Below are 57671 nucleotides of genomic sequence, written 5' to 3'. Positions count from 1 at the left end.
CCACTTGCACGTCGTAATGATTATGATGGGCTGCATAGGCAGTGATACCAGCCACACCGCCGTTCTTCAATCCTGATACATCGACCTTAGTGGTAGCCATGAAGTTAGGCTCCGACTGGCGATGACCGATGAACGTAGGATTTCCTACCTCATCGAGCGTGATAGTAGAAGTCTTAAGTCTGAGCCATCCCTTGCGGGCTGTCAGCGAATAGTTATCTTTTTGCGGCATGTTAAGATGACTCCAGTAGAGTGATAGTTTATCGCCCACAAATTCATCTTTTGAGAGTTCCAAAGGCATTGGCACTTGTGGCAGCGTCTGGCATTGCATGTCGAGCTGCAAGGTGCCGTCGTTATTAACCACAGGCCAACCTCCTTCTTCCCACACGACGGGCGCCAGGAAGGTCTCGCGTCCCATCACATGCTGCAGATAGCCATGGGTGCGATAGCCCAGGCAAATCATCCACCACGAGCCATCGGTGCCTTGCACCAGGTCGGCATGCCCCAATCCCTGAATCGGACTGTTCTGCATCTTCATGTTGAAATGCGAGAGAATCGGGTTGGCTGGATTCGACTCGTAAGGACCAAACAGGCTTTTGCTGCGCAGAATATTCACATGATGCCCGTGCTCGGTGCCTCCCTCTGCCAGCAACAGATAGTAATAGCCATCTTTCTTATAGATATGCGGTCCTTCGGGGTATCGTCCGCCCAGACCAGTGCCCAGATGATGTATCTCACCGAGCTGCCTGCCGGTATTCACATCAATCTCGCATATCTTGATGTCGCCCTCTTTCCAGAGGAAGTAGCAGCGGCCATCCTCGAAGTACAAGGTAGGGTCGCAACTGCCCACACAGAAGTCGATGTAGATGGGGTCGCTCCATTCGCCATTGGGATTGTCGGTATATACATAGAAATGCTTCCGCGATGGGAACACCGTGGTAACCATATAGAAGCGACCCTCATGATAGCGGATGGTGGGGGCATAGATACCCGTCTGCTCGTTCATTCCCTCGATTCTGACTTGCGACTCGCGAGTGAGACAGGCGCCCACCTGTTCCCAATGAATCAGGTCTTTACTATGGAAAACAGGCACGCCAGGATAATACTGGAATGTGCTATTAACCAGATAGAAATCATCGCCAGCACGGCACACCGACGGATCGGCATGAAAACCAGGCAGTACAGGATTGCGGAACCCCTGCGAATAGCCAGCCAGGGCCAACAGCAGGAACGAAATGGCCAAACACAGTTTCTTCATCGTCTTATCAATTTTTCTATGCAAATATACAAACAATCTCCCGTATTAGGGCGAATACAGGAGAAATTTTGTGTTTTTTTATTGCTTGCCCTGTTGTCGGAATTCTGACGGGGTGATGCCGTACTCTGCCTTAAAGTTCATGGTGAAACTCTTGACGGTGGTGAATCCAACGGCATAGGCAATCTCGGTTATCTGCATCTGCGATGTTTCGAGTAGTGCACGGCCACGCTTGATGCGGATGGTTCGGATGAACTCTGCCGGACCAAGACCGGTGATAGCCATGAATTTCTTATAGAGAGTGGAGCGTGCCATGGCTAACTCAGAGGCTAGAGCCTCAACAGAGAAGTCAGAGTCGCTGATATTCTCCTCTACAAGGTCGATGGCTTTCTTGATAAATTGTTCATCAAGTGGAGTGATGGTAATCTCGCTAGGTTCAATATTCATCTTCTGGCGGAACTGCTGATGGTTGTTCTGCTCCCAATCGATAAACTTTTTTACACGTAGACGCAACACCCCTACCTGTCGCAACGTCTCACAGCCCAACAGGTAGTCGACGCTGTGCAGTGTGGACTGAAGATCTATCGCAAATCTGAGGGCGAAAACCAACGTCTGTTGCCCATCAAGAGCGATTGGCGTATGTTTGCCATCGGCTATTCGCAAGGCGGAGCTGTAACCATGGCCGTGCAGCGGTATATCGAGGAGAACGATTTGGCAGCACCCTTGCACTTTCAAGGGTCTATCTGTGGCGACGGCCCCTACGACCTCATTACCACTATACGCTACTATATCGAAGACGACGGCACCAGCTACGGCACTGAGACCAAACATCGCAAGGGTATAGTAACCATGCCCATCGTTATGCCACTCATCATCAAGGGTATGTGCTATGCCAACCCCCTACTTGCATCATACGGCGTAGAAAACTACTTGTCGCAGCAGTTAATAGACACGGGCGTGCTCGACTGGATAGACAGTAAGGAATACACCACCGATGATATTTCTCAAATGTGGTATAGTCAGTTAAAGAACGGTTTGGAGAAAGACGGGCGCCACTACACCCCCGAGCAGATGGCTGAAATGTTTGTAACACCGGAGGGAGACATATGGGGATGTCTGGAAAAGATGCTCACCAAGGAATGTTATGATTATCTGTCGAATCCCGACAACTTTGTCGAGGTGCCCACCAGAGCCGACAACGCCATGACAGCCATGCACATGGCAATGGCAGAGGACTCGATTACCACGGGATGGACGCCCAAGCACCGCATCTATTTCATGCATTCCAAGAGCGATACGGTAGTGCCCTACGGCAACTGGCTGTCCTTCCGCGATGCCCATGCCGACAAGGAAGGAACGCTGTTCTGCGTCGACGATACTTTCAGCACTGGAGACCATGTGGGTGCAGGAACAACGTTCTACACGTCATTCGGTTTCCGAAACACAGCTCCCGCTTTCAACTGGCTCTGCGAGGGTACGGCAAAGTAAAATGGGTTTCGTCCACATATCTCGACTCTTTTTCAGATGCCTACGATTTAATGGGGCGACAAGTATCCTCTAGCAAAAAGGGGTTACTTATTGTTGGAGGGAAAAAACAGATAAACAAATAAAAAGGAGAGCATGGCTCTCTTTTTTCATCAATTGGATTTTTTCGACATCGCGGTAGAAAATATAGGCAATAATTCTTATTATATAGAAAAAACATTGAAGAAGTTTGGAATGAAACAATATTTTTATTTACTTTGCAGCAAAAACCTAATCATTATGAAGGGATATTACGCTAAGATTGCAGTGGTATTGCTTATTGCGATGCTTACGATGCAGGCTAATGGACAAGTTAGAAAGCCTACACCCTGCGGACCTGTGCCAACGGAGAACCAACTGCGTTGGCAGGATATGGAGATGTATGCGTTTATCCATTACTCGCTGAATACATATACCGATCAGGAATGGGGATTCGGCAATGAAGACCCGAAGCTGTTCAACCCAAGCCATCTTGACTGCAAACAGTGGGCTAGCGTGTGCAAGCAGGCTGGCATGAAGGGCATTATCTTCACCGCCAAGCACCATTGCGGATTCTGCATGTGGCCATCGAAATATACAGAGTATTCGGTTAAGAACTCGCCATGGAAGGATGGTAAGGGCGACGTGGTTCGCGAACTGGCTGATGCCTGCAGGGCAGAGGGACTGAAGTTTGCTGTGTATCTGTCGCCATGGGACAGAAACCATCCCGAATACGGACGTCCAGAATACGTGACGTACTTCCGCAACCAGCTGCGCGAACTGCTTACGCAATACGGTGACATATTTGAGGTGTGGTTTGACGGTGCCAACGGTGGCGACGGCTGGTATGGCGGTGCCAACGAGACGCGCAAGATTGACCGCACCACCTACTACCAATGGCCAGAGACCTACAAGATGATTCGCGAACTGCAGCCCAACTGCCTGATTTGGAACGACGGCAGCGACCGCGGCGATCTGCGCTGGGTGGGCACCGAGGCAGGCAACGTGGGCGAGACCAACTGGAGCCTGTTGAACCACGACGGCGAAGTGACGTGGCCTATGCTGCACTACGGGCTGGAGACTGGCGACTCGTGGGTGCCTGGCGAGACCAATACGAGCATCCGTCCAGGCTGGTTCTACCACGACACTGAGAATGAACATGTGAAGAGTCTGTCGAAACTGATGGACACCTATTATAAAAGTGTAGGGCGCAACTCTACCCTACTGCTGAACTTCCCGATAGCACCTAATGGACGTATACACCCCACCGACAGTCTGCGCGGCATCGCCTTCAACAAGATGATACACGAGGTGTTTAAGACCGACCTCGCCAAGAAAGCAAAGATAAACACACAGGGGAATACTACCATTATCAACTTCAAGAAGCCTACGGCCATCAACCGCTTTGTAGTAGAAGAGAACATCCGATACGGGCAACGCGTAAAAAAGTTTGCACTGGAGGCGCTGGTAGACGGACAATGGCAGCCACTGAAGGATGAGCTGGTGGAGAATGGCGACGGACTGACCACCATCGGCCATCGTCGCATCATCTGCTTTCCCACCATCAAAGCCACTCAACTGCGCTTCACCGTTCTCGAAAGTAGATGCGAGCCCATGATAACCCGCACCTCAGTCTATCTGGCTCCAGAACTGACGGCCGACATTCCCGACTCGGGCGAGAAACGCAGCAGCGGGCTCCATTATTACTTCAGTAATCCCAAGGAAATGATGATTGACTGGGATACTGAGCAGACCATCACCTCCTTCCGCTACCTGCCGCCAAAGAATACCCGCGAAGGATTGGTGACTCACTACACGCTTTGGGCATCGACCGACTGGGCCAACTGGACGAAACTGGCTCAGGGCGAGTTCTCGAACATTGTGAACAACCCCATCTGGCAGACAATTAAGTTTGCTCCCACAAAGGCAAGGGTTTTACGACTTGATGCCGACCGCCTGGCTGAGGGCGACCGCATGACCTTTGGCGATATCGACGTGATAAATCAATGATAAACGACTTAATATGAAACGACTATTCATTATCTCAACGGCCCTGTGTGCCTGGATGAGCATTGTGGCTCAATCAACATCAACTTTATTCGACAACGGCTGGCAGTTTACGCGCAATGGTAAAACCATCAACGTAAACCTACCCCACGACTGGGATATCTACGAGGCCCCCGACCCTGCGACGGGTGCTACCAAGGAAGGTGGCGGTTGGTATCCTGGTGGCAATGGCGAATATAGAAAGGCATTTAAAACGCCAAATGCAGAAATAGTTAGACTTCATTTTGAAGGAGTATATCAGAAGGCAGAAGTATTTGTCAATGGGCAGAAAGCCGGTCAGCATGCATACGGTTATACGCCGTTTACAGTAGACATCACACCATATTTATATCGCGACAAACGATTGAACATGGTGGTTGTCAAGGTGAATAACAGCGAGCAGCCCAACTGCCGCTGGTACTCAGGCTCAGGCATCTACCGCCATGTGTGGCTACAGACAAAAGGACAACAGTATATTGATGAACAGAGTCTGAGTGTAACAACCCCCGACATCCACACGGTAAACATCAAAGCCGAGGTGGTGATGAAAGACGGTGGGCGCAAGCCTATCACGAAGACACTGCACGTGGAGAACCCGCACTTGTGGACACCCGACGACCCTTACCTGTACCATACTACCATCGAGGCCGAGGGCGATATACTGCCCGTTACCTATGGTATCCGCACCATTGAGTATACAGCCGAAAAGGGATTTTTGCTCAACGGCAAGCCGCTGCTCATCAATGGCGCCTGCCTGCATCACGACGACGGCGTGCTGGGAGCAATGGCCTTCGATGCAGCCGAAATCCGCAAGGTGAAGCTGATGAAAGAGGCAGGCTTTAACCTCATCCGCACGGCTCATAACCCCACAACCCGTGCTTTCCTCGATGCCTGCGACTCATTGGGTATGCTGGTAATAGGTGAGGCCTTCGACGGCTGGCGCACAGCCAAGAATCCATACGACTACTCTACGCTGATTGACTCGTGCTATCGCGAAGACATCCATGCTATGGTGCAGCGCGACCGCAATCATCCCAGCATCATCTGCTGGAGCATAGGCAACGAGGTGATAGAGCGCAAGGACATCCGCGTAGTTACCACGGCCCGCAAGTTGAAGCAGGCCATTATGGAGATGGACAATACCCGCCCCGTGACAGAGGCCCTATGTGCTTGGGACGACGATTGGGAGATATACGACCCGCACTTCGAGGTACTGGGCATAGGGGGCTACAACTATATGATCCATAAGCATGCCAGCGACCACCAGCGCGACCCCAAACGCGTGATGTGGCAGACGGAGAGCTATCCACGCGATGCCTTCAAAAACTGGCAATTGGTACGAGATTATCCTTATATCATCGGCGACATTGTTTGGACAGGTCTCGACTATCTGGGCGAATCGGGTATCGGCCGCAACTACTATGAAGGCGAGCGCCCAGGTGAGCACTGGATAGAAGGCGGACAGCCCGACTGGCATGGTGCCTACTGCGGTGACGTAGACATCACAGGATGGCGCAAACCCATCAGCCATTACCGCGAAATGCTGTGGAAGAACTCAAAGGACTTGTATATGGCTGTGAAAGAGCCCGATGGCTATCATGGGAAGATTTACCAGACAGCGTGGAGCGTATGGCCTACATGGGAGAGTTGGAACTGGTCGGGATGGGAAGGTAAGCCTATCGAGGTGGAGGTCTATACAAAAGCACCTGAGGTAAAATTATATCTTAATGACAAGCTAATTGACACCAAAGTCGTTGGACTTAATACAGAATACAAAGCTGTCTTTACCCTACCCTACGAGGCAGGCACGCTACGTGCCGAAGCTGGCGGAAGGAGTGTAACGCTCTATTCCGCAGGAGAGCCTACCGCTCTGCGACTGACCTCAGATCGTAGCGTTTTGAAAGCTAACGGACAAGATATGGCTTTCATTACTGTTGAGGTAGTTGATGGTAAGGGCAACGTATGTCCTGATGCAACTATTCCATGCGAGGCCATCGTAAAGGGGCAAGGTAGTTTGCTATCGTTTGCCTCGGCCGACCTGAAAGATCGCGAGCCATACACCTCGCCACGCGCAAAGACTTGGAAGGGTCGTGCCCTATTGGTTGTACGAGGCACCCAAAAGAAAGGACGCATCCAGATAAGCATTAAAAGCGCCCTACCTACTGCAGGACTCACCATAGAATCGGTAGCAGCAACGAAATAATAAGCCATCATGAAAAGAATACTGACCTTATCGGCCATAGCGCTAAGTTTATCAGTGCAGGCGCAAGTAAACGACTGGGAGAATCCTACAGTGCTCGGAATCAACAAACTGCCGTATCACGCCACGCTGCAACTGCCTTCGAAACAGAAGGAGTGCCAGGAAATAGTATCGCTCGATGGCGAGTGGCTGTTCCACTGGAGCCGCAATCCTGAGGAACGTCCTGCTGACTTCTACCAAGAGGATTTCGACGTGAGCGGTTGGGGCAAGATAAACGTGCCCGGCAACTGGCAGATGCAGGGATTTGGCACACCCATCTATATCAACATCAACTACCCCTTTGTAAGGAATCGCCCCAGCGTTACCACCGAGCCTCCTAAGGACTGGACGGCCTACGAGAATCGCAACCCCGTGGGATCGTATGTGACGTTTATCGATGTAACGAAAGATATGCTCAAGAAAAACCTGATTCTGCATTTTGGTGGTGTGCATTCGGCCTTCTACGTGTGGATAAACGGACAGAAAGTGGGCTACAGCCAAAACTCGATGTCGCCGGCAGAGTTTGACGTAACCCGATATCTGCGAAAGGGCAGAAACAAGTTGGCTGTAGAAGTGTATCGTTGGAGCGACGGCAGCTATCTGGAGGATCAGGACATGTGGCGACTCAGCGGCATCTTCCGCAGCGTGCAGTTGTGGGTGCGCCCGCAGGCTCACATCAGCGACTATCAGGTAACAGCCCAGCCAACTGCCGACTACAGCCAAGCCCAGGTAAAGGCTGCTATCAGCCTATGTAATACAGGCAAGAAGGCGGCTAAGAATTTACAAGCTGTGCTACTATTTAATGGCAGCGAGGTAAAAACGGATATCAAGCAGATAGCAATAAACGACACGACAACAGTAACCCTTGGGTACACCATCAACCAGCCCAAACTCTGGTCGGCCGAGAAGCCCAACCTATACCCATTCAGTGTAGAACTGCGCGATACCAAGGGTAAGGTGATAGAACACTTTGACTACCACTTAGGCGTAAAGAAGGTAGAAGTGATAGGCGAGGTGTTTAAGATTAACGGCAAGAACGTGAAGCTGCGCGGTGTGAACCGCCACGACCACCACCCCAGGACGGGGCGCTACGTGGACGACGCCACCTACGAGCAGGACCTGCGGCTGATGAAGCAGGCCAACATCAACTTTCTGCGCACCAGTCATTATCCTGACCGCGAATACCTGTACGAGCTGTGCGACAGATGGGGCATCTACGTGATGGACGAGGCCAACCACGAGACCCACGGTTACGGCTATGCCAACAGTGAGATGGGCGAAGACTTGGCATGGCAGAAGGCACACGTGGACAGGGCCGAATCGCTGGTAAAGCGCGACTTTAATCACCCCAGCATCATACTATGGAGCCTGGGTAACGAAGGCGCCGTGGGCCCCAACATCGAGGCGATGTATAACAAGGTGCGACAACTGGACAACACCCGTCCACCATTCTACGACAGCGACCGCCGATATAGTTGCATCTGGGACGACAGCTACCTATACCCCGACGACCTGAAGAAGAACGCCAAGGACGTGAAAGACAAACCCTTTATGATGCGTGAGTATGCCCATGCCATGGGTAACTCAATGGGCAACCTGCAGGAGTATTGGGATGTGATATATGCCGACAGCAGCATCTGCGGCGCAGCCATCTGGGACTGGGTAGACCAAGGGATAGAGAAGGACGGCAGATTTTTATACGGTGGTGACTTTGGCGATAAGCCTAACGACGGGCCGTTCTGCATCAACGGTATTGTAGCGCCCGACCGCAAGCCTCATCCGCACTATTATGAAGTTCAGCACGTGTACCAGCCCATTTCCTTCGAACAGTATAAAGACACTATTTATTCGCATGCCCCTTTAGATGCCTTCCGTATCATCAACCACGATCAATTTACACCTCTAAGCGACTACAACATCACTCATAGCGAGATATCGTATGGTTCTGAAGTTCTGTTGAATATTGAAGCCCAGCTAAAGGAAGACAAGCCTTGGGCCAACAAGGGATTTGCCGTAGCCCGCGAGCAGTTCGTACTGCAGTCGTGGAATTTCGCAACAGAACTGAAAGGCAAACCAGCCAAGGTTCAGAAAACAGCCAATGGGCTAAGGGCTCACACCAAGCGCGGAGCAGTAACCATCGACAAGACTGGCGCACTATGCAGCTGGATTGTGGATGGACAGGAGATGCTGAAAGCACCGCTAGAACCTTACTTCTGGAAACCAGAGAACGACAACCAAAGCGCCGCCCACTTTGCCGAGCGTGTAGCCGTTTGGCGAGATGCTGCCAAGAATCGCAAGGTGAAATCGCTACGAACTGAGACCGGCAAGACATGCGTAAAAGTAATAGCCGAACTACAGTTGCCAGTAGGTGCCGACCTGACACTCACCTACTCTATCAACGACGATGGCAAAATCATGGTAGATATGAACTACAACCCCACAGCCACAAATATACCTCTGATACCAAAGTTCGGCATGAGAATGCGATTACCGGCCGATTATGATTCAATAGCCTACTATGGTCGTGGTCCGTGGGAGAACTATCCCGACCGCAAGCGCTCGGCTTTCATCGGCTATTACAAGATGCCGCTAAGCGAATTCGAGACGGAGTATGTGCATCCGCAAGATAACGGTAACCGCTGCGATGTACGCTTCTTGCATATTGCCAGCAAACAGAACATGCTCAATATAGAAGGCTGCCAGCCACTATGCATCCGTGCATGGGACTACGGCGAGGAAGACCTGGAAGCGGCCAAGCATCCAAACGAAATAAACCGTGGACGCTTTGTCAATCTGAACATTGACGGAAACATCCACGGTGTAGGTGGTGCTGACACATGGGGCAAGCGCACGTTGCCACCATATACCATTGATGGCAACCAGCCGCACCACTACAGCTTTATCATGTCGATCAGCAACTGATGCAGGCGCAGGTCATCGTCGAGTTCCGGATGGAAGGCGGTGGCCAGCTGATGGCCCTGGCGGGCGGCTACGATGTGACCGTCGACAGTGGCTATCGCGCTGCAGTCATCGGATAATACCTCTTCAATATATGGGGCACGAATAAACGTCATGGGTACATCGGTACCGATGCCATCGACGGTGCCCGTGGTGTGGAAACTGCCCAACTGGCGACCGTAGGCATTGCGGCGCACACGGATGTGCATGGTGCCCAGATAACCATCGGACAGCAGGATCATACCGGCACAGGTGCCCAGCACAGGCAATCCATCGGCTATGGCCTGACGGATGGGCTCCAGCAATCCGAGCTCGCGTAGCAGGCGCATCTGCACGGTGCTCTCGCCACCAGGCAGGATGAGGGCATCCTTGGATTGCTGCCAGTCGCTCAGCTGGCGCACCTCGAACGCCTCGACGTCCAACTTCTGCAGCACCCGCTCGTGCTCAATGAATGCCCCTTGAAGGGCTAAAACAGCTACTCTCTTCATACTTACTTTCCACGCTCTGCCATGAGCAGTTCAATCTCGTGTTCGTTGATACCCACCATGGCCTCGCCAAGATCCTCAGAGAGTTCGGCCAGCAGTTTGGCATCCTTGTAATTGGTAACAGCCTGAACGATGGCGGCAGCACGCTTGGCAGGATTACCGCTCTTGAAGATACCACTACCCACAAAAACGCCCTCGGCCCCCAGCTGCATCATGAGCGCAGCATCGGCAGGTGTAGCCACACCACCCGCAGCGAAGTTAACCACAGGCAGTTTGCCGTTCTCATGCACAAACTTCACCAGCTCGTAAGGTGCCTGAAGCTGCTTGGCTGCCTCGAAAAGTTCATCCTCGCTCATGCTGACCAGTCGACGTATCTCACTCTGCATCAGGCGCATGTGACTCACGGCCTGTACCACATCGCCTGTTCCTGGTTCGCCCTTGGTACGGATCATGGTAGCACCCTCGGCAATACGGCGCAGGGCCTCGCCCAGGTTCTTGGCGCCACACACGAAGGGGACATCGAACTTGGTTTTGTCGATATGGTAGATGTTATCGGCAGGGCTCAGCACCTCGCTCTCGTCGATGTAATCGATCTCGATGGCCTGCAGAATCTGTGCCTCGGCGATATGGCCGATACGACATTTTGCCATGACAGGAATGCTGACGGCCTCCTGGATGCCACGTATCATCTTAGGGTCGCTCATGCGACTCACACCACCTGCTGCACGGATGTCGGCAGGTATGCGTTCGAGTGCCATTACAGCACAGGCACCGGCCTCTTCGGCTATGCGGGCCTGTTCGGGAGTAGTCACGTCCATTATAACACCACCCTTCAGCATCTGAGCCAACTGGCGGTTGAGCAATGTTCTTTCGTTTGTCATTTTTACTTATTTTTGTTTATGTTGAAATTCGGTAGGCGGCACGCCCCTTCGTTTCTTGAAGAAGCGCGACAGGTGGGCCTGCGACGAGAATCCTAGTAGTTGGGCCACGTCTTTCAGGGGTTTATTAGTGGTGGTAATCAGTGTTTCAATCTCGTTGGTAATACGTTCGTCGATGATAGCCTTGGGCGAGCGGCCTGTTATCTGGCGCGTTACCTGCCCCAGGTAGCGCGGACTAACGTTGAGCTGCTCGGCATAGAAAGCCACATCGGCATATCGGTGGTAATAGTGCTCGACGGCATCAAGGAACTGATTGTAAAGCTCCTCGCTACGGCTGTTGCCATCGGCATAGTCGGCGGGCAACTGCTTCAGGTAAGTCTGTGCATGCAGCATGGCATCGCTCACCTTCTCGTCGTGACTCAGATAGTAAGCCAGGGCCGATGCCAGTTGGTTGGCACGTCCGTGGCGTAGCGGTGTCTCGGCCAGATCGCTGGGTGCCAATACCACTGTGCACATGGGTATGAGCAACTTCTCAATGGTCTGATACACCCGATGCTCCACCAACTGTTCGCCTTTGGCTGATGTGAGCACGGGTACATAGATGATGTGACGTGGCTTGTAGCGCTGCAGCACCTCGGCCAACATCTCAACCACATCAATGCGGCGTAACAATCCAATCTTGACAATCTGCGGCTGGAGGTCGTTGATGATGGCCTCAACCTGCTGGCGTACCACCGTTGCCGGCAGGTCGTGGAACTCCTGGATACCCAGCGTGTTCTGAACCGTGATGGATGTGATGACCGATGCCGCCGTGCCACCCAGCTTACTGATAAGCTGGATGTCGGCCTGCACGCCCGATCCGCCAGTTCCGTCGCTACCCGTTATCGTCAATATTGCTTTGTTCATGGGTGCAAAGGAACTAAAAAACGGCGAAACGGCCAAACATTATTCCTTTTATGATAAAAAAAACTGCAATTTGGAATAATCTGTCTTTTAAATCAACCACGCCAGTTGCCGCGACCTCCACCGCGATTATCGCGACCGCCCCACTTCTTATCGTAACGGTTCTCGGTATCAACCTTTCCGCCGAACATGTTCAAGCGGTAGCGCACGTGGAGCATGGCATACGAGTTAACACTGTTATAGCGGGTATCACTGCGACCTGATGCGTTTACCCAACGCTCGTAGTTGCTCTGCTGACTAAGCAGGTCGTAGAAGTTAAGTGCCACGATGAGCGACTTTGATTTGAGGAAAGCCTTAGACACCTGACCGTTCCAGATGAGCTCGTTGGTATTCATTGACGAATCGTTATAGCCTCGGCGACTGCGCTCGTGAATCTCGCTGCTGATCTCGAAACCCGATGGAAGTTTTACCAGGAACTGACCTCCGTAGTTGAACTGCCAGGTGTCGAGGTCGGCACTGGGCTGCAACTCATTGCGCGAGTGCTGGTAGTTAAGACGGCCATCGAGCGTCACCTCAAGCCAGTCATTTCGATAGCCCAGCGACAGGCGCTCGTTGAAATTGGTGGTACGTGTGGTATTCTTCTCGGCATCGGCCTGTTCCTGAGCCACATAGCTCACAAAGTTGTTGTAGCGGATGCGAGTATCAGTACCCACGTTCCAATGGGCTGTGGAATCAAGAGCGGTGTTAAACGTAAAACCGGCATTTATGTTCCAATTGCCATTAATATTCTCTGGCTGGGTGATGCTACCACCGGTTTCAGGGTTATAGCGCACCAGATTAGAGATAGAATTTCGAATGTGGCGGTAGTTGGCATAAATCACGATGCTACGCTTGTAGCGCACTATGTAGTTATTGTAATAACCATTAAGCGAGCTGGTGAACTGGGGTTTCAGGCCAGGGTTACCCTTGGTGATGTAGAGCGGGTTTGAATCGTCGGTGATGTCGAGCAACTGTGTCATCTCAGGCTGACGGGTATCGCCGCGATAGTGCAGCCACAGATTGCTCTGGTCGCTGAACTTATAGTGGAAGTCGAGTGTTGGCGTGAGGTTAGTCACATTGCGCACGGTATCCACATACACGCCACGGTAGTCCTGAATAAAGTTAGAATGCTGCGGCTGAACCAGGAAACCAAGGTTGTAATCGTACTTCTCCTCGCGATGACGCAGGTTGACGCGCATGTTGTGGGTATAGTTCTTATACTCGGAATAGCGGCTGAGGTCGCGGTCGAGATAGTCGTCGAGTGTTGACCATACCGACGAGAGCCATGGATCCCACATACGATATTCAGGAGTGATGCCAGCAAAGATATTTTCTGGCAAATGACTAAAATCGTAGGTAAGGCGGTCGCTCTTGTTCTTATTGTATCGCAGCTCGTAACTAAGTTGCAGGTGGGCGCCCGTCCACAACGGCTCGCTATAAGACGTTCGTACCACATAACCGCTGTTATCAGATGGTGTGGTGTTGTAACGGGCAGTAAAGTAGGTTGAGTCCTGACCTGACTGATCCTTTACACGGTACAGGTGTACCTCATCGTCGCTTACACTCAGATTCTTGCTATCGCCGGCACTACCCTCGAAACGCAGAATAACATTACGACCACGCGGGTTTAAACGGCGGTAAAGCTGGAGCATGCCCCATGCATTCTTATTCTCGCCATAAGTCAGGTTAGCATTGATATTGGTATTGACCAGATACTGACCTAATGACGACAGTTGCGACAGCGGATCATCGACATAGAGATATGGGTCGGCATCGAAGGTTGCAGCACTCGACTGCGTGGTGGCATCGTTAGTACCATAGCTGCCATTAGCACGAAAAAGGATATTGGTCAGAGTGTCGGGTTTCCACTCCAAACGCATATTGCCCCACCAGTTATTGCTACGGGTGTAGTTAGCCTGCAACTTATTAGTGAAAGTACGCGAGGTTTCGCTATAGAAATTCTCTGTTGCGTTCTCTGTCTGATTATCGCCACCACGATGATTCCAGCGCACACTGAAATCAATTTTCAGTTTATCGTTATCATCATAGTTGAAGTTGGTGCCCAACATCTTACGCGAGTTCAGTCCACGACGGTTCCACCAGCCGGCATTCTCCTCCTTGTTATTAAAGTTGCCCAGCAACACAAAGCGAGTCTTATCGGTAAAGCTACTGGCCATGCCACGCGAGGCGTAGCGGTGATTGGTACCACCTGCAAGATCAAGATTGGTCATATAACCGCGGTTCATACCTTTCTTAATAGAAAAGTCGAGCACGGTTTCCTTCTCGCCATCGTCGATACCAGTGATACGCGACTGATCGCTCTGCTGGTCGTAGAACTTCATGTTCTGGATGATATTCACTGGAATGTTCTTAAGCGCAGTTTCAACATCGCCCAACATAAATTCCTTACCATCAATCAGAATCTTCTTAACCTCCTTGCCGTTGATGGTGATGTTACCTTCCTCATCGACCTCGGCTCCAGGAATACGCTTGATAAGCTCCTCAATTGGTGAGCCCTCGGGGGTGCGATAGGCCTCGGGGTTATAAACCAAGGTATCTTTCTTGACGATGACTTGAGCGGCGCGACCTGTGATGACGGCCTCCTGCAGCATGATACTCTCAGACTCCATGAGCAAGTTTCCGAGATCCTGACTGGCATTTCGACGTAACGACACCTCACGCTCAATGGTCTGATAACCTACCGACGATATACGAAGCCTATATACACCACTGCGGGGAGCCTCGACATAGAAGTTTCCACGCTCATTAGTAACCGTTCCACCAACAAAGGTACTATCGGATGCGGTAAATAACTGGATTGTGGCCTGAACCATAGGCTCTTTGAACTCAGAATCAAGCAGCTGACCACGAATAGTAAGTTTACGATCCTCGGGTTCAGGCTGCGCCTGAGTGATTAATGAAGTAAAGCACATCAATAATAAAAGAAGTAGTTTTTTGTATTGCATATTATTTTAGATATTATTTAATTAACTTATTAACGGGCAGTGAAACAACGAAACGCGAACCTGGACCATAACTCTCGTCGTAACCAAGTTTGATGAACCCTTCACGGGTGAAACGACATGAGTTAGTAAGCAACTCCGTCTCTTCCATAACACCCGAGATTTTTACTACGGTATTATCGAGCAACTGGTTAGCACGATCGATGGCAACCTGGCGCACATACTCCTTAGAATAATAGAACAGGACATTGAACACCAACGAGAACATGACCGTAACCACAATGAGGATCAGGAGTCCAAGGCGCAATGATAGTCGCCGCTGAATATAGTCCAGAAGTTTTATCATAGCGCTGTGTGTTTTTTATTTGGAACATCGAGTAACTGCTCAAGCAAGTGCGTAACCTGATCGGTGCTGGCAATCATCTTTGTCTGAATATTCTCCATCTCGGTCTGATCCATCTTCTCATATTGGTCGCACACCTTATCGGTAAGTTCACAGATAGTATCGATAGGGGTAACCATCTGGTCGGTCATATTACTCAAGAAGCGATTCTTCAGATTATCGTAATCCTGAGCCTGACTATAAGCATTCTCGAGTTCGGTATTCTGCCTGCCCAGCATCACCTGTTTCTGACGCATCTCGTCCATATAAACAGCTAACGACATTTGCATTTTGGCAAAACTGTTCTGCAAGCGACCAATCTCATTTTTCATGCCACTATCAGGAATCCTTACATCCAAATTACCATCGGCAATTAGCTCGGCCGAATCAGCCAAGATATGCAACGGCCACAGATGACGAGCAATGACCTTCCAACAGAAGAATATGATAAGTAAAAGACCTGTAAGTCCGGTAACGAACAAGAAAACATTCACTGTCTCGTACTTTCCATAGATATCATCGTTAGGACACATTACGACCAGATGGAAACGATTGTTATAAATGGGTTCAACGAACACGAAACTGCCGGGTTTCTGCTCTGGCGTGCCATTATCAGAAACATAGAATTGAGCATTGGGTAAAAACTGGTTGAGACTAACAAAGTAGCTATTATCTCTTATCAACCGCTCAACGAATGCCTTATCAACAGTAAACGTCTGATGTTCAAGGAAGGCTGTCATATCAGCCTGACGCAGAATATTATCAATGCGCAAGGCTGTATTCTCAAGAGCCTGTTGGGTTGTCTCGATAGACTCTTCGAAAACAACCTGTTCAGAAAATCGGGCCAATAACGCTATAACGATTACATAGATAGCAGTAACAAATCCAGCCACCCAGAGTGTAAGCTGGGTGGTGAATGAACTACGTATCTTATGGATAATCGACATAAAGCGTTTACTTGGTTACAATATTCTTGAATGATGAGCCAAAGATGACATACTGCGTGTTACCGGCGATGGTGCCTTCGTTCTGTCCCCAGAGGAAAGGCCAGTCATCGAAGTTCTCGAAGTGGTCGGGCTGGCGGAACAGCAAGCCAGGAGCCACGTTACCTGGAATGGCAGAGAAATCGGCACGGTTGTTACCGTAGAACACCTGCTTAGGACGGGCGGCACCAACAACGGCAACGAAAGAGTAGTTATGATATGGGTGACAGCCATAGAGCCAGTTAGCCACACGATATATCTCATCCTTGCTCACAATGTCGGGGAAATAGATATGGGCATAGTTTATGGTAATACCGAAGTTAAGCACCATGTTAACACCAGCCCAGTTGCCCAGACCGATGGGAACACCATAGGGATTCTGCTGGTCGAAGCTCTTGACATAGTCGTTAAACTTCTCTACATAAAGACGCAGCTTCGTCTTATAAGCAGTGTCCATATATGGGATAGCATCAAGTGCTGTCTGCATATTGAATGAAAGATTTAGCTCCAGAGCATCCCAAATCTGCAAAGCAAAGTTATTGAGATATTGTTTCTCCTGAGTTGCACCGTAGAGTTGCAAATTGGTTGCCATATCACCAAGCTGTTCACGATTCTTACGACTACGTTCCATCAGCTTCTGACGTTTCTTATCGGGCTTAGCTGTTGGATCATTAAACTCAAAGCCATCAAGCCAAGTGAAGGCAGCCTCCATCATCAAATTACGTGCTGAGCTACCTTGCTTGACGAGTTCAGAAGCCTCGGCCATGAGTCGTTTTGACTGGGTGAGGGCACGAGCAGCAAGATCATCATTATATCCCTTAAGTGCATGACTGGCAGCAGCAAACATATTGGCGGCTCGCAGGTCAAGCTGAGGATTGCGGGTTGTAAATGCCCACATGTCGTCAGGCGTTCCACTACGCTTGCCATCGGCTGAAACCTCGTAAGGTTTCAAACTAGGATCATAATGCAATCCATCGGTAATGGAGGCGGCATCGCCCAAGTGATGGTAATTATCAAGAACAGAATTAGATAACGTGGTTGCCATATGACCTATCTGTTCGGCCTGAGCTACAAGGTTGAGCGTGCCGTGCTCAATGAACTGCAGGATATCGGGCACACCATCAGGACGGTGAAGATCAACATAACGTTGTTTCTCACTGACGAACGTCTCATCGCGCATGGGCTTGAAAAGATCCCAGGTACGGATAAAGTTCTGGACTACACTGATATTTGAGCCGGTTTCGATGTCAAAGTCACCTGCATCAAAGAATCCGCCTACGTTCAGACCGGGAATAAGTTCATAGGGTTTATATTTGGTATCTGTGGTTGGTCCTTGATAGTGCATATCGAAGTGATCGGTTGGCGGCGCCTGCAGGTAGCCCTCCTTAAACGGCTCACCATGCCATGTACGATAGCCTTCGTTAACATACATATGGTTCATGTGGATAGGCACCCAGACATCGGTTGTAGCATCGGTGATCTTATCGTAGACATGCTCGTCTATAAGAAAATCGTTGCTACGGGTGCTACCATACTGGATGTAATAGACACCAGGCTGACGTACCGACGAGAAATCAAATTTCACATAATTATATTTAAAGTAAGGCCCCCAGTTTCTGATTTCACCTTGGAAAGCCTGCTCTGCAGAGCCATCTGGCTTTATACGCATTAGTGAAGCAGTGGCCCTGGGCTGGTCGTTCTTATCAAGTTCGATGACGGCTACCTTAGGTTGGTCAGGCGTATAACCAACCTGTGAGAAGCCGATATTTGGTTCGCGAATCCACCCTGGGATAGCATTTGGTTCTACAGTCCAACTTAGCACCTTGCCGGTTTTATCCTTAGGTAGCACGCTACGTAATACATACCAACCATTCTGGGCCAGAATACGCCCATCGTAGAGTTTCAATTCGGCATCGCTACTGATGGTTACCATACGCTCGGGCTGGTCGGTGGCAAGTGTTATCCTATGACCAGTTTCTAGTGGCAACGGATCTATAAACTGATTGGTACCACGATCATCGTAAGTCTTAAAGCCTTTGAACTGACGAGGTTTCTCGCTATTAGGACGAGCAATAGTTGGGCTGGTGGCATAGCGCGGTAAACGACCTAAGCGACCATCAACGTCATAGGTCTTCAGCCAATACTGCGACGGCAGGAATTCGATATTGAAACCAGCCTCACCAGCCAGTTTATCAGGAACCGGTTTATCTAACCACACAGCAATCTCAACAGCCTTTCCTTTGGCTGTTACTACCACACGACTATCAAAATCGTAATCATCGTAACGCATCACAACCTCGATACTGCCATTTTCACGATCTACAGTACGAGAAACTGTCTTAGGCACCAAATCCCACTGCTCCGGGGTGTTATTCAGGCGGACAGCTCCTCCCTGGATAGTTCGCACACCATGATGGATAATCTCAATACCAGAGTTCTTCTCATCATTGAAGCCTCCGTTGAAATTATTGCTGAATACCAGCACATTAACACCCTGTCGCTCAAAATAATCGCGATCATTTAATTTTAAATCCTGCGCCTGAGAAAACATTGGCACAGTCATAAGTAATAGTGATAATAAGTTTTTCATTAGTCCAATATCTATTATCCTTCAATTATCTCTCGAGTACTATTTCTTATCTCCAGCCTGGCTTTGACAATGACATGCTGCACACAAGTATCTCCATTAAGTTGATCATACAGCAACCTAAAGGCCTTAGCCCCCATCTCGCGCTGATTTTGCTTTATAAACGACATGCGGGGCGACATAACATCCGATACCCAATCACTCATATAGCCAATGAGTGACACATCCTCCGGGATACGTAATCCACGACTTTCAATGGCTCTTATAGCTGAGCCAACCAACAATCCATGAGTAGCAATAATGGCATCAGGTGGTTCAGGCAAGTCTAATAAATCTAGTGTATCGGTAAGTCCTGTATTGTAATTAACGTAACTACACTTAACCAATTCTTTAATAATTGGAAGATTCTTCTCACGCAAAGCTTCAATATAGCCATGCTTGCGTTCAGTCGTCTGCTTCATTCTGTTAGGGCCACCCAAGAATGCAATACGTTTCGCCCCACCGTCAATAAGGGTTCGGGTTGCCTGACGAGCAGAATCCGCATCGTTGATTACTACCGACGAGATATCGATATTAGCATCTCTATCGAATAAAACTACTGGGATATGAATCTTTCTTAGACGTTGCAGGTGTGTAAAATCAACCGTTTCCTGTGAAGGGCAGATAATAATACCTTCTACGTGCATATTTATAAGCAACTCCAAACAGTTCTTTTCGGTTTCGTATTTATCATCAGAATCTGTGATAATACACATATAACCTTCTTTTCTGGCCTCTGCTTCAATGCGCTTTACAATATGTGCAAAGTGATTAAACGAGATGTCAGGTACTATAATACCAATAGTACGCGTGGTGTCGTAACGAAGACTAACAGCAAACGGGTTAGGGCGATAACCCTTTTCCTTGGCCAAAGTCAGAATCTGCTGTCGTAGTTCTGAACTGACTCCCTCTAAACCTCGTAACGCACGTGATACAGTTGATACATTTACTCCCAATAGGTTCGCAATCTCGCGCTGTGAAATTCTTTTCATCTCCCCTAAACAAATCTAGTTATCATTAATGCTACAAAATTAATAAATTCTACACATATATTAAACGCAACATTAACAAAATTGTTGCGCAACGCGTTGCGTTTTTACTATTAGATACTACCACCGACTTTCACAAGCCGGCGGTCATATCTAACTAATTAATTTAATGAAGTGAAACAAGAGATTCTTATTATACAATCATTAAACGGTCACTATATGAATTTTTTGTGTTGTTTTGGTGCTACAAATTAAACGAATTTTTCTTTATGTTCATACACGTATATACAAAAAATATACCGCAACGCGTTGCGGTATATTTTATCATTATGTACGAAAAATTACTTTTAGCCCACCTTCAGACACATCATTGTGAGGTCATCGTTAGGATCAGCGCCATTACGATGCTCCTCCACCTGACGCTTAAGCATCTCAACCACTTGCATGGCATTTGCAAAATGAGTCTGGCGCAATACGTCGAGCATATGTTCATCGCCAAATCGCTCCAACTGAGGATTCTCAGCCTCATTCAAACCATCAGTATAGATGAAGAGCGGCTTGCCCTTGATGCTTTCAATGAACTCACCCTCAAACTCAAGTCCTGCCCACAATCCGATAGGAGCATTCGGTATCATCTGAAGGAAGTTACCACCATCGGCATCACCACCAAGTACAGGGGGATTATGACCTGCATTACAGAAGTCAAGACGACCGGTATTGATATCAACCAAGCCAATGAACATTGTAATGAACATACCATTCTCGTTGTTCTCAGTCAGTTCGTCATTAATACGAGTACATATTTCTGCTGGAGAATAGTGATGCTTAGCCATTGCACGGAACAGACGGATGACCTGAGCCATGAACAGTGAAGCAGGAACCCCCTTACCCGATACGTCGCCGATAGCAAAGTATAGATGATCTTTCTCCATAAAGTAATCGTAGAGGTCGCCACCAACCTCCTTAGCAGGAGTCATCGATGCAAAGAGGTCAAGTCCCTCACTCTCAAGATTACCAGCAGGTATCATCGACATCTGAATATCACGGGCAATACGAAGTTCACTTTCAATACGCTCACGAGCAGTAGTAGCTTCTTCAAGTTGTCCATAGGCTGCCTGCAGAAGTTTCAAGGCTTTGCGGTTGTGAACAACGTAGAAACCGAAGAATCCAACTAATAGCAGGATACCAACACCAAGGCTAATCAGGCGCTGACGGAAAATCTCATGTCCACGCTTCTCAACCTCCCACTGGCTGCGAACCAGCTCTTCTTCCTTTTTGTTGGTTTCGTAGATAGTTGCCATCTCGGCTGTATCATCACGCTTTGACCATACCAGAGCCGAATCGTAGGCGTTACATATCTGATTTGCAACATATAGAGCAGAGTCCCTATGTCCTGCGCCATAGTTGGCACGGAACTTCGGTACAAGATAAAGCGCAATGTTATCAAGCGTCATCTTAAAACCGCGGAAAGCAATCCAGTGGTCGAGCATACGGAAGTTCTTCGAAGCCTCGTCATAGCGGTGAGCTATCATCAGATAGTCGTTTGAATCAAGTTGTCCCTGCTCTGTCTGAGCATATTCAGTCTTCTGGAATCCAGCAAAAGCCTCCGCTGCTGCTGCATGATTACCTGCAGCATATGAGGTAAGCGCATTAAATAAAAGTATACGCGCACGATAGTGGTCGCAGAACTCACTATCGGCATCAGGACGAAGACGATAGACATAGAGCACAGAGTCTGTACGATCGTTCCACTTCTTACCTTCCTTATAATGCTGGGTATTAAGACATGCTACGGTAATGTTGTTAATACCAGTAATGGCTGAGCGAATACGCGAACCATTAGTATCCTTCTTCGAAATAGAGTTCTTATAATGCCAATAAGCATTCTCATAACTCTTCGAAGCCTCTTTCTCATTACCCAAATACATCTCGGCCGAACCGATAGTGTAATAGAGGACAGCCAAGTCACGCGACTGAGCCTTTGCATTGCCCTCCAGTTTCTCAACAGCAGGAGTAGCCACACGCAGGGTAGCCTCGTAGTCGTTCTTTACAGAATACATCTGGGCCAACGTACGGGCCGAACGACTGTAATAAAATACATCCTTGTCGTCTAGTTCCTCAACATCTAGCGCCTTCTTGTAATACACCTCAGCAGCAGCTTTCTGCTTTTGGCTATTTAACGCAGAACCGCGCAAGTAGTTGGCTCTGACCATACTAATGTCTCCTGTCTTTTCCAAACTATCAGCCAGGAAAAACTTACGGTCGTGGTCTTTTGCGTTGTCAGCAGCAACAATCATGCTATCGATAAGACTCGCCTTAATCGAGTCCTTAGCAGATTTCTTGCTTTCGCCTTTCCAGGAGCGTTCATCCTTTCCTCCACAAGAGGCAATGATGACGGCTGCCAGGATTATGGCTGCACCAACAGTCCATTGTTTCAGTCTTTTCATTTTATCTTATATTTCCTTTTTTTATTTGATGTATTCAGAGAAGTCGGTCAGCTTCATATCGCCCTTACGAGCCAATGTGTCATGCATGGCAAAAGCAGCAGTCAGGTTATGACGGGTCTGTCCCATCTTAGCAATCTTAAGGTAATCCCAAAGCAACTGCTTATAATCAGGATGTGCGCACTTCTCGATAATGAGTTCGGCGCGCTGAGCGGGACTCTTGCCGCGAAGATCGGCTACACCCTGCTCGGTAACGATGATATTTACATCGTGCTCAGAAGAATCCTGATGACTTACAAAAGGTACAATAGAACTGATTACACCACCCTTAGCAACCGAAGGACAAGTGAAGATACTGAGGTAGGCATTGCGGATAAAGTCGCCGCTACCACCAATACCGTTCATCATCTTGGTTCCACTAATGTGGGTTGAATTTACATTTCCATAGAGGTCAGCCTCGATGGCTGTATTGATAGCGATAACACCCAGTCGGCGGATAACCTCAGGCGAGTTACTAATCTCGCTCTGGCGCAGAGTAAGGTGTTGCTTCATATAATCCATATTGTCGTATACCTGCATCAAGCAGTCGTTTGACACTGTCAGCGAGCAAGCCGAAGCATCTTTTACACGGCCGTTCAGCATCATCTCGATAACAGAGTTCTGGATAACCTCTGTATAGATATTGAAATTGGGTACGTGCTTATCCTCACCAAGAGCGCCAAGGATTGCATTGGCAGTAGAACCTACTCCACTCTGCAATGGCAGGAACTCCTTAGGGATACGGCCCTTATGCATTTCCTCTACAAGGAACTCGGCAGTAAGGAATCCGATTTTATCAGTAACCGGGTCGCTATCCTTAAAGGCACGAGCCTCATCAGGAATATTACATTCTACCACGCCAACTACCTTTTCCTTTGGAATGCTTACGTATGGCTTACCGATACGATCGCTTACATGTTCAATGGGGATTGCCTTACGGTAAGGGGGGTCCAATGGCTCATAAACGTCGTGAATGAATTTTGCATTAGGATTATGAAATGAGTTAAGCTCTAGAATAACCTTTTTGGCCAAGCGGGCTGCTGTAGGCGAAATACCACCAGCGGCAGTCAGGTAAACATGATAGTCGTTACCAACCTCTTCGATGTCGCATACTTCAAGAATAGCCCAGTCAACATCGCCATAGAATCCATAACGCAACTCCTGAGCCATGTGACTCAAGTGCAAGTCGTTATATGGAATCTCACCCTGGTTTACATGTTTACGGAAGTCGGGGTTGGTAGTATAAGGGGCACGATATTTGATAGCCTGAGCATTAGCCAAGTCACCATCAGTACTCTGTCCTGTTGAAGCACCTGTAAAAATACCCACTTTAAATTCGCGACCTGCCTCGTGTTCAGCTACAGCAATCTTTGCCAATTCCTTAGTAGTTGCCTTAGCAACACCAGCAGGTGTAAAACCACTCATAGCGATGTTATCGCCATTCTTAATCAACGCTGCAGCCTCGGCAGCAGTCATACGTGTAAAAGCCATAATAGATCTAAATTTGCAAATTCGGGTGCAAAATTACAAATTATTATCGAAACAACCAAGAAAACGCCCTAACTTTTAACCATTATAAGTACTCCATTAGAACATCCCATACGGCAATGATATGACAAACACTACCAGCAAGGACAAAGAAATGAAATACCGAATGCATATATTTAGTCTTATTCATAGAATAAAAAACGGCTCCAGTGATATAGCTTACCCCCTCGGCAATAATCCATACAACAGCTGCCGTCGAAACCGAATCGACAAGCGGTTTAAAAGCTACCAGCACACTCAAGCCCATTCCGATGAAACAGAAAGTCTCAACATTAGAATGTTCTTTTAATTTTACAAAACTAATAATTGTACCTGCTATTGCACAAGCCCATACAAAGCAGAACAAACTCCACCCCCAATAGCCTTGTTCGCGGAGAGCCACCAATGTTAACGGTGAATATGAGCCCGCAATATGCCAATAGATAGCTGCGTGATCCCACTTGCGCAGTCGCTCTTTCCACTTGGAGTGATGCTTCATCGAATGATAAAGCGTAGAGGCCAGATAAGAGCCTAACATTCCGAACAGATATAAGATGACACCTATCCTTGCCCAACTGTTATCCGCCTGAAAGCACCATATAAGAAAAATAATACCAAAAACCACTCCCATCAGGATTCCTCCTCCATGGGATGCCGCATTCCATATTTCTTCCTTTTTGGTATATCTAATCATACACTTACCGTTTATGGCGATGCAAAGGTAACAACTTTAGTTGAAAACACGTCCTATTTCTCAACATTTTTTAACTTTAAGTAGAAAAAAAAAGGCAAATAATTTGGAAGTTTCGATTATTTTATCTATTTTTGCCAACGTAATATGCCCTAAATTATAAATTTACGAGACGAGATAATTCATTTATTAACATTTTAATCAATTTTAAATTATGAAAGCAATTAAGTTTTTCGCAGCGTTATTTATGCTGTTTGCTGTATCAGCAAGTGTAAGTGCTCAAAATCTTGACAAAGCTTCACAGAAGGCTCTGAAAAAGCAATTAAAAGAATTCAAGGCAGAAGGGTGGAAGGTTAACCCAGGACAACTGCCTTTGGAAACTCAGGTCACCAAGGCTTTCACAGCCCAGACAGAAGTTGATGCGATGGGATACGAGGTTTGGATTATCGGTGAGGGTAAAAGCACTGGCAGTATTTACGACGCTGCCAGAACTCAGGCCTTAACCGTAGCCAAGGGTGAAATCGCCATGAAGCTAAGAACCGATATGACTTCAACTATTGAGCAGGACCTTGCCAACGAGCAGTATCCAGCAGGCGAGGCAGAGTCTATTGCCAAAACCATTGTAGCACAGCAGGGACGTAGTATCGACCAGCAACTGAACCGTCCTAAGACCCTCATGGAGTGCTACCGCAAGTTACCTAATGGCAATACAGAGGTGTTGATTCGCTGCGCTATTTCTTCCGACACTGTTAGCAAACTTGCTAAGGCTGCCATCCAACAGGCTCGTAGAGACAACTTACTGAAGGATGTAGAAAAAGTAAAAAGTCAGAGATAATGAAGCAGTTTCTCATACTGATTACCATATTTTCCTGGGCATTGTGCATCAATGCCCAGGAAAAGGGTAAGGTAAAGACAGTAGAAGCTGATTATCTCTATGAAATCCCTTCTAACATGTCCTATGCCCAAGCTTGTCAGGTTGCTCTTGTCAAGGCCCAGAATGCTGCTATCGAGGAAGCATTTGGCTCTGTGAACTACAACAATAACACCGTTATTATTGCCAATGACAATGGGCAATCTAACACTTCACTCTTGTCCGAAACAAGCAACCAAGTTAGAGGGGTGTGGCTAGGCGACGTCAACGAGCCGAAGTATGAGCGAGTACTCCTTGAAGGCCGCGACCTACTTAAGGTTACCGTAAAAGGCAAGGCTAGAGAACTCGTTGCTGCAGGTGTGGAGTTTGAAGCGCTTCCACTTCGACGCCATCCAGAAAAAGGGGATGCATCTGACACATTCAAGAGCGGCGATGATTTCTATCTGTATTTTAAATCGCCAACAGACGGGTTTCTTACAGTATTTATGTATTGTATCCTTGATAACGAGGTATTGTATCTGTTACCTTATCAGAGTTCTGGCAAAGGTTCATTTCCAATTACTCACGACAAGGAGTATTTCCTGTTTTCTGAGGCAAAAGCCACTCCGGAAGGAGGTACAGTGGATGAACTCACCATTACCTGTTCAGATGGGCGTCAAGAGGAATATAATGACCTATATGTTATCTTTTCACCTAATAACTATTCAAAAACAAGCGCCAAGGTTGAACAGAAACAAATATCTGACGAACTAATCATTCCGAGTTCACTTGGCTACAAAGAATTCAACGCTTGGCTGACTAAATATCAGCAAAAGGACGAGCAAATGCAAGTTAAACGCATCCCTATCAAAATTGAAAAAAATTAAATCATTGAATATATGAAAAAACTTTCGCTAACATTACTTTGCCTTGTTCTGTTTATCGGTATTTCCTATGCTCAGGGACAAAGACCTCAAAGACAAAGAGGAAGCCTGAAGCAGCAGGTTCAAAACAAGCAGAAAATGAATTACGACGAATTCGTAAAAGATGCGAATAAGAAATACGAGGAATTCCGTGATAGCGTCAACAAGAAATATGCCGAATTCATGGAGAAGGCTTGGAAAGACTATCCAATAGAAGATGCAGTAGACCGCCCTAAAGAGGACCAAATCAAGCCTATTGAATACGACAAGATGACCGATGAGGACTATCTTGAAGAAATGAAGCGAGAGGAGGCAGAAAAGAAGCTTGCTGAAGAACAGAAAAAACGTGAGGAGGAACAGGCCCGACTAGCTGTAGAGCAGAAGAAGCAGGAAGAAGAGCAGGCTCGACTTGCCGCAGAAAAAAAGGCTCAGGAGGAAGAGTTTGCACGACTAGCTGCTGAGAAGAAGGCCCAGGAGGAAGAGCTGGCTCGTATCGCTGCAGAGAAGAAAAAACAAGAAGAGAATCTGGCTCGTATCGCTGCAGAGAAGAAAAAGCAGGAAGAAGAAATAGCCCGCATCGTTGCAGAGAAGAAGCAGCAGGAAGAAAAGCAAGCAAAGCTAGCCGAAAAGAAAAAGAAGCAAGAAGAGGAACAAGCTCGTCTAGCAGCCGAGAAAAAAGCCCGTGAGGAAGAGCAGGCTCGACTTGCCGCAGAAAAAAAGGCTCAGCAGGAAGAGAAAGCACGTATGCTAGCCGAAAAGAAAAAACAAGAAGAAGAGAAAGCTCGCATTCTAGCTGAGCAAAAGAAAATACGAGAAGAGCAAAAGCGCATAGCTGACGAGAAGAAAAAGCAGGAAGAAAAGCAGAAGCAACTTGAAAAGGAGCAGAAGGAAGCTGAACTGAAGAAGTTGTTGGCAGAAAAGAAAAAAAAGGAAGAAGAAGAGCGACAGCTCGCTCTAAAGCAGAAAGAACAAGAGCGTAAGCAGCAGCTGATGGAAGAGGAGCTACGCAAGCAGGAAGAAAAACAGCGCAAAATGGAAGAGAAGCAGCGCCAACAGGAAGAAAAACAGCGTCAACTCGAAGAAAAGCGCAAACAACAGGAAGAAAAGGCTCGTCTATTAGCTGAACAGAAAAAACAGCAGGAAGAAGAGCAGGCACGTTTGGCTGCAGAAAAGAAAAAACAAGAAGAAGAGCAGGCTCGTATTGCTGCTGAGAAGAAAAAGCAGGAAGAAGAGCAGGCACGTATAGCTGCTGAACAGAAAAAACAGGAAGAGCAACAGCGACAACTAGCCGAGAAACAGCGTAAACAAGAAGAAAAGGCACGCCAGTTAGCTGAGAAGAAAAAACAGCAAGAGGAGCAAGCACGCCTGATGGCTGAAAAGAAAAAGAAACAAGAGGAGCAGGCACGTCTGTTGGCCGAAAAGAAGAAACAACAAGAGGAGCAACAACGTCTTCTGGCCGAGCAGAAGAAAAAACAACAGGAGAAGCAGAGCAAACCTATTGAAGCTGTTGTCGTTCCCGTTGTACTCGAGGTTAAGCCTCAGCCCAAACCACAACAGCCTATTATAGAGAACAAGGAGTCTATGGAAACAAGTGACTTCATGTTCTACGGCACTAATATGAAGGTTAGATGGGGAAATGCCAAACAGTTCAAACTGAAGGGCACAGACAAGAAGAGTCTCTCCGAGGCCTTCATGGAACTTACCTCCAAAGGCTATACAAACCTGGTTCACGACTGTCTGGAACTTCGCAAGGAGTATAAACTTTGCGACTGGGCTTATTATAAAATGTTACAGACCATCTCTGAGCTGACTTGTGGCAAGGGTACTAACGAAGCTATCTTCATGCAGGGCGTTCTGCTTAACCAGTCTGGTTACCAGATACGTTTCGCACTTGAAGAGAATACCAAACTGCACATTATGTCGCGCATGGATGGGTTCCCATACGACCGTGGATATCTTACCGCTGATGGTAAGCTATTCTTCCTGATGGACAACTGCAAGGCTAAAAACATGTCGGTTTGCGACGCTGCCTATCCTGGCGAGCAGATGATGAGCCTTGGCATAGCTGAACAGCCGGAACTGAAGAAGAATCTGTCAGACAATCGTACTGTCATCTCGCGCTTTGTTAATGTAAAAGCCGACATGCAGATGAACAAGAACCTGATGGACTTCTATAATGATTATCCCACATCATACGATGGCAAGGATATGATGACCCGCTGGGCTTATTACGCTAACACCCCAGTATCACAGGAAGTTAAAGACAAAGTTTATCCACAGCTCAAACAGCAAATTGGTAATGCTCCAAAGCTGATGGCAGCAAACATGCTACTGAATTGGGTTCAGATGGGACTTACCTATGGCTACGACGAAAAGGTATGGGGACACGACCGCGCTTTCTTTGCAGAAGAGAGTCTGTTCTACCCATTCTGCGACTGCGAGGACCGTTCTATCCTGTTCTCACACCTGATTCGCGATTTACTGGACCTTGATGTTGTGCTAGTCTACTACCCTGGCCACCTCTATACTGCAGTTTGTTTCAACGAGGATGTTACAGGCGATTACATCATGGTTAACGGCAGAAAGTTTACTGTTGCCGACCCTACCTATTATAATGCTAACGTAGGTAAGACCATGAGTAAGATGGACAACTCTAAGGCCAAGGTTATTCTACTGAAGCGATAAGCCTATGAAGGCTCTTTGGACTATTATAAAAACGTGGATTCGTCAGCGGCGGAGGTTAGTAACACTCTCCGTGCTGACGAGTACGGTTATCATCATATTCACCTATGTGATGGGAAACTCGGGCTATCCACTCCCGGGTGAAACCGGTGCACTCAAACAGATTACCGACTACAAGAAGTTTTTGGGCATGCAGATTGGTAACGTGCCTGACAGTATCCTGTTTATCAATGTTTGCTATGACAAGATGCTTATTCCTTATGAGGAGAACGAGGTTCCTGTAGGCAATATGGTTATTACCGACCGCGAGAAACTATTGCAATTTCTCACCATTGCCAAAAAGGCCAACAACTATCGCTACATCTTCATGGATGTGTTCTTTGAGGAGGGAATGGAGACGGAGTATGACTCAGCACTCTTCCACACCATCACCTCGATGGACCGCATAGTCATACCTAAACACAAGGGATCGAACATGTGCGACAGCATGCTCTATCAGAAAGCATCCAATGCCGACTATGCAACAACTTGGCAGGCCCTCACCTTCTCTCGCTATCAATATATACACGACGAGGATCCATCTGTGGCACTCAAGATTTATCAGGACCGCTTTGGCTCTGATATTGTTAAGCATATGGGCGGACTATGGTATACCGACCAAGGACGACTATGCCAAAACAGCGCTACTCTGCTGCTGCCCATCCGTATAACTGGCAGTCTGCTTGACGAGGAGGGGCAGGCACGCGAGCGCAACTACATCTATCTGTCAGCCGACTTATTAGACCTTGACGAGGTGATGCCTGTTAGCGAACAGATAGAAGACAAACTGATTGTGATTGGTGATTTCAATAGCGATGTTCACTCTACGTTCCTTGGCTCTCAACCAGGATCATCGATACTGTTTAATGGCTATATTGCCCTTTCACAAGGAGCGCATCTGGTTAATTGGCCCTATATGGCCATATTGTTTGTTATCTATATAATCATCGGCCTATTCTACCTATCAGGACATTCATTCTCATCGATGGTAATGAATCCATGGCTCAGTATTGTGCTGTCTTTCCTCAGCACAGCTACTGTATTCTTAGTGATTGCTCTTGTGGCCAGTTGGTACGATTTGGCATTCAATATGTGGGTACCAACCACCGTCTACTCTCTTTACGATACGTTTATGCAGAAATATAACATCTATAAAAATAAATCAAAATGAAACGACTTCTCTTACTTACTTGCCTAGGCATGTGGCTCAGCTACGCCAGCGCAGACAATTACAAGGTGCTGTTCGTTAACGACGCCAGCCTCACATATAATAACGGCAAAGCAGTCAAAGTGGGCGACACCTTCACAAATGTGGATGCCATCAAATGGCAAAAGGAGAAACAGGCTATTAAGGTTTTTAACCTTACAACCAAGAAACAGATGCTAATGCTGGGTAAACAGTACATGCGCAAAACGGGCATGGAAGCACTTATCAGCAGCAAGCGCCTGTCTACTAACGACTTTATGGACACAAGCGATGCGCCAAAGACTATCTATGAAAAACTGGGCAGCGTGTTTGAGAGCCAATACGATCTACTTGATCCTATTGAACTCCCAGCCGATGTGGAGCTTAATGACAAGTGCTATTTCCAAGCTACTTATAAGTATGGAGACACCATGCTCACTAAGAAGCTTAAGAGCAAAAATGGCAACACCGTCATTCTCGACAAGTCGATCTTTGAGGTTGATGGCAGGCAGTTAGGTCCTCGCGACATAACCCTCTCTATTGAGTATGTAAACAAAGATGCCGGTTTGCCTATTTTCGTCAAGGACGGCATAGAGGTAACCTACATTCCTACTAATCTCAACGAGTAAACATATCATATATGGCTCGTTCTCTACTATTAATAATAAGTATCATTCTGTGTTTAGGCTCTATCATGGCACAGAATGATACCATACAGGAAGAAAATTTTGTATCTTATCTTAAACGCCACTCAAAAGACAATCCACGTATTTCCACGTCTCATTACAATTACCAAGATATTGGCAATACTATAACCGAAGGTTGCAATACCGACTACCAGAAAATCAAGGCTATTTATAAATGGATATGCGACAGCATATCCTACGACACGACATTTAAAATCAATACGGCGGATGTTTGCTATCAGTATCGAAGAGGCATTTGTCAGGCGATAAACGAGCTGTACTATAAGATTGCAACTGCAGTAGGCCTAAAAGTAGAATTTATCGACGGCATCGCTAAAGATAAAACCGGCTACATCGAGAAGAAGGGGCATTCATGGCTTTTTGCCTATACCAGCGAAGATCGTGGAATATTCATGGATCCCACTTGGGGGTTAGGCTATGTCGAAGGTAAGACTTTCATAAGAAAGAAAAACTGCTGGACATGGTTCAACGTCAATCCAGAATGGCTTATCTTCAGCCATTATCCCAGAGATATTACCTTCCAACTAATTGACCGCCCCATGTATAAGCAGGAATTTCTTGCCATGCCACCCGTTTCAGAACTGTGTATAGAATATGGAATCAATGCTCATAGCATCTATGAGAGTCTCAGGAAAGAAGGAAATACCCTTCCCCAACTATATTCCAAAGGACAAGAATTGATTGAACTCATAGAGATTCCTTTATGTAAAAACCTTAAAGTAGGCAATAAATACACTTTCCGCGTCAGAATAAAATCTGGATGCGGTCTCGCACTAAACAGCAATACATCATCTATTAGGGAACAAGACTGGAAAGATCTTGGAGATGGTAAATATTTCCTTGAATATCAAGTTCAAAATTCGACTAATATTTCTATCTGTGTAAAAGATGACTCGAACGACTACTGGAATGTAGTTGTAAACTATGGTATTGAAGAGAATTAAAAAGTTCCCCACTTTATGGGTGCTTTAGAGACTTGTACTCTTTTTATCTTGGCAGTGTCAAGATGAATCTTGCGCCAGGACTATAGCTGGTATCAAGAGTCACATCGCCTCCCATTCGGCGGGCCAAGCTTCTGGCTATCGTTAGTCCGATACCTGTTCCCTCATAAAAATCGTCAAGCTGAACAAACTCTTCGAAAATATGTTCTGCCTCATTGGGCGGAACTCCTATTCCATTATCTTCAACGGCCAGTTCTATTGTGTTTGGTTTTGCCATAACGGTCAGACGAACATACTTATCAGTTGCACCTCCTGAAAACTTACGGGCATTATCTAAAATCAGAGATAGTGCACGAACAGCCGAATTCAGATTTGTTACGACATTCACTTTTTCGGCTTCAGGTTCTATTGACAGTTCAAACTTTATTCCGTTTGCATCAGCTATGCTAGTTGCTGTTACCGCATCGCCAGCTATCTGGGCTGCGGTAGTATTTTCATTACGTTCAATAACATTACGGCTACCAGCATCGCTGAGTTCTAACATCTTGTTTACCAGATTAGTTATGCGATTGGTATTCAGTACTATATCCTGACCTATCTTTATTTTCTCATCATCTTGCAGTTCTAATCCTGGAGTTGTAATAACCTGTACAAATCCACTTAGTATGTTTAGTGGTGTACGTATTTCGTGCGATATCTGTTTGATGAAGTTACTCTTCATCTTCGATGACTCTTCAGCTTTCTCTGTTGCTGCAATCAACTGACGATTGGTTTCTTCAAGCTCCATGTGGCTCATCTCAAGAATCTTGTAATTGGTCTCGAGCATAGCATTGGCTATCTTTAACTTTTTGCGCGATCTATAAGAAAGGAAGATATAGGCCCCTACAAACAGTACGCCAACGGCCCCAAACAGATACCAAACCCAAACGGGGATCTTGCTTTTGGCAGTCTCCACGATGTCGTTTCCATAAATCTCGTCAACAATGCCTTCGGCCTCCATCATAGCTATCTCGCGGCTGATGTCGTCTATCAGATCCTGATTATGGCTTACATAGCAATACTCACGAGGCTGCATTGATATATCTTCTGCCTGCAATTGGTCAAGATGGTAATGATTAATAAGATATTTGGCCTGATAGCGATAGCATATTACAGCATCATACTTACCTTTGGCCAAGTCACGAATCGCCTCATCCAGATCATACACACGCACGCTGATGGCGCCTTCGCGGTCCATCAATTCGCCGATAGGTCGTGAATTCAGAAATGCAAATGTCTTACCCTTAATATTACGGAAATCAAAAGATTTATAGTCCGACTTACGATAGACAACCTGATAATACAGTCGGAAGATGGGGCGTGAATAGCATACACTATCTTTGCGATAGGATGAATACACCATCATAGCCAGATCGATATCACCTTTAATCAGAGACTCTTCGACCTTTTTCCATGTGCTAGGCACATAATAGAACTTAACACCCATTCTACTCATCAAAGCGCGAGTAAAAGTAACGTCGTATCCATGCGGTATTCCATTCTTATCTACATACTGAAGCGGAGCGTAGTTTGCATCAAGTCCTATGGTTATCGTCGGATTTGGTACACTTTTCTGCGCGCTGACTCCAACGGTAGTCAGGAAACTGAGCAATACAGCTACCAGCAGCATCCATCTGCGATTATCTAGCTTCATTTTCGCAACGCGTATTATTATTATCATTCCTTTTCGGTTGCAAAGATACGAAAAAACATACAATATGCAAAGAATAATGAATTTTTATTTTCAATAATACTTTTTGCTTGATTAATCAAAGATAACTCGAGGGTTCATAGTTCCTGGTGAACGCCATTGAATGCCGTATTCCGCTAAGATATCGCGTTTGGCGGCCCAATATCGGAAGCAGAAACCCATGAATCGAGGCTCATCTTTAAGTTGCTCATAGAGCTTTTGCTCTACCTCGTCTATCACCTCGAGATATTCTTTACTATCCTCAACGGGGTCGTATTTCAGCATAGGATTCTCTATCTTATCCAAAAAGTAATGGCAATCGTCTGCATCTATTCCCGCTGAAGCAGCAATAGCTAAGGCCTGTTGGAAAGCCTGCTTGGCTTGCTGGCGGCGCTGGTTGTTGTAATAACACTGCCCCATCTGTAGCCAGGTATCATATCGCCATTGTTGATATGCCTCTATATCAGGTTGTTCGTTCAACAGTTGCTGAGTTTTCTCTAACAACGGTTTTGCTTTCCACCCTTGATCGTCTGCTATCAGATACTCGGCTAATTTGGTGATGGCGACAGTATAATCGCCTAAAGCCTCGAGCGAGGGCGACTGCTGATACAGTCGATAAGAGATATCCACCAATGGTGTGAGCAAGAGAACGAACTCCTTTGGCGAGAGTTTGTCTAAATGCTCGCCAATATATTGACCCAGATATTCTAACTTTTCCTGATCGGATGTTAGTTTTTCGGCTTTCTTCAATATGTTGATAATATCCATACGCGTGATTATTAGAAGATAACTTCATCGTCTGCCTGACCGCCTTTCACCTCTTCAACCACGTCTTCAGGGGTAGCTGCCTTTTGGGGTTTAACCGCTGGCTGTTCTTGGTTTTTAGGTGTATCACCAGTGTTCTTGGCTGCAGATGATTTCGATGATTTTTTAGTTTTACTACTCTTCGTATTCTTCTTAGATATATCAGTACACAAGCTCTGCTTGATGTAGGCTATGCGATTGTCTGAAATGCGCACCTGATACCAGCCGTCTTCTTCAGCTAAGACATCCAGCACATCGCCTCCGCTCAGTAGTAGTTTGTCGTCTGTATTACCACTTACGGTAACAAAACCGTAACTGGTACCAGGACCAGTGCGAAGATTGGCGGTTTTAACGGCTACTTTTACTTGTTTCAATACACCGTCATTCTGGCTGCTATTGCCGCTACATTTATAATACACCCAGCAACCTGCCAGCACAACAATTAGGAATTTGATAAAACTTTTCATATCTTTTTACTCTTTTTTCTTGTTTTTCTTAACACTCATGTCATAAAGCACATACTGTCCAGAACGCACATCGCCACACTCCAGCCAGAACATCAACTGTGTACTCCTATTTACCGGTACGGTATAGGTGGTGGGCTGCATATCGTCGGTCAGCATAAACTCGCCCACTTTTACTTGGTCGGCAAAGACATCGAGACGTACGGGTGGCGCCTTCGCTTTTTCACCCATAAAGCCACCTAACACCTCCTCATAAGGATCGACGAAAACTGACTTGTTGGCCACCGTAAAGGTACAAGTGTCATACTCGCCAAAGATGTTGAATGCTGCCGCTGATGACTGATAGCCTCCAGGGCCGAAGAGCGACAACACGCCCAGGTTCAGGTTGTTTGCCTTGGCTCTGTCTTGTACTCTTTCGCCTTTCTCGCGGGCTTCTTTCGATAAGTTGAGCATGGTGATGGGCAAAGCTGATGCACCTGCAGTAACACCTGTAGCAGCACTCACGTTACTGCTGGAGATCTCGCCGCCAGCACCAGTCAGGAACATAAAGGCAAGGTCCATAAATGTTACGTTCTCGAAGGCAAATGGAATATTTGTCTCTAGCATAACACCTTTGTATATCTTTGTTCCGTCTTTCATGTTGAAGTATCGGCGCAACGAACCACCATTCTGGAAGCAGTCATTAAAGTCAAAGTTTGTCATCCTGCTTAGGTAGCGACCAACAAAGTGGAAATATGGTCGTTTACAAAGATCAATCAGGTCGGCCGAATCGGGGCATTCTGGTTTTGGATGTTCATAGAGGTTGTTGGCCACTACCTCTCCACGATAAAGGGTAATGTCGCCAAAGCCGAAGTATGGCTGGGTATCGCTGCCTGTACCAGGTTTGGCAAACATCACGGTTCGGCATTTGTTTAGCGGAATAGTGAAGTGCTGATTGGGCCAGGTGCAATGGATGACTGTATCAAGCACCACCTTGTCATCGACGTAGATGCGGATGTTATCGTCGGACATCACCCGTCGGTTAGTCAAAGCACCAACGGTGAAGGTCATGTAGTCGAATTCTCCAGCCAAATCAAATTTATAGTAAGAACTGATATCTTCGCCAAGAAGTGTCGCTCCGCTGGTCAGCACAAAACCTTCGTTGAATGATTCGCCTCCCATCGAGAAAGTGATATAATCAGACTCGCCTTTGAACACGCTATTCTTGTAATTCACAATACCCTGAACAGAATAGGGCTCGATGTTGGATACCAGTCTGCACACATCAGGTAATTGTGACAGTTTGCTTTTCGATCCGTTTACTTCGCCTGCTTTAGGTAGCAATGCCATATCATAATTGGTAGGATAGGCAAATATATTAACTACTCCAAAGACGATGCCGCCCATAAGACGGTGAAGTTCGTCTATGCTATGAAACGAAATTTGATTGATACCTTCTACATCCAACACAACCTGTTCGGCTAAGTCGCGCTCTCCTAATCGCTTTTCATACAGGATTTTGCCATCGCCCTTAACAGTTAGCCATCCTGTGGCCATTGTCGATTGGTTGTCGCGAGGGCCGACAATAAACGAAATCTTACTATACTTTTTCTGCAGCCAGAAGTAGGCCCACGCCTCATTATTGCCCGTAAAGGCCTGATTAGCAGTAAATTGAAGCCCGGTTTTGTATTCTACCTGGTTCATCCGGATGTTGGCAACACTTTCAAATCCCTCAACCTTTTTCGATGTAATAGGGTGCACCCAACCTGTTTGGCGCATAAAATGAGGAAAGAGCTGACCAACCAATTGCACGCGATCGTTTGTGGGAATGGCGCGCAGCGGATCGGCAGTGGGCTTGTATTCCTGACCTGCTTTCCATAGTTTCACGGCTCCAAATGCTACATCGGTAGAGCCTTTTGGCAAATCAAAGCGTAACTGACGGGCCCCGTTCAACTCTATGACGCACTCTTGTGGAGCGTCGTGGTTCCAAACTACTTTATCAAGCACTTTCTTGCCGTCGGCTTTCATAGTCAGGATTACGTATTCGCCTTCTCCGGCTCCTTTCGGGTCATATGGGCCAAGTACAAAACTGATTTTATCGTAGTTGTCTTTAAGATCGAAAACGGCATATCCGGAATTCTTCTCTGCTATCAGTCCGTGCTTTCCTGATTCAATAACAAAACCTCCTTTATATTTGTAGGAGGCTATTTTCATGACGTCGCTACCTTTGGTGGGATATGCATGATATAGAAAAGAACTGGAGGGCTTGTAGATATCAGAAAGATATGTTTGAGCTTTGCTGGCTATCACTACGTTTAATAGCAATAACAGCACTATAGCCTTCTTACAAATTGGTTGATATATTTCCTTCATTATCGTAAGTTATTGGTCGTATCTGTTTGCAAAGATACAAAAAAATGTGTAATCTCATGCTTTTTGCGAAAAAAAAGATTATCTTTGCACAAATATCACTTGTTATGGCTATTGCGTGTCAGATCATCATTTATAAAAGCTACAGCGACCGAGGCGCTTTCATGTTTAAAGAAACATGGAAGACGTCCGATGTAGACGAAGCCGAACTTAAGGAGGGCGAAACCATCCCAAATTGGCCTTACACCGGTGCGCCTGTGGTTGACTATTATGATGGCTATCGTCTTGACTTGACATACGAAGGAAAGTCGTTCAGCATCAATGCTGGCGACGAAGTTATGCTAGCCCTAGGGTCTGGCCCTGAGGACTATGGCGTTATCTGTACTATACAAGAATGCATAAAACTCCTCGAACCAACTGACGAAGAAGATTATATAGATGATGATGGACGATATGACGCATGGACATAAGGGCATAATCAGTATACAGACAAAACCTGCAAACAACCCTCTGTTTGGCCAAAGCAAATGGTGGGGTGAGCCTGATATGCCAGAAGAATTGGACTGGCCCGAAGTGAAGGCCATTGACGAGAGCGGGAATGAATTTCTTGACCCGCTGACTTTCGTCTGCCAGATACGTTGTGAGGATATAGCCTCATTTGACCCAGAGGGGTGGCTTCCGCACAAAGGTATGCTTTACTTCTTTGCTGCTCTCGACTATTTCCTTGGCGACATAGACACCCCCACCTATCCTGGTATCGGGCAATGGCGGCAAAACTATTTCCGTGTGCTTTTTTCTCCTAACTGCGAACAATTGCATACACATCACCTTAACTATCCTGATGGCACGTCGGCTACACTTCCTGCCGAGGCGATTACTTTCTTGCCAAGTAGCGAGGCTGATGACGGCAATCGCCTTTTGGGATATCCCTATATAGAAGATGTACGCGAGAATATGCCAGATATGATATCGCTTTTGCAAATTGAAGAAAACGACCATTGGAATCTTACTTTCCACGACTGTGGCATGCTTTATTTTCTCATCCATCCAAAGCAATTACTTGCCCGCAAATGGAATCAAACATGCTGCTATCTCTATTCTTTATAAATGAAAACAGTTTGACCACTATGTAACGGCTTGGGATTTTGAGTGAAACGTTTTCGATTGAAAAACAAAAAGTGCTGCAAGCGAAGAACTTGCAGCACTTTTTTGTTCATAGCGTTGTCTTTATTGCACTACCACTTTCTTGGTTGTGCCATCATCCATCCGGATGATGTTAATACCCTTCTGTAATCTGCTTAATGGCTTACCATCAATCGAGAATATCTTTGCCTTGCCACCATTCTCAATCAACACGCCATTGATGCCAGAAGCTTCGTCAAATCCCATAATAGTGCCGAAACTGCTCCATGGTGCTGTTGTCTTATATGCAGTTACTAAGTTGTCGTTAACAAGCAGAGTTGCACTACTAATTGGTGTATTTTCGAAAGCATCAGCAGCGGTGTTAGGTACGCTCTCAGCATAACAGCTAATCTTCAGCCCGTTATTGCCTCTGGTCTGTGAAGTAGGTGTTATATTACCAAATGCCCTAGTACCGATGTGGGTTACTGATTTACCTATTATAATAATAGTAAGATTGCTACATCCTTCGAATGCATAGTCACCTATGCTGGTAACACTCTCTGGCAGAGTAACGCTGGTAATCTTCGTGTTATTCTTAAACGCTCCATCGCCAATCGATGTAACAGCCAATATCTTACCATTTATTTCTATGTTCTCAGGAATCACCACTTCACCGCTAAAATCATCGCCCTTAACAATCGAAGCCGCATCGCCAGATGCATCATAAGCAGGATCGCTACCAGCATAGTCCTTCCAATCGTAGCTATCCATTCTATATTTCGGAATCCAGCCCTTAGCCTTAGCAGCTGCTACCTGAGTGGTTGTCATCACATTACCTTCGTTTTTGTAGATAATATACATTTCACCATTTTCTACTAATGGCAGACTCTCAATAAGGGCATCCATTCCCTTGCCCTTTATTTGGTTAGAAAAACAAGATAACAATTTCAGTGCAGTATTCTTTGAGACATCGAGCGAGGTTAATAGGTTACTATCGCAATAAAACCATTTCAACCCATGATTATGTGAAACATCAAGAGAGGCAATCTGGTTATTATCGCAATGCAATTCTTTCAACTTAGTATTCTTTGATACATCAAGGGAAGTTAACTGATTTTCACTGCACCACAACTTAGTCAACGCAGTATTCTTTGACACATCAAGTATAGTTAACTGGTTAGAACCACAGCCCAACGATGTCAACGCAGTATTCTTTGACACATCAAGTGAAGTTAACTGGTTAGAACCACAGCCCAACGATGTCAACGCAGTAAAGAACTCTATGCCTTTTAAGTCTGAGATATTTTTACTACTTACATTTATTTGAGATATAGCAGCAATTTCATCTGCAGTAATCACACCATCCTCACCATACGACTGCTTCATTAGCCAATTACGGAAATTGGCATCTGGGAAATTCGTCTCGTTGATTGTAATACCTGTAGCTGGTTCGCTGCCTGCATATTTTGCATAGAAATTATCGATACACCATATTGGAGTCCACCCCTTTGCTTTAGCAGCTGCTACTTGAGTGGTAGTCATCACATTGCCCTCGTTTTCGTTATTGCCGTTGATAACATACATATCACCTGTTTTTACTGTTGGCAGACTCTCAACAAGTGCATCCATTGCCTCACCCTTTATCTGGTTAGACCAGCAATACAATTCTTTCAACTTAGTATTCTTTGATACATCAAGCGTGGTTAACTTGTTAGAATTGCAATTCAACGATGTCAACGCAGTATTCTTTGATACATCAAGCGTGGTTAACTTGTTAGAATTGCAATACAACGATGTCAACGCAGTATTCTTTGATACATCAAGGAATGTTAACTGGTTATCACCGCAAATCAACGATGTCAACGCAGTATTCTTTGATACATCAAGAGAGGTTAACTGGTTAGAAACACAGGCCAAAAATGTCAATGCTGTATTCTTTGATAGATCAAGGGTGGGTAACGGGTTTGCATCACAGCTCAGAGATGTCAACGCTGTATTCTTTGACACATCAAGGGATGTTAACTGATTAGAACCGCAAGCCAGGCTTGTCAACGCTGTATTCTTTGACACATCAAGGGATGTTAACTGATTAGAACCGCAAGCCAGGCTTGTCAACGCTGTATTCTTTGACACATCAAGGGATGTTAACTGATTAGAACCGCAAGCCAGGCTTGTCAACGCAGTATTCTTTGATACATCAAGGGAGGTTAACTGGTTAGAACCGCAAGCCAGGCTTGTCAACGCAGTATTCTTTGATACATCAAGGGAGGTTAACTGGTTAGAATCGCAAGCCAATTTTTTCAACGCAGTAAATACCTCTATGCCTTTTAAATCTGTGATGTTTTTACCCCTTACATCCATTACAGATATAGCAGTAATTCCATCTTCAGTAATCACACCATCCTTGCCATAGGTCTGAGACTTTAAATAATCACGGAATTTTTTATCTGGGAAATTGATTTCGTTAATAACAATATAGTAATTAAATGCCATCCATTGTTGATTGGTATAGATCTGCGGAATCCACCCTTTGGATTTTGTAGCCTTGACTTGAGCAGGGGCCATATCGTTGCCATCTGATCCCTCATAGATAATATTTAGTTTGCCATTCTCAACTATTGGTAGACTTTCAATAAACGCATCCATTGCTTCGCCCTTTATCTGGTTAGAATAGCATTCCAACTCTTTCAATGCAGTGTTCTTTGATACATCAAGGGAGATTAACTGGTTTTTTGCGCAATCCAACTTGATCAGCGCATTAAAATACTCTATGCCTTTTAAGTTTGAGATTTTTTTACTAGATACATTCATTTCAGTTGTAGCTGCAATTTCTGCGTCAGCAATTTTATCACCCTTACCATACGACTGGGATTTTAAGAATGCACGGAAATTCTCATCTGGGAAATTGGTTTCGTTGATATCAACAAAGTAATTAAATGCCATCCATTGTTGATTGGTATAGATCTGCGGAATCCATCCTTTGACTTTAGCAGCCTCAACCTGACCAAGAGTCATTTCGTTGTTATCTGTTTTTCCAGAGATAACATAAAGTTTGCTATTCTCTACTTTTGGTAGGTTTTCAATAAGTGCATCCATTCCCTTGCCCTTTATTTGGTTAGAACTGCATTTCAACTCTTTCAATGCAATGTTCTTTGATAGATCAAGAGAGGTTAACTGGTTATCATAGCATTCTAACGTTGTCAACGCAGTATTCTTTGATAGATCAAGGGAGGTTAACTTGTTAGAAGTGCAATCTAACTTGACTAGTGCAGTGTTCTTTGACACATCAAGGGAAGTTATCTTGTTTCCAGAGCAGGTTAAAGTTGTCAACGAAGTAAAAAATTCTATTCCTTTCAAATTAGTTATATAATAAGCGTTTCCATCTTGAGGATATAGTATATAAGTCTGAAATATAATGGATGTAATAGAAGCAATTTCCGCATCAGTAAGCACACCATCCTTGCCATAGGATTGATCCATTATCCAATGTCGGAAAGCATAATCTGGGAAATTGGTTTCGTTGATTTCCACATCGGCCCGGGCTTGCACAAAGCAGAATAAGGCCAGGATTGCTAAAAGTAATTTTCTGGTTTTCATTGTTACAATATTTGAGTTTTCTAATTTTAGCATATTTATAAGATTCTTGTACATACACAAAAAAAAGGCGCACACTATCGCCATACGCCTCACGGTTCACCACAAACCATACCTATATACGGGAGAATCTGCGCCCAATACGGGGCAGCTCCAATAATAGGTATTGCTCTTTTCTCGCGGTGGTGATTGTGAGGCTTTAGAGCAAATATGTCTTGTGAATCTTTCGAAACACGATGCAAAAATATGGAAAATTGATTTATCTACCAAATGTTTTGGCGGAAAACTTCAATTTTGTGTGATATTCCCAGTAGGGGAATGGAACGTTCCCTAACTGGGAATAAAATGTTCCCAAGTTGGGAATCAAATGTTCCCTAACTGGGAACATTTTTACCACCTTTTATATATATGGTGTGGAACCTTAGAATGAGTGTTTTTTTATAGTTATAACAAAAAATCCCTTCATCTCTCACAAAATCTCTCGAAACGCCCGTGCACAAAGGGATTAAGAGGGGTGAGAGATTTCTAAAATCCCTCCCTAATCTCTCATGAATCTCTCATGTAATCCCTCCATAAAAAACACCCTCAGCCAATTCGTTAACATTTGAAGAAAAAATGCAATATAATGGCCGAAAAATTTGGATTTGCCTTTTTTTGTATCTTTGCACCATGAAAAGGACGCTGTGAAAAGCTCACCAACTGTAGACTATAAAATATGAGAAAAAACGAAACTATGCGTGGGGCATGCTGTGCCTCACAAGAGGTAACGCTCGCAATCGAGCAGTTCCTCATGGAGAACTACCATTTTCGTCGAAACACCCTGAACGGAAAGGTAGAATTCGTATTACGATGTGGTTCCAGTAAAAGTTGCATGAGGGGAAAGCATGAGGGATTCATGAGAGATTAGGGAGGAATTTTAGAAATCTCTCACACCCCTCAAAGCCTTTGTACACGGGCGTTTCGAGAGATTTCATGAGAGATTGAGAGATTTTTACGAATTATACAAAAAAAATGCTGCAAGTGAAAAACTTGCAGCACTTTGTTGCTTCTTGGAGGTTTGGTACCCAGACCCGGGATCGAACCGGGATGGATTGCTCCACTGGTGTTTGAGACCAGCGCGTCTACCGATTCCGCCATCTGGGCTTGACAGTTCAAGCTATTTCATCTCCTAAAGCGGGTGCAAAGATACGACTTTTATTTGAATTAGCAAAAGAAAATGAAAAAAAACTTAGAATTTCTTGCCAGTATCACATTTTATTCATATCTTTGTGGGTAGAATTAATGCTAAAACCCTATTGAATGGAAAAAACTGATCAGAAGAACTACTGTGTGATTCTCGCCGGGGGTCGCGGTCAGCGATTGTGGCCCGTAAGCAGAGAGCAGCACCCTAAACAGTTTCTTGACCTTTTTGGCACAGGACGCACATTGTTGCAGTCAACGCTCGACCGTTTTAAGAAACTGCTACCCATAGAGAATATATTAGTATGTACATGCGCGGGATATCATCAGTTGGTAAAGGAACAACTGCCCGAAGTGTCCGAACAGAACATCATAGTTGAACCCATACATCGCAACACGGCTCCCAGCGTGGCGTGGGCATCGATGCGCATTCTGCATAGAAATCCCAATGCCAACATCATCGTATCGCCATCAGACCAGCTGGTGCTGAACGAAACTTCGTTTGCCCACAGCATGGATGTGGGTATAGGCTATGTATCAGAGAACCATGTACTGCTGGCAATGGGCGTAAAGCCCACCCGACCAGAACCTGGCTACGGATATATACAGCTGGGCGACCTGAGCTGCAAGCCCGATGTGTATAAGGTAAAATCGTTTACTGAGAAACCTGAGCGCGACTTTGCACGCATGTTTATGGAGAGCGGCGAGTTCTATTGGAATACAGGTATCTTCATTTCGAGTGCCTACCATTTGCTTGATACCTTTGAGCACGTGTTCCCATCGGTACTCAGAAACCTGCGCTACGACAATCCGAACTACACTCACGAAGAGGAAATGAAGTTTGTAGCCGAAAACTATCCTCGCTACCCGAACCTATCGCTCGATTACGCCATCCTGGAGCAGAGCGATAACAACGTGTTTGTGATGAAGTGCGACTTTGGCTGGGCCGACCTTGGAACATGGCACGCCATATACGAGGTGATGCACAAGGTAACAGACGATAACGTGGTGATGGACTCGGAGGTGATACTTGAGGACTGCAAAAACAACATCATCAAGTTGCCAAAGGGCAAGTTGGGTGTGTTTAACGGTTTGGAGGGCTACATAGTTGCCGAGGAGGACGGGGTGCTACTCATCTGCAAGAAGAGCGACAACTCGTCGATGGTAAAGAAATATGTAAACGAAGTAAGGATTAAATATGGTGATGAGTTTGTGTAATCACACAAACTCACCACGTATTTTCTCTGCGACAGCCTTAAACTCTTCCTCAGTAAGCTTAAGCTTCTCGCGACGGAAGTCAACATCAGCCTCACTCTGCATTGGGATGAGGTGGATATGAGCGTGGGGAACTTCAAGGCCCAGCACTACCTGAGCAACCTTCTTACATGGGAAGGCCTTCTTGATGGCCAAAGCCACACGCTTAGCAAACACCTGATAACGAGCCAACTCGTCGTCGTCCATATCGAAGATGTAATCAACCTCACGACGTGGAATCACCAGAGTGTGCCCCTTTACCAGCGGATTGATATCAAGAAATGCGTAGAACTCCTCGTTCTCGGCGCATTTATAGCTGGGAATTTCGCCAGCAGCGATTTTGCTAAAAATATCCATAATTATCCTACAGTAATCTTGTCGATACGAAGCTTGATGGTGCCACGTGGAATCTTCACTTCCACCTCGTCGCCCACCTTATGATTAAGCAGTCCCTGAGCAATAGGGGTCTGAATAGAGATCTTACCCTCGCGCAGATTAGCCTCACTCTCACTAACGATAGTATAGGTCATCTTAGCCTTGTTGGTAAGATTAGTCATCTCAACCTTAGAAAGAATCTGAACAGAGTCAGTGCTCAAACGGCTGGTATCTACCACCTTAGCTTCAGAAATAGTCATCTTGAGCTGATTGATCTTATCCTCAAGATGAGCCTGAGCCTCCTTAGCAGCATCGTACTCTGAGTTCTCACTCAAATCACCCTTCTCACGAGCCTCGGCGATAGCTGCAGATGCCTTTGGGCGCTCAACAGCCTCTAAACGATGAAGTTCGGCTATCAGTTTGTCGTAGCCTTCTTGTGACATGTATGCCATAACATTTCAATATTTAATGATTTTACTTTTTACTATAAAGTTGGACGGACAAAAAAGAAAAGAATCCCGACTCACACAGTGTCGGAATCCTCGGATTTAATATGTCGTATCCTTACTTATTCGGTTGCAAAGATAAGCAATATTTTCGAATCAAACAAATTTTTTCGATAAAAAAAACAAAACCGCATATATTACCACAGCCGAAATCCAACCTCCTATTACATCGACAGCATAGTGCGCCTGAATGTAGACGGTGGCAAAGCACATCAGCACGTAGAAGGGCAGAAGCGTATAGAGTAGTTTACGATTGCGTGCATGCCAAGCCAGGAATAACAATATGGTGGTAACACCGACGTGACTACTTGGGAAAGCAGCTGTGGGACGTTCGCCAGCGGCATGGGCACTGGCCACACACTGATAGAAGAATCCATCCTTCCATCCAGGTATTGGCAACGCTTCGTCATGGCTAGCAAAGTAATCGCCCACGTTAGGAAAATGCCCTTGAGCAATCTGATCGACACCAGCCGCCAGATAGTAATACTGCGGACCTGTAACTGGCAACAGTATAAAAATAACGTAATAGACAAAGAACGATGCCAATATTATAAATGTGACACGGGTGAACTCCTGATACCGATACAGAAAATAATATAGCGTTACCAAGGCAATGAGCGGATAATACGAGGCATAGCCTAAGTGCATCAGCTCGCTGAACACAGGATTAGAGAGTTTCTGTGAGAACAACAGAGCTGGCTGCATGTGGAACAATTGCTGTTCATAGCCCGCAAACACGTGGTCTAGGTTATGAAACATGCGGTTGAACTCGTAAGTATCAGGATACCACCAAGATAGTAGTGCCATCTGGGCTCCCACCCTACACATCATCGTGAATCGGCAGGGAACCATCCTGTATACTCCCCAAAGAGCCAGCGTCATCACCAGGAATCGCGTCCGGCCCCAAAGCATTGACTCAGGATTCTGCAGTTTAGTGTATGTTACGAGCATCAGCACCAGAGTGAACAGCATATAAGCCAATATCACCCACTCTACCGCCAATAGTCCCTTACGAGGTTTACGCTCAAGCTCAAATATCTTCTTTATAACCATTGGTTGTCTTTATACCATTTTATAGTTTCCTTTACGCCTCGTTGCAAGTCGTACTCTGGCTTATAACCCAGTTCGTTAATAGCTGGCTGTATGTCGCATCGCCAATTGCGCTGACGCAGGATGTTATACTTATCGTTATTAAGAGCGGTTACCTTTCCTGTAATTCGTCCGATATATTCACCAAAGAAGGTTACCACACGCAGCACCCAGATAGGAGCCTTGATACGAATCCACCATGGGCGGCCCAATTCCTCATGAATCAGATTACTGAAAGTCTCACTCTGATACACGTTACCATCGCTCAAGAAGTACTTGCGTCCGTTTTCGCCCTTATCCAATGCCAGGAACACAGCTTTCACCACATCCTTTACATAAACAAAGGTGATGTCCTGACGCTTATAACCCACAGCAAAATCAGAATGCTGTTTGATACTTTTGGCCATAATAAAGTAGTCTTTCTCACGAGGACCATATACGCCTGTCGGTCTTAATATAATATAAGGTACGCGCGAGGCCATCTGCTCAAGATACGCCTCGGCAGCCAGTTTGCTCTTTCCGTAGGCGGTATTCGGCCTTGGAGTATCACTCTCCTTAATCTCCTCGTAAGGTTGTTGCTCTTTGATGGCTCCAAAGATACTTAGACTGCTGATGAAGACAAATCGCTTAAGAGGCATACCAACCTCCAAAAGCGCATCAACCAGCTTCTTGGTGCCTTCGGTATTGATACGCGCAAAGTCCTGCTTGTTCAAGCACTTGGTTACTCCTGCAGCATGAACCACATAGTCGAACTGATGACCACGCAATTGTTCAACGAGCTGACTCTTTGATGAGAGGTTCAGCTCGATGAAGTTGATACGCTCATCCTGCAGATATGCCTTAGAACTGCTCTTGCGCACCACGGCCCAAGTATCGAAACCCTGTCGAAGAGCTTCTTCAACAATAAAAGAGCCGATAAAACCGCTTGCACCTGTTATTAATATCTTCATACAGTTAACGAATTTGCCTGCAAAGGTACTAAAAAAAGCCTACGGATTATACGGATTATACGGATTTTTAATTAAAATGACATAATTTCCGTATAATCCGTATAATCCGTAGGGAAAAATTACTATCTTTGCAGTCAGAAAGGAAAATAAAAACAACATATCTATGGGAAAGAAGAAAGGTGGAAAGAGACTGGGCAAGAAGCAGGTAAGCGAACTGCTGCAGAACCTGTTCCAGCATAATCCGAACGAGACATTTACATTCAAGCAGATATTCAAGGTACTGAAACTAGATACCCATCCGCTCAAGATGCTGGCCATCGATGTGATGGAAGAGATGGCGTGGGATGACTTCCTGTCGAAGGTTAGCGACAACTCATACCGCCTGAACCTGAAGACGCAGGTACAAGAGGGAACGTTCCATCGTAAGGCTACCGGACGAAACTCGTTTACGCCTGAGGATGGAGGTACTCCGGTATTTGTGGCCGAGCGCAACTCTATGTCGGCAATGGACGGCGATAAGGTGAAGGTATCGTATATGGCCCGCAGAGACAAGCACATTAAGGAGGCGATGGTGATTGAAATCGTTAAGCGCGCCCACGACACGATTGTAGGTAAGCTGAGAGTAGAAAAGGATATGGCCTTCTTGGTAACGCCCGACTCTACCTTTGTACACGACATCATCATACCTAAGCGCAAGCTGAAAGGCGGAAAGACTGATGATAAGGCGGTAGTAAAGGTTATCCAGTGGCCCGATCAGGATCATAAGAACATCATTGGATCGGTAGTAGACATTCTTGGAAAGACTGGCGAGAACAATGCCGAGATGCATGCCATCCTGGCTCAGTACAACCTGCCCTACAAGTATCCTAAGAACGTGGAGGAGGCTGCTGAGAAGATTGATGCAGCCATCACCCCAGAGGAGATAGCCCGCAGAGAGGACTTCCGTGGGGTATTCACCTGCACCATCGACCCAAAAGATGCCAAGGACTTCGACGACGCCCTGTCTATCCGCAAAATGGACAACGGACTTTGGGAGGTTGGTGTACACATCGCCGACGTATCACATTATGTTCGCGAAGGCTCGACTATCGACAAGGAGGCTTACGCCCGAGCTACCAGTATCTATCTGGTTGACCGCACCATCCCCATGCTGCCTGAGCGGCTCTGTAATTTTATCTGCTCGCTGCGCCCTGATGAGGAGAAGCTTTGCTATAGCGTTATCTTCCAGATGGACGACGAGGCCAACATCAAGAATTGGCATCTGGCACATACCGTTATCAAAAGTGATCGCCGCTATGCCTACGAGGAGGTTCAGCAGATACTGGAAGACAACGGCGTGAAAGACGGCACAGGCGAACCTGCACCAGCAGCCACCAAGAATAATCCTTATAAGGGTGAAAATGCCGAACAACTGATAACCCTCGATGCACTGGCCAAGAAACTGCGTGCTGCTCGCTTCAAGAACGGAAGCGTGAAGTTTGACCGCGAGGAGCTGCACTTCGACATTGATGAGACTGGAAAACCCACAAAGGCTTACTTCAAGGTTTCGAAAGATGCCAACAAGCTGATTGAGGAATTTATGCTCCTGGCCAACAAGACCGTTGCTGAGAGTATAGGCAAAGTCAAGAAAGGCGTGAAGGCAAAGACACTGCCCTATCGTATACACGACCAACCAGATCCACAGAAACTGGAGAATCTGCGCGAGTTTGTTGCCAAGTTCGGTTACAAGGTAAAGACAGCAGGCACCAAGGGAGCTATCACCAAATCGCTTAATGCCCTGATGTCGCAGGCAGAGGGAACACGCGAGCAGAATGCCATCGAGACGGTTGCACTGAGAGCAATGATGAAGGCCAAGTACAGTGTTCATAACATTGGTCACTATGGTCTGGCATTCGATTATTACACGCACTTCACCTCACCTATCCGTCGTTATCCCGACATGATGGTACACCGCTTGCTAACCAAGTATCAAGATGGAGCACGTTCGGCAAACAAAGATAAGTATGAGGAGTTCTGCGAGCACTGCAGCGACATGGAGCAGATATCGCAGAATGCCGAGCGCGATTCAATCAAGTATAAGATGGTAGAGTTTATGGCCGACAAGATTGGTAACACCTACGATGCGCACATCAGCGGCATACAATCATACGGCATCTACGCACAGATAGACGAGACCCACTGCGAGGGAATGATTCCCATCCGTGACCTGGGTAACGACTATTACGACTTTGACGAAAAGAACTATATGATTATCGGACGTCGACACCATACTAAATACCAATTAGGTGACCCCATCCGCATACAAGTAGCACGTGCTAACCTGGAGCGTAAACAGCTGGACTTCACGTTAGCCGAAGATTAATTAGAACAAGGTCGTCTCAATGCAATCGTTTGCATCGAGAAACAATCAAATACAGACCCGTTTGGAAACACCGAACGGGTTATTTTCGTACTTTTGCCAAAAATAACTAAAGACAATTGGTATGAAGATCAATTTCAACCTAGAGTACCAGACAACCTTCGGAGAAGAACTGGCACTGAACATCCTAAAGGATGGTAAAACGGAACAGCACAAAATGTGCACCATCGACGGATTGCACTGGACGTGCGAAATGAATAAGGCGGTGAAAGACAGCGCCCACATTGACTATTTCTATACCGTGATGCGCGGTGACGCCGAGACTCGCCACGAATGGCTTGTTATTCCGCACCGATTGGAGTTTGCAGCCACCAGAGGCGCCAAGTACACTGTTTACGACCATTGGATTGACATTCCAGAAGATTCGTATATGTACTCTACTGCATTCACTGAGTGTGTAGCAGCCCGCAAGCAGAATATGAGCGCACAAACTCCATATGGAAAAACCGTGCGACTGAAGGTACGCGCACCACAGCTGCGTAACAACGAACGTCTGGCTCTGATAGGCGAAGGCGATACGCTTGGTAATTGGGAGGCTAAGCGAGCTATAGAAATGGTTGAACACGAGAACAACGAGTGGGTAATCACTCTGAATGCCGACCAGTTGGGACGCACATTCGAGTTTAAGTTCGTTGCTCTTGACGAAGCTGTTGATGTAACACCTTTGTGGGAGAACGGTATGAACCGTACCATCGAACTGCCTCAATTAGAAGCAGGCGATGTCGTAGTTTACGAACTTGCACAGGCATACTTCCCTGTATATCCATGGAAGGGGGCTGGTACAGTTATCCCCATCTTCTCGCTGCGTAGCGAAGGAAGCTTCGGTGTAGGCGACTTTGGCGACCTGAAGATGATGATTGACTGGTGCGACAAGACCAAACAGCGTGTGCTGCAGGTATTACCTATCAACGATACCAACATCACCCATACTTGGCAGGATTCATATCCATATAACTCCATCAGTATCTATGCTCTGCACCCACAGTACACAGACCTGCGACAGCTGCCGCAGCTAAAGGACGAGAAACTGCGCAAGGAGTATGAGGTTCTGCAGAAAACCCTGAACGCCCTGCCACAGATAGACTATGAACGCGTGAACAATGCCAAAATGGACTATCTGCGAGCCATCTATGCTCAGGAAGGTGCAAAGGTCATGAAGACTGCAGCATTCAAGCAGTTCTTTGAGCAGAATAAGGATTGGCTGGTGCCATACGCAGCATTCTGCCATTATCGTGATCTATACGGTACAGCCACATTCCAGGATTGGCCCGACCATCATACACTGCCAGAAAAGGAGCGCGAGGATATGACAAAAACTACCACTAAGCTATATAAAGAGGTAGCATTCTGGTACTTTGTTCAGTTCAACCTCGACCAGCAGATGCGTGCTGCACACGCTTATGCCAGAGAGAAGCGCGTAGTACTGAAGGGCGATATCCCTATTGGTATCAGTCGCGACGGTGTTGAAGCCTGGGTAGAACCAAAGTACTTCAACCTGAACGGACAAGCCGGTGCTCCGCCCGATGCTTTCTCGGCTAACGGACAGAACTGGGGATTCCCAACATACAACTGGGATGCCATGCTGGAAGACGGTTGCTCGTGGTGGGTTCGCAGATTCCGCAAGATGTCGGAGTACTTTGACGCATACCGTATCGACCACGTACTGGGTTTCTTCCGCATTTGGGAGATTCCTATCGATGCTGTTCACGGATTGCTTGGTCAGTTCTCACCATCGCTCGGCATGACCCGCGAGGAGATTGAGGCTTATGGACTTCATTTCCAAGAGGAACTGTTCACAAAGCCATTCATTGCCGATTGGACACTAGACCGCATGTTCGGCGAGCATGCGCAATATGTAAAGGAGAACTTCCTGAATCACGCTCACGACGACATCTGGCAGATGAAGCCGGAATTCGATACTCAGCGTAAAGTAGAGGCAGCCTTTAAGGGCAAGACCGATGAGGCAGATATCAACCTGCGCGATGGATTATATGCTCTGATCAGCGATGTACTCTTTGTTCGCGACCGCAAGAACAATGACAAGTTCCATCCAAGAATCGGTGTACAGAATGACTTTATCTACCAGGCACTTTGGGACAATGACAAGCAAGTGTTCAATCGATTGTACAACGACTACTTCTACCGTCGCAACAACCAGTTCTGGTATACTGAGGCCATGAAGAAATTGCCACGTCTTACTCAGGCCACCCGCATGTTGGTATGTGCCGAAGACTTAGGAATGGTGCCCGACTGTGTACCTTGGGTCATGAATGAATTGCGTATTCTAAGTCTTGAGATTCAGTCGATGCCAAAGGATCCCACTGTTCGATTCGGTAAGCTATCGCATAATCCATATCGTTCTGTATGTACAATATCTACCCACGATATGTCGACACTGCGCCAATGGTGGGATGAAGACGAGGAGCGTACTCAGGCATACTATAATGCTTCATTGCGCCGTGGCGGAGCAGCTCCTCACCCACTGCCAGGATGGCTGGCAAAGGATATTGTGAGCCGTCATCTCACTTCGCCATCTATGCTCTGTCTGTTGTCATATCAGGACTGGATGAGCATTGACGAGAACCTGCGCCTGCCCGATCAGAACGCTGAGCGCATCAATATTCCGGCCAACCCACGCCATTATTGGCGTTACCGTATGCACATGACAATAGAGCAGTTGCTACAGGCCGATAGTCTCAATGAAGAAATCAGCACATTAATTATTCAAAGCGGAAGAAAATAAAAATGAAAAAATTACTCTTATCGCTGGCTATGCTACCCCTTATGGCTATTGCCGGCAATGTAAAATCGCCTAACGGCAATATTGAATTGAAATTCTCAGTGAATAAGGAGGGGCGTCCCGTCTACGAAATGACTTATAAAGGACGTGAAGTCATTAAACCTTCGTTTCTGGGATTGGAGCTGGCAAAAGACAAACACGCTTCAGCCGGACTGAAAGAGACCGACCTGATGGACGGATTCAGTATTAAGGATGAAAAAACGAGTGAGTTCGACGAGACCTGGCAACCTGTTTGGGGCGAGACGAAGAACATTCGTAACCACTACAACGAGCTTACCGTAACATTACAGCAACAGCAACGCCGCGAGATGACTATCCGTTTCCGCGTGTATGATGATGGAATCGGATTTCGTTATGAGTTTCCACAGCAGGCCAATCTCAACTACTTCCTGATAAAGGAGGAGCATACAGAGTTTGCTATGGCTGGCGACCACACTGCATGGTGGTTGCCAGGCGACTACGACACTCAGGAACAGGAGACTCAGGAATGTAAACTCTCTGAGATTCGCGAGAAGATGAAGACTGCCGTTAACTGGAGTAACTCGTCTGTAGCCGTATTCTCACCAACAGGTGTTCAGACTTCGCTCCAGATGAAGAGCAATGATGGTCTTTACATCAATATTCACGAGGCTGCATGTCTGGATTACGCAACCATGCACCTGGAGTTGGTTGACGCAGAGACAAAAGCGCTGACCACACAGCTTGGTGGAGGCAGTAATGCATACACACCTAATCCAACACCATCTGCATATCCATTGCCAAAGCCTATGACATTCGTCAGTCATCTTACTCCTGATGCTACAGGATTGAAGGGCTGCATGCAGACACCTTGCTCAACTCCTTGGCGCACGGTGATGGTATCAGACGATGCCCGCGACATGCTATCGAACAATCTGATTCTGAATCTGAACGAGCCTTGTAAGATTGAGGATACATCATGGATTCATCCTACAAAATACTGCGGTGTTTGGTGGGAGATGATTGTTGGACGAGGCAATTGGCACTATACCAATGAATTCCCCAGCATCCAATTAGATAAGATTGATTGGACAAAGGTTAAGCCCAACGGAACTCATTGTGCAAACAACGAGACAGTTAAGCGCTACATTGATTTTGCTGCCAAGAACGGTCTAGATGAAGTGCTGGTTGAAGGTTGGAACGTAGGTTGGGAAGACTGGGCCAATATGTGGAAGCGCGATGTTTTCGACTTCGTAACACCCTACCCCGACTTCGACATTAAGATGCTGAACGATTATGCCCACTCTAAAGGTGTAAAGATACTGATGCACCACGAGACATCAAGCTCTACCCAGAACTACGAGCGCCACATAAAGGAGGCCTATGAGTTGATGAACAAATACGGATACGACGCTGTCAAGACTGGTTATGTCGGTGATATCATCCCCCGTGGCGACCACCACTATTCACAGTCTATGAACAATCACTACCTCTATGTAATCAAAGAGGCCGCCAAGCACCATATCATGGTAAACTCGCACGAGGCTACACGTCCTACCGGACTCTGCCGCACCTATCCTAATTTGGTTGGTGGCGAGTCAGCACGAGGAACTGAGTACGAGGCCTTTGGCGGTAGCCGTCCTGACCACACTTGTATTCTGCCATTCACCCGTCTGCAGGGTGGTCCGATGGACTACACCCCTGGTATCTTTGAGACACAACTCTCTACCTGGAGCAAGAACACATCATGGGTTCGCACCACTCTCTGCGGTCAGTTAGCACTCTACCTCACCATGTATTCACCACTGCAGATGGCAGCCGACCTGCCCGAGAACTACGAACGCCCCGACTTGGCTCCAGCCTTCCAGTTTATCCGCGATGTAGCATGCGACTGGGATGATTCAAAGTATCTGGAGGCAGAGCCAGCAGACTACATTACTGTAGCCCGCAAAGCAAAGGGAACCGATAATTGGTTCGTAGGCGGAAAGTGCGATGAGAACGGACATAAGACGACAATCAAACTCGACTTCCTCAACAAGGGTAAGAAATATGAGTGCACTATCTATGCCGATGCAAAAGATGCACACTACGAAAAGAATCCTAAAGCCTTTACAATCACCAAACGTGTGGTTAAGCAGGGCGATGTTCTGAAGATTAACGAAGCCCCTGGAGGCGGATTTGCTGTATCACTGATGGCTAAATAACAAAACGAATGAAGAAGTTGATATTCGCAGGATTATTGTCTATGCTACTGCCCAAACAGGCAGTAGCACAGGCTTTTAAGGAGGTTGACTATACTCCTGACCAGACAAAGTTTGTGCTCTTTGCACCCAACAATGCAAAGCAGGTAACCGTACGCATCTATAAGGATGGTTTGGGAGGCAAAGCCATAAAAACCGTCAAGATGCAGAAAACCAGCAACGAGCAGTGGTCTACCACTATCAAAGGCGACCTGATGGGAAAGTTCTACACCTTCGACATCGGTAAAGGCGAGTGCCCTGGTGTATTTGCCAAGGCAGTAGGTGTCAATGGTAAGCGTGGAGCTATCATTGACATGAAAAAGACCGACCCCGAACATTGGTGTTGCGACCAGCATCCCGTATTGAAATCGCCTGCCGATCTGGTTATCTATGAGATGCATCATCGCGACTTCTCCATCAATCGTAAGGATGCCAAATACCCAGGTAAGTTCTTAGCGCTTACTGAGCCTTGGGCCATCGAGCACCTGAAATCACTGGGTGTAAATGCCATTCACATTCTGCCCAGCTATGATTACGGATCAGTTGACGAGACACGTCTGAATGAACCACAGTACAATTGGGGATACGACCCTGTAAACTACAATATCCCCGAGGGAGGTTATTCTACGAACCCCTATAAGCCCGAAGTCCGCATTAAGGAATTCAAGCAAATGGTAAAAGCCATGCACGATGCTGGCATCAGAGTGATTCTCGATGTGGTTTATAACCACACATACGACATCGAGCATTCGAACTTCCAGCGCACTTATCCCGACTATTTCTATCGCAAAACCGCCGATGGTAAATACAGCAACGGAAGTGGTTGCGGCAATGAAACAGCCTCAGAGAAGCCGATGATGCGCCAATTTATGATTGAAAGCGTAAAGTACTGGATTAACGAATACCACATCGACGGATTCCGCTTCGATCTGATGGGTGTTCACGACATCGAGACGATGAACGCTATCCGTCAGGCTGTCGATGACATCGATCCCACCATCTTTATTTATGGCGAGGGTTGGAGTGCAGGCAGCTGTGCTTATCCACAGGAGAAGCTCGGCATGAAGGCCAACATCCCACAGATGCCATGCATCGCTGCCTTCAGCGATGAGATTCGTGATGCACTGCGCGGTCCGTTCAGCGACGACACGAAACCTGCCTTCTTAGCTGGAGAACCAGGCCACAAGGAGAGCATCAAATTCGGCATTGCTGGTGCCATCTGTCATCCACAGGTGGATATGACCAAGGTCAACTACAGTGTCGAGCCATGGGCCACAGAACCTACACAGATGATTAGCTATGTAAGCTGTCACGACGACATGTGCCTGGTAGACCGTCTGAGGTCAAGCATTCCCGGCATCACAACTGAGGAGCTCATCAAGCTCGACATGCTGGCTCAGACAGCAGTATTCACATCGCAAGGAGTACCCTTTATGCTGAGTGGCGAGGAACTGCTTCGTAATAAAAAAGGAGTACACAACAGTTTCGAATCGCCCGATAGTATCAACGAGTTGCCTTGGGAGAACCTGAAAAAGTATCCTCAGGTATTCTGCTATTACAAGGACCTGATTCAGCTCCGCAAAAATCATCCTGCCTTCCGATTGGGCAACGCTGACTTAGTGCGTAAACATCTGGAGTTTATCGACACTCCAGAAGGTGCAGTGGCCTTCCGACTGAAGAACTATGCAGGTCGCGATGACTGGCGCAACATCATTGTAGTGCTGAACGCCAACAAGGAACCTATTGAAATAACAATCCCAGATAGCAGATATACCATTGTCTGCTGCGATGGCAACATCAACGAAAACGGCCTCGGCACCGTTACAGGCACCAAGACCGTAGTTGATTCACAGTCGGCTCTAATCATTCACGATTAGAGCCTCGGCTATTTTTTAGCTACAACAATATTTCTATCATACCTACCTTCTATATCTCGCGTAACAATCATCCTATGGTATAATTTCCTATTACGGATTTCATCCCAAGAATATTGCTTAGCATCTTTCCACGCAATTAAGAAGAAAAAGCAGGTGTCGGTATTATTAACAAGATAATTTGCATCTATTATGCAGGTTGAATCAGGGTATATATAGCAGTCCTTGAAAACACAGACACTTTGGTCTCCATAAAATATGTCTTCAGATTTTATAACCCTCTCTTGCCATAAAGAGATCTCAGCCGTATCAAGATTGCTATCGATTGGCATCTCGTAACAAGGGATTAATTGTGTTATTATTGTCTTACCCTGAAAAACGTTGAATCAAAAAAACTTTTTAAAATGGAGAAAAACGAAGATTCAGATTTATTGGAGTTGCAAGAACTTGCATTGAGACACAAAGAATCCAAAAAGCAAAAAACTTTGGAGGAAAAACTAATGATTGTGAAAGCTCATTTGTTAAATCATGTTCCAATTTCACAATTGAGTGCAGATTTTCATGTAAATAGACTAACTATTCGCAGATGGATTAGTACCTTTGCAGACGGAAAGGTACCTGACAGAAGAAGTAAAGGAACCCCAGATGTTAAACTAAATCCGTCTAGTATGCCGAAGAAGAGTCAGAAAC

The 57671-nt window shown here is 46.4% G+C and carries 41 protein-coding genes and 1 tRNA gene (1 of these 42 running past the window's edge); 19 read left to right on the top strand and 23 right to left on the bottom strand.

Annotated features, from left to right (window positions below; all coding sequences use genetic code 11):
- Together BUB86_RS01410 and BUB86_RS17885 are read right to left on the bottom strand one after the other, a co-directional pair.
- A protein-coding gene (locus tag BUB86_RS01410) for a glycoside hydrolase family 43 protein (protein ID WP_073204210.1) crosses the window boundary here: on the bottom strand, window positions 1-1255 show its 5' portion. It extends 320 nt beyond the left edge of the window; only the first 1255 of its 1575 coding nucleotides appear in the window; its start codon is at window positions 1253-1255; the stop codon falls past the left edge of the window.
- 78 nt (window positions 1256-1333) lie between these two features.
- Entirely contained in the window at window positions 1334-1783 is a 450-nt protein-coding gene (locus BUB86_RS17885; protein ID WP_254795062.1) for a helix-turn-helix domain-containing protein, read from the bottom strand.
- A gap of 30 nt (window positions 1784-1813) precedes the next feature.
- Here BUB86_RS17885 and BUB86_RS01400 point away from each other — a divergent pair, with 30 nt between their 5' ends.
- The 4 genes from BUB86_RS01400 to BUB86_RS01385 all read left to right on the top strand — a co-directional run bounded on the left by BUB86_RS01400 (window position 1814) and on the right by BUB86_RS01385 (window position 9962).
- The gene (locus BUB86_RS01400; RefSeq protein WP_073204205.1) at window positions 1814-2740 is read left to right on the top strand and encodes a hypothetical protein; all 927 of its coding nucleotides are present in this window, start codon (window positions 1814-1816) and stop codon (window positions 2738-2740) included.
- Between the two features lie 321 nt (window positions 2741-3061).
- Window positions 3062-4765: an alpha-L-fucosidase gene (locus tag BUB86_RS01395; protein ID WP_217653204.1), complete on the top strand. Its 1704-nt coding sequence runs from the start codon at window positions 3062-3064 to the stop codon at window positions 4763-4765.
- A 13-nt stretch (window positions 4766-4778) separates the two neighbouring features.
- The gene (locus BUB86_RS01390; protein ID WP_073204198.1) at window positions 4779-7004 is read left to right on the top strand and encodes a glycoside hydrolase family 2 TIM barrel-domain containing protein; all 2226 of its coding nucleotides are present in this window, start codon (window positions 4779-4781) and stop codon (window positions 7002-7004) included.
- A 9-nt stretch (window positions 7005-7013) separates the two neighbouring features.
- Complete coding sequence (locus BUB86_RS01385; protein WP_073204195.1) at window positions 7014-9962, top strand: glycoside hydrolase family 2 TIM barrel-domain containing protein; 2949 nt, start codon at window positions 7014-7016, stop codon at window positions 9960-9962.
- On the opposite strand, the gene pdxT is transcribed toward BUB86_RS01385, so the two are convergent.
- The 11 genes from pdxT to trhA form a co-directional block, all read right to left on the bottom strand.
- A complete protein-coding gene (pdxT, locus tag BUB86_RS01380) occupies window positions 9932-10486 on the bottom strand; it encodes a pyridoxal 5'-phosphate synthase glutaminase subunit PdxT (protein ID WP_073204192.1) in 555 nt (184 codons plus the stop codon). The genes BUB86_RS01385 and pdxT overlap by 31 nt on opposite strands.
- A 2-nt stretch (window positions 10487-10488) precedes the next feature.
- Window positions 10489-11364, bottom strand: coding sequence for a pyridoxal 5'-phosphate synthase lyase subunit PdxS (gene pdxS, locus BUB86_RS01375; protein ID WP_073204190.1), 876 nt, complete (start codon window positions 11362-11364; stop codon window positions 10489-10491).
- Window positions 11365-11370: 6 nt separating this feature from the next.
- Entirely contained in the window at window positions 11371-12267 is an 897-nt protein-coding gene (locus BUB86_RS01370; RefSeq protein WP_073204187.1) for a bifunctional hydroxymethylpyrimidine kinase/phosphomethylpyrimidine kinase, read from the bottom strand.
- 92 nt (window positions 12268-12359) lie between these two features.
- Window positions 12360-15269 carry a TonB-dependent receptor gene (locus BUB86_RS01365; protein ID WP_073204184.1) on the bottom strand — a complete coding sequence of 970 codons (2910 nt, stop codon included), beginning with the start codon at window positions 15267-15269 and terminating at the stop codon, window positions 12360-12362.
- A gap of 13 nt (window positions 15270-15282) precedes the next feature.
- A complete protein-coding gene (locus BUB86_RS01360) occupies window positions 15283-15612 on the bottom strand; it encodes a hypothetical protein (protein ID WP_139261292.1) in 330 nt (109 codons plus the stop codon).
- Window positions 15609-16595 (bottom strand): HAMP domain-containing protein, encoded by a 987-nt coding sequence (locus BUB86_RS01355; RefSeq protein ID WP_073204178.1) that lies wholly within the window; start codon window positions 16593-16595, stop codon window positions 15609-15611. Before BUB86_RS01355 ends, BUB86_RS01360 begins: the two co-directional genes overlap by 4 nt.
- A 7-nt stretch (window positions 16596-16602) precedes the next feature.
- On the bottom strand, window positions 16603-19221 hold the full coding sequence (locus tag BUB86_RS01350; protein ID WP_073204176.1) for a cellulase N-terminal Ig-like domain-containing protein: 2619 nt from the start codon (window positions 19219-19221) through the stop codon (window positions 16603-16605).
- 14 nt (window positions 19222-19235) lie between these two features.
- Window positions 19236-20249, bottom strand: coding sequence for a LacI family DNA-binding transcriptional regulator (locus tag BUB86_RS01345; protein WP_073204172.1), 1014 nt, complete (start codon window positions 20247-20249; stop codon window positions 19236-19238).
- A gap of 344 nt (window positions 20250-20593) precedes the next feature.
- Complete coding sequence (locus BUB86_RS16925) at window positions 20594-22693, bottom strand: PP2C family protein-serine/threonine phosphatase (RefSeq protein ID WP_139261290.1); 2100 nt, start codon at window positions 22691-22693, stop codon at window positions 20594-20596.
- A gap of 21 nt (window positions 22694-22714) precedes the next feature.
- A complete protein-coding gene (locus BUB86_RS01330) occupies window positions 22715-24220 on the bottom strand; it encodes a succinate CoA transferase (protein WP_073204168.1) in 1506 nt (501 codons plus the stop codon).
- A gap of 82 nt (window positions 24221-24302) precedes the next feature.
- Window positions 24303-24950, bottom strand: a complete 648-nt coding sequence (trhA, locus tag BUB86_RS01325) for a PAQR family membrane homeostasis protein TrhA (RefSeq protein ID WP_073204166.1) — start codon at window positions 24948-24950, stop codon at window positions 24303-24305.
- Window positions 24951-25161: 211 nt separating this feature from the next.
- On the opposite strand from trhA, the gene BUB86_RS01320 reads away from it, so the two are divergent.
- From BUB86_RS01320 to BUB86_RS01295, 6 genes are all read left to right on the top strand, one after another.
- Window positions 25162-25782 (top strand): hypothetical protein, encoded by a 621-nt coding sequence (locus tag BUB86_RS01320; protein WP_139261288.1) that lies wholly within the window; start codon window positions 25162-25164, stop codon window positions 25780-25782.
- Window positions 25782-26684: a hypothetical protein gene (locus BUB86_RS01315; protein ID WP_073204160.1), complete on the top strand. Its 903-nt coding sequence runs from the start codon at window positions 25782-25784 to the stop codon at window positions 26682-26684. Before BUB86_RS01320 ends, BUB86_RS01315 begins: the two co-directional genes overlap by 1 nt.
- Before the next feature lie 135 nt (window positions 26685-26819).
- Window positions 26820-29405 (top strand): hypothetical protein, encoded by a 2586-nt coding sequence (locus tag BUB86_RS17425; RefSeq protein WP_175549370.1) that lies wholly within the window; start codon window positions 26820-26822, stop codon window positions 29403-29405.
- A 4-nt stretch (window positions 29406-29409) separates the two neighbouring features.
- The gene (locus tag BUB86_RS01305; RefSeq protein WP_139261286.1) at window positions 29410-30612 is read left to right on the top strand and encodes a CHASE2 domain-containing protein; all 1203 of its coding nucleotides are present in this window, start codon (window positions 29410-29412) and stop codon (window positions 30610-30612) included.
- Window positions 30609-31256: a hypothetical protein gene (locus BUB86_RS01300; RefSeq protein WP_073204151.1), complete on the top strand. Its 648-nt coding sequence runs from the start codon at window positions 30609-30611 to the stop codon at window positions 31254-31256. The genes BUB86_RS01305 and BUB86_RS01300 overlap by 4 nt, the downstream gene beginning before the upstream one ends.
- A gap of 65 nt (window positions 31257-31321) precedes the next feature.
- Window positions 31322-32278 carry a transglutaminase domain-containing protein gene (locus BUB86_RS01295; protein WP_073204148.1) on the top strand — a complete coding sequence of 319 codons (957 nt, stop codon included), beginning with the start codon at window positions 31322-31324 and terminating at the stop codon, window positions 32276-32278.
- Between the two features lie 43 nt (window positions 32279-32321).
- On the opposite strand, the gene BUB86_RS01290 is transcribed toward BUB86_RS01295, so the two are convergent.
- From BUB86_RS01290 to BUB86_RS01275, 4 genes are all read right to left on the bottom strand, one after another.
- On the bottom strand, window positions 32322-33968 hold the full coding sequence (locus BUB86_RS01290) for an ATP-binding protein (RefSeq protein WP_073204146.1): 1647 nt from the start codon (window positions 33966-33968) through the stop codon (window positions 32322-32324).
- 111 nt (window positions 33969-34079) lie between these two features.
- On the bottom strand, window positions 34080-34772 hold the full coding sequence (locus BUB86_RS01285; protein WP_073204145.1) for a hypothetical protein: 693 nt from the start codon (window positions 34770-34772) through the stop codon (window positions 34080-34082).
- Between the two features lie 11 nt (window positions 34773-34783).
- Complete coding sequence (locus BUB86_RS01280) at window positions 34784-35275, bottom strand: SH3 domain-containing protein (protein ID WP_139261284.1); 492 nt, start codon at window positions 35273-35275, stop codon at window positions 34784-34786.
- Window positions 35276-35281: 6 nt separating this feature from the next.
- Window positions 35282-37624, bottom strand: coding sequence for an NPCBM/NEW2 domain-containing protein (locus tag BUB86_RS01275; RefSeq protein ID WP_073204140.1), 2343 nt, complete (start codon window positions 37622-37624; stop codon window positions 35282-35284).
- Between the two features lie 104 nt (window positions 37625-37728).
- Here BUB86_RS01275 and BUB86_RS01270 point away from each other — a divergent pair, with 104 nt between their 5' ends.
- A complete protein-coding gene (locus tag BUB86_RS01270) occupies window positions 37729-38091 on the top strand; it encodes a hypothetical protein (RefSeq protein WP_139261282.1) in 363 nt (120 codons plus the stop codon).
- Window positions 38075-38728: a DUF1963 domain-containing protein gene (locus BUB86_RS01265; protein ID WP_175549369.1), complete on the top strand. Its 654-nt coding sequence runs from the start codon at window positions 38075-38077 to the stop codon at window positions 38726-38728. The genes BUB86_RS01270 and BUB86_RS01265 overlap by 17 nt, the downstream gene beginning before the upstream one ends.
- A 120-nt stretch (window positions 38729-38848) precedes the next feature.
- Here the strand turns inward: BUB86_RS01265 and BUB86_RS01260 are convergent, their stop codons facing one another.
- Window positions 38849-41947, bottom strand: a complete 3099-nt coding sequence (locus BUB86_RS01260) for a leucine-rich repeat domain-containing protein (protein ID WP_139261280.1) — start codon at window positions 41945-41947, stop codon at window positions 38849-38851.
- Between the two features lie 1105 nt (window positions 41948-43052).
- Between BUB86_RS01260 and BUB86_RS17115 the strand changes: the two genes are divergently transcribed.
- Window positions 43053-43244, top strand: a complete 192-nt coding sequence (locus BUB86_RS17115; RefSeq protein ID WP_139261278.1) for a hypothetical protein — start codon at window positions 43053-43055, stop codon at window positions 43242-43244.
- A gap of 151 nt (window positions 43245-43395) precedes the next feature.
- Here the strand turns inward: BUB86_RS17115 and BUB86_RS01255 are convergent.
- Window positions 43396-43480: transfer RNA gene (locus BUB86_RS01255), tRNA-Leu, on the bottom strand.
- Between the two features lie 156 nt (window positions 43481-43636).
- Between BUB86_RS01255 and BUB86_RS01250 the strand changes: the two genes are divergently transcribed.
- Window positions 43637-44734, top strand: coding sequence for a mannose-1-phosphate guanylyltransferase (locus BUB86_RS01250; RefSeq protein ID WP_073204128.1), 1098 nt, complete (start codon window positions 43637-43639; stop codon window positions 44732-44734).
- On the opposite strand, the gene BUB86_RS01245 is transcribed toward BUB86_RS01250, so the two are convergent.
- The 4 genes from BUB86_RS01245 to BUB86_RS01230 form a co-directional block, all read right to left on the bottom strand.
- Complete coding sequence (locus BUB86_RS01245; protein WP_073204125.1) at window positions 44735-45127, bottom strand: HIT family protein; 393 nt, start codon at window positions 45125-45127, stop codon at window positions 44735-44737. It lies immediately after the preceding gene.
- Window positions 45128-45129: 2 nt separating this feature from the next.
- The gene (greA, locus tag BUB86_RS01240) at window positions 45130-45597 is read right to left on the bottom strand and encodes a transcription elongation factor GreA (protein ID WP_073204122.1); all 468 of its coding nucleotides are present in this window, start codon (window positions 45595-45597) and stop codon (window positions 45130-45132) included.
- Window positions 45598-45747: 150 nt separating this feature from the next.
- The gene (locus tag BUB86_RS01235) at window positions 45748-46704 is read right to left on the bottom strand and encodes a phosphatase PAP2 family protein (protein WP_073204119.1); all 957 of its coding nucleotides are present in this window, start codon (window positions 46702-46704) and stop codon (window positions 45748-45750) included.
- A complete protein-coding gene (locus tag BUB86_RS01230; RefSeq protein ID WP_073204117.1) occupies window positions 46695-47690 on the bottom strand; it encodes an NAD-dependent epimerase/dehydratase family protein in 996 nt (331 codons plus the stop codon). The genes BUB86_RS01235 and BUB86_RS01230 overlap by 10 nt, the downstream gene beginning before the upstream one ends.
- Before the next feature lie 163 nt (window positions 47691-47853).
- Here BUB86_RS01230 and rnr point away from each other — a divergent pair, with 163 nt between their 5' ends.
- The 5 genes from rnr to BUB86_RS01200 all read left to right on the top strand — a co-directional run.
- Window positions 47854-50052 carry a ribonuclease R gene (rnr, locus tag BUB86_RS01225; RefSeq protein WP_073204114.1) on the top strand — a complete coding sequence of 733 codons (2199 nt, stop codon included), beginning with the start codon at window positions 47854-47856 and terminating at the stop codon, window positions 50050-50052.
- A gap of 121 nt (window positions 50053-50173) precedes the next feature.
- A complete protein-coding gene (locus BUB86_RS01220; protein WP_073204111.1) occupies window positions 50174-52852 on the top strand; it encodes a 4-alpha-glucanotransferase in 2679 nt (892 codons plus the stop codon).
- A gap of 2 nt (window positions 52853-52854) precedes the next feature.
- A complete protein-coding gene (locus tag BUB86_RS01215) occupies window positions 52855-55071 on the top strand; it encodes a glycoside hydrolase family 97 protein (RefSeq protein ID WP_073204109.1) in 2217 nt (738 codons plus the stop codon).
- Between the two features lie 8 nt (window positions 55072-55079).
- A complete protein-coding gene (pulA, locus tag BUB86_RS01210; protein WP_081373021.1) occupies window positions 55080-56984 on the top strand; it encodes a type I pullulanase in 1905 nt (634 codons plus the stop codon).
- Window positions 56985-57385: 401 nt separating this feature from the next.
- Window positions 57386-57671 (top strand): helix-turn-helix domain-containing protein (locus BUB86_RS01200; RefSeq protein WP_139261276.1); only part of this gene is annotated, 286 nt, incomplete at its 3' end.

Source organism: Xylanibacter ruminicola, assembly GCF_900142525.1.
GTDB lineage: Bacteria > Bacteroidota > Bacteroidia > Bacteroidales > Bacteroidaceae > Prevotella > Prevotella ruminicola_A.
The sequence above is the reverse complement of the archived record's forward strand: the minus strand, read 5'-3'. Positions and strand labels throughout refer to the sequence as shown.

Bases quoted from the DNA above. Each gene is read 5' to 3' on its own strand.
- BUB86_RS01355 (WP_073204178.1), bottom strand. From the start codon at position 16,595: ATGTCGATTATCCATAAGATACGTAGTTCATTCACCACCCAGCTTACA.
- pdxS (WP_073204190.1), bottom strand. From the start codon at position 11,364: ATGACAAACGAAAGAACATTGCTCAACCGCCAGTTGGCTCAGATGCTG.
- greA (WP_073204122.1), bottom strand. From the start codon at position 45,597: ATGGCATACATGTCACAAGAAGGCTACGACAAACTGATAGCCGAACTT.
- BUB86_RS01215 (WP_073204109.1), top strand. From the start codon at position 52,855: ATGAAAAAATTACTCTTATCGCTGGCTATGCTACCCCTTATGGCTATT.
- pdxT (WP_073204192.1), bottom strand. From the start codon at position 10,486: ATGAAGAGAGTAGCTGTTTTAGCCCTTCAAGGGGCATTCATTGAGCAC.
- BUB86_RS01330 (WP_073204168.1), bottom strand. From the start codon at position 24,220: ATGGCTTTTACACGTATGACTGCTGCCGAGGCTGCAGCGTTGATTAAG.
- BUB86_RS17425 (WP_175549370.1), top strand. From the start codon at position 26,820: ATGAATTACGACGAATTCGTAAAAGATGCGAATAAGAAATACGAGGAA.
- trhA (WP_073204166.1), bottom strand. From the start codon at position 24,950: ATGATTAGATATACCAAAAAGGAAGAAATATGGAATGCGGCATCCCAT.
- BUB86_RS01275 (WP_073204140.1), bottom strand. From the start codon at position 37,624: ATGAAGGAAATATATCAACCAATTTGTAAGAAGGCTATAGTGCTGTTA.
- BUB86_RS01270 (WP_139261282.1), top strand. From the start codon at position 37,729: ATGGCTATTGCGTGTCAGATCATCATTTATAAAAGCTACAGCGACCGA.
- BUB86_RS01315 (WP_073204160.1), top strand. From the start codon at position 25,782: ATGAAGCAGTTTCTCATACTGATTACCATATTTTCCTGGGCATTGTGC.
- BUB86_RS01295 (WP_073204148.1), top strand. From the start codon at position 31,322: ATGGCACAGAATGATACCATACAGGAAGAAAATTTTGTATCTTATCTT.
- BUB86_RS01350 (WP_073204176.1), bottom strand. From the start codon at position 19,221: ATGAAAAACTTATTATCACTATTACTTATGACTGTGCCAATGTTTTCT.
- BUB86_RS01395 (WP_217653204.1), top strand. From the start codon at position 3,062: ATGCTTACGATGCAGGCTAATGGACAAGTTAGAAAGCCTACACCCTGC.
- pulA (WP_081373021.1), top strand. From the start codon at position 55,080: ATGAAGAAGTTGATATTCGCAGGATTATTGTCTATGCTACTGCCCAAA.
- BUB86_RS01250 (WP_073204128.1), top strand. From the start codon at position 43,637: ATGGAAAAAACTGATCAGAAGAACTACTGTGTGATTCTCGCCGGGGGT.
- BUB86_RS01220 (WP_073204111.1), top strand. From the start codon at position 50,174: ATGAAGATCAATTTCAACCTAGAGTACCAGACAACCTTCGGAGAAGAA.
- BUB86_RS01390 (WP_073204198.1), top strand. From the start codon at position 4,779: ATGAAACGACTATTCATTATCTCAACGGCCCTGTGTGCCTGGATGAGC.
- BUB86_RS01305 (WP_139261286.1), top strand. From the start codon at position 29,410: ATGAAGGCTCTTTGGACTATTATAAAAACGTGGATTCGTCAGCGGCGG.
- rnr (WP_073204114.1), top strand. From the start codon at position 47,854: ATGGGAAAGAAGAAAGGTGGAAAGAGACTGGGCAAGAAGCAGGTAAGC.
- BUB86_RS17115 (WP_139261278.1), top strand. From the start codon at position 43,053: ATGAGAAAAAACGAAACTATGCGTGGGGCATGCTGTGCCTCACAAGAG.
- BUB86_RS01345 (WP_073204172.1), bottom strand. From the start codon at position 20,249: ATGAAAAGAATTTCACAGCGCGAGATTGCGAACCTATTGGGAGTAAAT.
- BUB86_RS01300 (WP_073204151.1), top strand. From the start codon at position 30,609: ATGAAACGACTTCTCTTACTTACTTGCCTAGGCATGTGGCTCAGCTAC.
- BUB86_RS01320 (WP_139261288.1), top strand. From the start codon at position 25,162: ATGAAAGCAATTAAGTTTTTCGCAGCGTTATTTATGCTGTTTGCTGTA.
- BUB86_RS01245 (WP_073204125.1), bottom strand. From the start codon at position 45,127: ATGGATATTTTTAGCAAAATCGCTGCTGGCGAAATTCCCAGCTATAAA.
- BUB86_RS16925 (WP_139261290.1), bottom strand. From the start codon at position 22,693: ATGAAAAGACTGAAACAATGGACTGTTGGTGCAGCCATAATCCTGGCA.
- BUB86_RS01235 (WP_073204119.1), bottom strand. From the start codon at position 46,704: ATGGTTATAAAGAAGATATTTGAGCTTGAGCGTAAACCTCGTAAGGGA.
- BUB86_RS01385 (WP_073204195.1), top strand. From the start codon at position 7,014: ATGAAAAGAATACTGACCTTATCGGCCATAGCGCTAAGTTTATCAGTG.
- BUB86_RS01280 (WP_139261284.1), bottom strand. From the start codon at position 35,275: ATGAAAAGTTTTATCAAATTCCTAATTGTTGTGCTGGCAGGTTGCTGG.
- BUB86_RS01290 (WP_073204146.1), bottom strand. From the start codon at position 33,968: ATGAAGCTAGATAATCGCAGATGGATGCTGCTGGTAGCTGTATTGCTC.
- BUB86_RS01365 (WP_073204184.1), bottom strand. From the start codon at position 15,269: ATGCAATACAAAAAACTACTTCTTTTATTATTGATGTGCTTTACTTCA.
- BUB86_RS01230 (WP_073204117.1), bottom strand. From the start codon at position 47,690: ATGAAGATATTAATAACAGGTGCAAGCGGTTTTATCGGCTCTTTTATT.
- BUB86_RS01360 (WP_139261292.1), bottom strand. From the start codon at position 15,612: ATGATAAAACTTCTGGACTATATTCAGCGGCGACTATCATTGCGCCTT.
- BUB86_RS01285 (WP_073204145.1), bottom strand. From the start codon at position 34,772: ATGGATATTATCAACATATTGAAGAAAGCCGAAAAACTAACATCCGAT.
- BUB86_RS01265 (WP_175549369.1), top strand. From the start codon at position 38,075: ATGACGCATGGACATAAGGGCATAATCAGTATACAGACAAAACCTGCA.
- BUB86_RS01370 (WP_073204187.1), bottom strand. From the start codon at position 12,267: ATGAACAAAGCAATATTGACGATAACGGGTAGCGACGGAACTGGCGGA.